We start from the raw sequence: 57,671 nt of genomic DNA, 5'->3' as shown, positions 1-57,671 counted from the left end.
CCTACCCCAATGGCAACATGGCAGCGCATACGGTCGGCTACTTCTCCAACCAGTACGGCGCCTCGGGCATCGAGGCCTCGCAAAACGAGACCCTCACCGGCTCGCAGGACTATTCCAGCTGGCAGAACGCCATCAATTCGCTCGCCGGCATCAGCCAGCCCGGCAACTCCGTCCAGCTCACCATCGACTCGCGCATCCAAGCGGCCGCCGAGCTGGCGCTGTCGGGCAAGCGCGGCGCCATCGTCGTGCTCGACCCGCGCACCGGCGCGGTCCTCGCCAAGGCGAGCGCGCCGAGCTACGACAACTCGGACGTCTCCGCCCTCATGGGCGGCACCGACGACGGCGACCAGTCGCTGTTCGACCGCGCGACCCAGGCGCTCTACACGCCCGGTTCCACGTTCAAGGTGATCACGCTCGCCGCTGCGCTCGATTCGGGCACCGCCACGCTCCAGACTACCTACGACAGCCCCTCCGAAATGGAGATCGGCGGCGCCGAGGTCGTGAACAACAAGGGCATGGACCTCGGCACCCTCACCCTGGAGATGGCGTTCGCCTACTCCTCCAACGTCGCGTTCGGCCAGGTTGCCACCCAGGTCGGCGCTGACAGCCTCGTGAACTACGCGCGCTCCTTCGGCTACGGCCAGTCGCTCGGACAGGACTTCTCCACCGAGGCGTCCATCATGCCCGACCCTTCGCAGATGACCGAATGGGAGCTCGCCTGGGCGGGCGCCGGCCAGCCGGTCGGCCAGGGCCACACGCCCGGCCCGCAGACCACCGTCATGGAGAACGCCGTCATGGTGGCGGCCATCGCCAACAACGGCCTCGTCATGAACCCCTACATCGTGGCGCAGACGCTCTCGCCCACCGGCACCGTCGTGCGCACCACGCAGCCGCGTTCGCTCGGCCAGGCCATCAGCGCCGCCGCCGCACTCGACGTCAAAGAGGCCATGCTCGAGGTCGTCGACGAGGGCAGCGGTTCGGCCGCGTCGATCGCCGGCGTGCAGGTCGCCGGCAAGACCGGCACCGCCGAGGCCACCAACGACCAGGTAAACACCGCCTTCGTGGGCTTCGCGCCCTACGATACGCCCACCGTGGCGATCTCGGTCATGATCGAGAACTACGAGGAGGGCGTCGACGAGCCCGCCGCCGCAATTGCCGGCAAGGTACTCGCAGCCGCCCTCGCCGCGCAGGGCGCATAAGGGCCCGGCGCGCATGCGAAACGACAACCCTGTACGTGAGCTTGTACTTGTGTGAGGAGTAAGAGATGGCAGAGCAGAAGACATTGCTGGGAGGACGATACCTCCTCAAGGATAAAGTGGGAGCCGGTGGCATGGCCTCGGTCTACCGTGCGACCGACCAGGTGCTCGACCGCACGGTGGCCGTCAAGATCATGCTGCCCCAGTACGCAAGCGATGCGACGTTCGCCGCGCGTTTCAAACAGGAGGCGCAGGCAGCCGCGGCCCTCTCCAGCCCCTACATCGTGGGCGTCTACGACTGGGGCAAGGACGGCGACACCTATTACATCGTGATGGAATACCTGCGCGGCACCGACCTCAAGAGCGGCATCCGCAGCCACGGCGCCCTCGACCCCAAGAAGGTCGCCCAGATCGGCAGCCAGATCTGCGGTGCGCTGTCCGTCGCCCATAAGCACGAGATCATCCACCGCGACATCAAGCCGCAAAACATCATGGTGCTGCCCGACGGCAATATCAAGGTGATGGACTTCGGCATCGCACGCGCGAAGAACAGCCACCTCACGCAGGACAACAACGTGCTGGGCACCGCCCACTACGTCAGCCCCGAGCAGACCCGCGGCCAGGAGCTCGGCCCTACCTCGGATATCTACTCGCTGGGCGTCGTGATGTACGAGTGCGCCACGGGCAAGGTCCCCTTCGACGGCGACGACGCCATCTCCGTCGCCCTGAAGCAGGTCAACGAGCTGCCCGTCCCGCCCTCGCAGATCAACCCCAACGTGGACGGCGACCTCGAGCGCATCATCCTGCGCTGCATGGAAAAGGACCCCGCGAACCGCTTCCAGACTGCCGACGAGCTCCGCCGCGTGCTCAACAACTACATGGCGGGCCATACGGTCGACGTGCCCGAGCCCACCCGCATCATCGGCGCGGCAGCCGCCGGCAACACGACCACCCGCGTCATGAGCGACCAGACGCAGGCCATGGCGCGCCCCGTGGGCGGCGCCGCCGCCGTCAACGCCGCCGGGCGCACGACGACCGGCCAGTTCGACACCGGCATGTACGAGACGAAGAAGAACGACGGCATGAGCAAGGGCAGGATCGCTGCCATCGCGCTGGTGGTCGTCGCGGTCGTCGCCGCGGCCATTTTCGCCGTAAGTGGCCTGCTTGCCCCCGCGGAGCTCACAACCGTGCCGAACCTCCTGTCGCTCACGCGCGAGGACGCCATCAACACGATTAGCGAGTACGGCTTTAAGGTCGGCTCGGTCGATGACGGCTACAGCGACCAATACCCCGCCGGCCAGGTCTGCGAGCAGCACCCCGGCAGCGAGGATCCCCAACCCGCCGGCTCCGAGATCGACATCGTCATCTCCAAGGGTCCCGAACCCGTCGACACCACCGAGGTCCCCGATCTGTCGCAGGCCAACGGCCGCGACGAGGCGGAGAAGATGATCCTCGCCGCCAAGCTCAAGGTCGGCGATGTGACCGAGAAGGCCGCCAGCGGTGACGAGGAAGAGGGCACGATCACCGATCAGAGCCCCACGGCCGGCCAGACCGTCGATGTCGACACTACCGTCAACTTCACCGTCATCGTCGCCCCCGACACCACCTCGGTGCCCGACCTCACCGGCATGAGCCGCTCCGAGGCCTCCGACGCCCTCGATAAGGCCGGATTCGGCATGACGGTCGACGAGGAGTACAGCGACAACGTGCCCGAGGGCACCGTCATCAGCTGGGATCCCTCCGGCAAGCAGGAGCCCGGCACAACGATCACCGTCGTGATCTCGCAGGGCCCCGACCCCTCGACCGAAAAGGTCGACGTCGATGCGCTCGGCCTCGTCGGCATGTACGCCGAGGACGCCCAGGACGCCATCTCCCATGCGGGCCTCTACTATAACCCCGTGAGCGAGTCGAGTGACTCCGTCCCGGTTGGCCAGGTTATTCGCTACAGCCCGAAGGGCGAGGTCGATCCGGGCACGACCGTCTGGATCTACATCTCCACCGGCCCGTCGAGCTCCGGTTCGGGTTCGGGATCGGGTTCGAACTCAGAATCCGGTTCCGGGTCTGATTCGGATTCGAGCGGCGGTGGAACCTCGGACGGTTCGGGCGGCTCGTCATCTGAGGCGGAGTAGGCCTGCAACACAAGCCAACAGCTATGAGCGAGGGGGCATCGGTTTGACCGGTGCCCCCTCGTTTTTCGTATCACGATCGCACGTCCTACCGCCGCCCGCGCGCTCTGAGCTCGCGGGCGCCTCTCGCGCAGATCCCGGCCGCGAACGGGCTCGATTAGCGATGGCCTAGAACTGCCCGACGCGCAGAACCTCCGGTTCGAGCTCGACGCCGAACTGCCGCTTCACCTCATCCTGCACGTGCTCGATGAGCGCGTTGACGTCGGCTGCCGTGGCGTTGCCGGTATTCACCACGAAGCCGCAGTGCTTCTCGGAGACCTGCGCGCCGCCGATGCGGTACCCGCGCAGACCCGCATCCATGATGAGCTTGCCGGCGAAGTGCCCCTGGGGGCGCTTGAACGTGGACCCGGCGCTCGGCATCTCGAGCGGCTGCTTCTCCTCGCGACGGTTCCGGTAGTCATCCATCGCGGCGCGGATCATCCGGCTGTTGCCGGGCGCGAGCGCGAAGGTTGCCGAAAGGACGATGAGGCCCTCGTCGTGCACGCGGCTCTTTCGGTACCCCATGTGCAGGTCCTCAACCGAAAACGTGCGCACGAAGCCGCGGCCACGGCTCCCATCAGGTGCCAGATCTCCCGGCACGTACGCCTCGACGGACTCGAGCACGTCCGCGCACGCCGCATCGTAGGCGCCGGCGTTCATGTGGCAGGCGCCGCCCACGGTAGCGGGGATGCCCCAGAGCGGCTCCATGCCGGTCAGCTCCGCGTCGGCGGCGGCAAGCGCGACATCGCGCAGCAACGCACCCGCCTCGGCGCGCACCCGCGTGCCCTCGACGCCTACCGCGCTCAGGTTCTCGCGCAAAAGCACGACCACGCCGCGGATACCGCGATCGCCCACGAGCAGGTCGGACCCGTTGCCCACCACGGTCACGGGAACCCCCGCCCGCGCGCAGGTGTCGAGCACCGCGGCCGCGTCAGTCGTGCTCGTCGGTGTCACGACGACGTCGGCGGGGCCACCGATCTTGAAGGTCGTGTGTGCGCTCATGGGCTCGAACAGGGCGACGTTGTCCTCCCCCGCGTCCGCACCGAGCGCGCAGAGCACCTCGTCGCTGATACCATCGTATTCATGCATGGCAGAACCGCCTTGTCTTGGATCCGGTCAACATACTGGGTTGACTATACCCCATGCGCCCCGCGCTCACGCGCAAGCGTGCGCGTTGACAACAAACCCGGTCACGCTATAGTGGCAACCGATTCTCTCGGCGTCCAAGCTGGCGCGGGCGCCCCCGTTCGGATCGCAAGGAACACGCTGCCGTGACACCACCCGCACCCCTCATCAGCCTCGATGGCGTAAGCTTCTCCTATGCTCAGGCGACAGAGACCGCACTGAGCGAGGTCTCGCTTGCCGTCTATCCCGGCGAGCACGTGTGCATCGTGGGCGGCAACGGTTCGGGTAAATCAACCTTGGTACAGCTCCTGAGCGTCTTGTTGAAGCCGACTGCGGGACGGGCGCTCATCGGCGGGATCGACCCGGTGCGTGAGCCCGCGCGCACGCTTGAGGCCCGGCGCATGGTCGCCGCCGTGTTCCAGGACCCCGACGACCAGCTGGTCACGAGCGTCGTGGCCGACGATGTAGCGTTCGGACCGGAGAACCTCGGGCTTCCCCGCGGCGAGATCACCGCACGCGTACGAAACGCGCTCGAGCAACTCGGCATCGCGCACCTTGCCGGAAGAGACCCGGCGACGCTTTCCGGCGGTCAGCGCCAATGCGTGGCCATCGCCGGCGCGCTCGCGATGCAACCGCAGGTCCTGATACTTGACGAGCCGTGCGCCATGCTCGATCGGGCCGGAAGCGACCTGGTGATGCGCGCCATAGAGCACCTGAACGCCCACGGCATCGCCGTCGTCCACGTCACCCATACGATCGTCCACGCCCTGCGCGCCGACCGCGTCATCGCCCTGCACGCCGGCCGCATCGCCTGGGAGGGCATGCCCGATGCGCTTGCGGGGGATGCGGACACGCTGCGCGAGCTCGGCATCGAGCTGCCGTTCGCGCTCGACCTTTCCTGTCGCCTGCGCGAGCGCGGCCTTGCCGTGCCCCCCTGCAGCAGCGACGATACCCTGGCTGACGCGCTCGCGCGCATGCTGAGCGACGGCACCTCACAGCAGGCGACGGCCGTTACCGAGCGCGAAGCCCACAGCGAGCACAGCGCCCCTTCCCTCGTCTTCGACCATGTCTCGTTTCGCTACCGCGTGGGTACCCGGCCCGCGAGCGGTACTGCGTCCTGCGCAGTGCACGACGTGTCCTTCGCGCTCGCGCCCGGAACCGTCACCGCCCTGATCGGGCACACTGGCGCGGGCAAGTCGACCGTCGCCGCGCTCGCCTGCGCCCTGAAGATTCCCGATACGGGCCACGTCATCGCAAACGGTGCCGACACCGCGGAACGCGCGGCACGGACCGCGGTACGCTCGGCGGTGGGCTACGTCGGGCAGTTTCCCGAACGGCAGCTCTTCGCCGCGACCGTCGCCGACGACATCGCCTTCGGACCGCGCAACCTCGGGTTCGCCGAGCACGATATCGAGGAGCTTGCGCTCCGGGCGCTCGCGCGCAGCGGCGCCCACGACCCCGCGCGGCTCCTCGACCGCTCGCCCCACCAGCTCTCGGGAGGCGAGCGCCGCACGGTCGCTCTCGCCGGCGTGCTCGCCATGGACCAGCAGGTCCTCGTTCTCGACGAGCCCGGCGCGGGCCTCGATGCCAGGGCACACGAGCGGTTTCGCGCGCTCGTCCGCGAGCTGCGCGCGGAGGGCAGGACCATCCTGCTCATCACGCACGATATGGACGACGCGGCAGAGCTCGCCGACGCCATCGCCGTCCTCGATGCAGGGCAGCTTGTCGCACTCGGTACACCCGACGAGGTGTTCGGCAATCCGCACATAACGGATGGCGCAGATGGCGGCCTTGCGCTCGGCATGCCCCGCACGCGCTCCTTCGCCAGCCGGCTCGCCGCTTACGGCGTCGGAGTTCCCGTCCGCGCCTATACGCGCGATGAGCTGGCTCGCGAACTGGCACAGCTCACGACCGCAAACGGGCGCCTTGATGCAACCGCTCGATGCGAACGCCCTATCCTGGCAAGGCAAACCGCGCCCGCGGACCCCGCGCGCCCCGATAAACCCGATACAGCTGCTCCCGCCCGCGGACCCTTGGCAAACCGCGGCCGTGTCATCGGCGCGCGCTCCCCCATCCATCTGCTCGACCCGCGTGTGAAGGTCGGCGGCGTACTCGTGTTCATGGCAAGCTGTCTTGCCGCCCAGGGCGTAGCGGCCCTCGTGCTTGCGGCCACGGCGGTCGTGGGCCTCTGCCTTATCGCCCGCATTCCGCCTGTCGCCCTCATCCGGCAACTTCGTCCGCTCCTGCTGGTGCTTGCCATCAGTGCACTTGTGAACCTGCTGACCATCGACGGCGGGGAGCTGCTCGCCTCTTGGGGACCCATCGCCATCCATGCCGACGGCGCCGACGCGGCCGTTCTCTATTCCGTCCGCTTCCTGCTCATGTTTGTCGCCGGCACGCTGCTCGTACTCACGACGACCCCCATCGCGATCGCCGACGGCCTGCGCTCACTTCTGTCGCCGCTCTCGCGTTTTGGCATCCAGACCGGCGAGGCAGCCATGGCGATCTCCATCGCGCTGCGCTTCGTACCGATCCTCGCGCGCGACGCACGAGACATCGCGGACGCCCAAACGGCGCGCGGCGCAGGGCTTTCGGGGCGCGGCCCCCTCGCCTTCGTCCGCGCCTGCATACCGATGGCGACGCCCTTGTTCACGAGCACCCTCCGCCATGCCGAGCACCTGGGCCGCGCCATGGACGCGCGCTGCTATACCGGCGACGAGCACCGCACGAGTTGGCACCGCCTGCGCCTCGAGGGCCGCGACCGAGCCGCTATCGCCATCAGCCTTGTTTATTTGGCCGCTTTAACCGTTTTATCTCTCATGTAGGTGCCTGGCGGCCGCCATCAACCGCCCTGTGCGCCCCAGTGAAATCGAAGGGTGCCTACTTTCAGTACTTTTTTCGCCACCCTCCAAAAAGCGACGCTGATCCGGCTGAAAACCAGCATTGTTTGCCCAGTTAAGTGCTTTATCTTGCTAAAGTGTACGATTGGGCTCCGCTAAAAAGTACTGAAAGTGGGCACCTCTCGTGGCTTGAAGGGCGAGCGGCGCTCTGTTGGATGCCCTCCGACATCTGCCCAACGTTAAGAGACCGTCGACTGGTTGTGAAAATCGAGCCGCAGCCCTGCAACTGCGGTATCCTTACACCTACATACACGTTGATCGACATATACATACAACACAAACGGAGCCTGTATGTCACAACATTTCTTTTCGAACCCGCAGCACAGCGCTATAGATTCCGCCCGCACCCCCCTGCTCACGCGACGCGCTGCCCTCGGCGCCGCACTCGCCGGGGCCGCCGCGCTCATCGCCCTGCCCGCGCAGGCGCGCGCCGCCGAGGCGACGAAAGAGACGACCGAGGCCCTCGAGAAAGCGCAGCAGCAGCTCGATGAGGCCCAGGCGCAGCTCGATGACATCTCCTACCAGTTCGAGGACCTCTCGGTCCAGCTCGATGACACCATGGGCAAGATCGAGAACGTCCAGGGTCAAATCGATGACACCCAGACGAACATCGATGACACCCAAGACAGCATCGACGAGACCCAAGACGACATCGAGGAGAAGCAGGAGGAACTCGGCGACAAGCAGGAGGAGCTCTCCCGCCGCGTCGTAACGAGCTACAAGTCGGGCGGTAACACTGCCATCTCGCTGCTTCTGTCCTCCGAGTCGTTTGATGAGCTCATCTCGAAGGCCCACTACATCGACAAGGTCAACCAAAGCGATAAGGAGGCCATCGACGAGGTTCACCGCATCCAGGACGAGCTTGCCGCCCAGAAGGCCGCGCTCGAGCAGCAGAAGACCGAGCTCGAGCAGCAGAAGACCGAGCTCGAGAGCCAGCGCTCCGAGCTCGAGGGGCTGAAGGCCACGCAGGTCCAGCAGCTCGATGACATGAAGGCCAAGAAGGACGAGGTACAGAAGATCCTCGACGGCCTCAGCCAGGACGTGAAGGACCTCATGGCCAAGCGCGATGCCGAGATCCTCGAGGCAGCCCGCCAGGAGGAAGAGGCCCGCAAGCTCGCGGAGCAGGCCGCGGCGAGCAGCGGTGGCACGACATCGATTCCCGGCAGCGGCCAGAGCGCCATCAACGCCGGCACCGCACAGCAGCGCATCGTCGACTACGCCTACAGCACGCCCTCACCCGGCGCCGGCCTGTGCGCCTGGTGGGTGTCCGACGTGTTCGAGCGCGCGGGCTTCGGCAACGTACCGGGCAACGCTGACGACATGTACGCGAACTTCTGCACGAGCTCGAACAAGGCGAACCTCAAGGTGGGCATGATCATCGCCGTGCCCACGCACCCGCACACCTCCGCCGGCCGCATCTACGGTCACGTGGGCATCTACGTGGGCGACAACATCGTGCGCGACAACATCGGCTACATCCGCACGATCGACGTCGACGAGTGGATCTCCTACTACGGCGCCACCTCCACCCCGCGCTGGGGCTGGGCAAACGGCGTCAGCCTCGAGGGCCGCTGACACCCGGTGCGCGATGCGCGGGGCAACCCCATACCCGACTCGCGCATCGCGGGCGGACCTCACATCGACCATCAGGGAAGCGGGCCGGACCCAAAAAGGGTTTCCGGCCCGCTTCATGCGAAAAGGCGGCGGCCCCGCGCCATGGGGGCCGCCGCCTGTCAGAGAGGTATGGCAAGCTGTCGGATTACTCCAAGATGTCCAGCACGGACGGGCGAAGCTCCTCTTCGGCAGCCTCGGGATCGGTGGCGCGCAGACGGTTGATGTAGCGCTGGTACCACAGCAGGGCGGCACCGATGAACACGACCACGCCGCCGACGTTGTAGACCAGGGTGAGCCACAGCTCCTGGCCGACCGGCAACGTGCCGGCGATGAACACGAAGGCGAACACGGCGACGAGGAAGATGGAGATGACCAGGCCGAACGTGCGGTTGCCCATGCGGAAGGAGCGCGGGGCATTGTCGTAGCGCAGGCGCAGCATCAGGTAGGCGATGAGGATGAGGCCCGGCGGGAGCAGCGCCGTGGCGGCGGTCATGTTGATGACGATGTTCAGCAGGTCGTTCAGGCCGCTGGCGCCCATGGCCGGGATGATGACGATGGGAAGCACGATCAGGAACTGCACCCAGGCGGCGCGCCAGGGGATACCCTGGTCGTTCATCTCCACGATCTTGCCGCCGAAGATGCCCTTGGGGATCTCGGTGAAGAAGACCTTGATGGGCGCGGAGGTCCACATCATGAGGCCGCCGACCTGAGCCGCCAGCAGAATGAGGCCGAGGACGCGGGTCGAGATCTCCTGCGGGATGCCGAAGTGGGCGAACAGCGCGCCGTACACGTCGAAGATGCCGGTGGACAGGCTGACCTCACCCATGGGGATGAACAGGTTGACCAGCAGGGAGGAGCCGGCGTACAGAAGGCCGATGACCAGGCCGGCAGCGACGACGGTGCGCACGAACGCCTTGACGCCGCCCTTGAGGTCGTTCAGGAACACGCCGACCGACTCGGCGCCGCCGACGCCCTGGATGATCCAGGCGAGGGTGCCGCAGAAGCCCCAGATAGTCGCGAAGCTCGTGGTGTCGGGCGACATGGTCTCGGGCGTGGGGGCGGTGGCGAACTCGACGCCGCCCATAAGGGCGCCGACGGACAGCAGCACGAAGATGGCGGCCATGCCCATGGCGGCCGCGGAGCCGATCGACGAGATGTTGCCGATCCACTTCGCGCCCTTCGTGGAGGCCCACGTGCCGATCGCGAAGATGACGACCTCGATCGCCGTCGTCAGCAACGGAGACATCTCCACGTTCGTCCCGAAGAACACGTAGCTCGCGTAGATGATGATGTTCGGCAGGATCGAGGCGAAATAGAACAGGTTGACGAACCAGTAGCAAAACGCGGTCATGAAGGCCCAGCGGCCGCCCATGGACGTCTTCACCCATGCGTACACGCCGGACTCGGAGTTCTTGTTCAAGGCGACGAACTCCGCCGTGACCAAGGTATAGGGCACGAAGTACAGAATGGTGGCGATAAAGAACGCCGGAGCCGCGGCAAGGCCGATCTCCGCGTTGTTGTTGATGATGTTCTTCAGGCCGAACACCGCGGAAATCGTCATGCCCAGCAGCGCGAGCGAGCCGATTTTGGCTCTCTTCTCATCACTCATGGCTTCTTCTCCTCACAATTTACGTGCTGGACGTTCGATCCAGCATCCTTCAGACGCCTGCGCCCCAGCCGGGCTCAATCGTGCGAGGGCGCAGGCGCACGGTACCTTATTTGTTGGGGAAGCTGTATCCCTCGACGGTGACGCGCACCACCACGACGGCGACGTCGGGATCGGGAAGCGCGCGGAACGCCTCGTCCTCGTCCATCACGAGCACGCCGCCGGCGGGCACCGTGACGACCGGGGTGTCGACGGCTTCGAAGCGCTCGCGATCGTCCAGGTCGCTGTAGGCGACGGTCTGCGAAAGCTCCGCCTTGGGAGCCACGACGACCTGGGCGCTACCGTCGATCGGGGCGAGCACGCTCAGGTAGCGCCGGCTGCCCACCATGTCGGGCGTCGCGACGGCGGGCGTGCGGTCCCACCAGTAGGTCAGCGAGTCGCCGATGGAGTACGCGACGTCGCGCAGGAGCGTCGGCGCGATATCGAGCGCCTGGCCCACGCGCATCCACTTCTTGACATGGCCCAGCTCGGCGTCGAGGCGGGCGCGCGTCTCATACACGTGCATGCTTAAACCTCCTTGATCGGGGCGAGCGCGGCCGCAAGGTCGGCAGACGCCAGCGGGCGCAGCGAGAACGCGAAGGCGAAGCGCTCGAAGCGGATACGATACGAATCGAGCACCTCGGAACCCCACGAGTTGGATCCAAGACCGAGCACCCGGTCGTTGATGTTCACCGTCACGGTGTCGCGCGGCACAAGGTCGCACGAATGGCGGGCATCGTCGATGTCCTCGCAGGTGTAGGGCCATGCGGAGAACGAGAAGGGGCTGGCGGAGGGATCGGTGCCCACCGGGCGCGTCACCATGAGGCCGTCACCGTGGCTCGAGCGCAGGGCGACCCAGCGGACGCCCTCGCGGTTCGCGCAGTCCTGCGGGAAGACGTAGGGCGTGAACATGTCGTCCACCTGGGCGCGGTAATGCCCGACGGGGTTGGCCCTGAGCGAATCGGGGTAGTTCTCGCCCGGGCCGTGGCCGTACCACTCGACGGTGCGGTCGGCACCGGGGACCTCGAAGGAGACGCCGATGCGCGGGATGATGTCGCAGTAGTCGCCATAGGGCTCACCGGCGACCGCGAGGTCGACGCGACCGCTCGGCCAGATGGTGTACACGAGCGTGCAGTGCATGCCGAAGGCGTGCACCGGAGGGGCGATGCGCTGGGCGACCTCGACCACCACGGCGGGACCCTCGCGATGCCACGTCACCGAACGCGTCGACGTCTGCATGACGTTGATGAAGTTCCCCTGCCAGATGGAGTCGAACTCCTGCTGGTGGTTGTCGACGAGCGGGTGCCAGAAGCCCACCGTGATGGGCGCGGCCAGCACCGCGCGGCCGCAGGAGCGCCACTCGCGGATCTCGCCGGATGCGAGGTCGAACACAAGGGAGCTGCCGGCCGTCGAGACGGTGAGCTCGAGCTCGCCCTCCTCGACCGCGGGAGCGGCCGCTGCGGGCACCTCGATGGCGGGGTGCGCGGCGGCGGCGACGGCGAACTGGTAGACGCCGATCTGGTACATGGGCTCGCACCAGGGCTTGGCCTCGGTCGTGTACACGCGTGCCGTAAGCAGGGTCTCGCCGCAGGCGGCAGCCGCCACCTCGACCGGCACGGTCGTGCTCTCGCCGGGGGCCACCGCACCCGGCACCACCTCGGCGGAGGCGACCGGGTCGCCGTCGACCAGCGTCTCGAGCACGATGCGGATATCGGAGAGGTCCGTGAACCAGCGCTTGTTCGTCACGGTGAGCATGCCGGCGTCCGCGTCGATAGAGACGCGGACCGGGCAGATGACCTGCTTGTACTCGGTCAGGCCCGGGCTCGGCTCCTGCCAGGGGAACACCATGCCGTCGATGCAGAAGTTGCCGTTGTTGGGATAGTCCCCGTTGTCGCCTCCGTACATGTGGTAGGGGCGCCCGTCGGCGGTCGTGGCCGCGATACCGTGGTCGCACCACTCCCAGATGAACTGGCCCTGCAGGTTATCCCACTTGTCGAAGATCTGCTGATACTCGAACAGGCCTCCGGGGCCGTTGCCCATGGAGTGGCCGTACTCGCAGTTGATGCGCGGCTTGGGGCCGGGGTGCTCGCCGAAGTCGTTCATCTGCGAGACGCGCGAGTACATCGTGGAGATGATGTCGACGGTATCGGCGTTGCGGTCCTCCTCGTAATGGACCGGACGGCTGTCGAGCTCCTTCGCCTTGGCGTACATCGCGCGGATGTTGCAGCCGTAACCGCTCTCGTTGCCGAGCGACCAGATCACGATGGCGGCCTCGTTGCGCTCCTGCATGACCAGGCGCTCGATGCGGTCGACGTAGGCGGCCTCCCATGCGGGATCGTCGGTCACCGTGGCGATGTTGCCGATGTTCTCGAACCCGTGGCTCTCCATATCGGTCTCGGCGAGCACCATGAGGCCGTACTCGCAGCACAGCTCGTAGAAACGCGGGTCGTTGGCGTAATGCGACGTGCGCACGGCGTTGATGTTGTGGCGCTTCATGAGCTCCACGTCGCGGCGCATGCGCTCATAGCCCACCGCGCGGCACTTATGGTCGTCGCCGTCATGGCGGTTGACGCCGTGCATCTTGAAGTAGGTGCCGTTGAGGAGAAGGCGCCCGTCGACGATGGTCACCTCGCACAGGCCCTGGCGATGCGGAACGATCTCGGACAGCCCGTCGGCGCCGTACACCTCGAGCACCATGTCGTAGAGGAACGGGTCCTCGGGATTCCAGAAGCGCGCACCGTCGATGGTGAGCTCGGCGTGACCGCTCGCCAAGTCGAGCTCGGTCTCGGCGACCGTCGCGCCGCCCGCGGACATGCGCCACACGACGCGCTCGGCTGCCGTTGCGGCGACGTCGAGCGAGACGATCGCGGCATCGCCATCGCGATGCGTGCGGACACAGAAGTCCTCGAGGCGCGCCGCGGGGCGCTCCATCAGGTAGACGTCGCGGAAGATGCCCGACGCCCACCACATATCCTGATCCTCGATGTAGGTGCCGTCGCTGTACTGGAGCACCTTGACCGCGAAGAGGTTGTCGCCCTCGCGGACGTACTCGGTCACGTCGAACTCCGCGGACAGGCGCGACCCCTTGGTCATGCCCACATACGAGCCGTTCACATACAGCTCGGCATAGCTCTCGACGCCGTCGAAGCGGATGATCTCGCGGCTGCCGTCGGCGAGCGCGGGCAGCTTCACGATGCGCTGGTACACGCCCGTCGGGTCGTTGCCGGGCACCAGGGGCTGCTCCACCGGGAAGGGGAAGCCCTCGTCGGTGTAGGCGAGCTTGCCGTACCCGTCGACCTGCCACATATGCGGCACCTCGACCTCATCCCACGTCTCGTCGCAGATGGCGAGCGCGGATGCGGGGACGCTCCGCGGGCTGTCGAACAGCCTGAAGCGCCAAGGACCGCTCAGCTGGACGAAGCCGCGGGAGAGCTCGCGGCTATAGGTCGCCGCCAGCTCGGGAGTCGCATAGCCCATGAAGTAGGCGTGCGCGGCGAGACGGTTCCGATTCGTCAGCGCCGGGTTCTCCCAATCGTTGATAACACCCATCTCCCGTCTCCTTTCTGATTCCTGCGGTCCGCCTACCGTCCGCGTCTTCGCGCGTGCGGCATCTGCGCCGCACGCGCCCTCTTCGCGGTGGTACGGGGACCGTGCCATTACATTGCGCAACCGGTTGTCCTCACCATACGGCAATGTAAAAAGTTGTGCAACCGGTTGTCCGCCAAGCGGTTTCCATCGACCGCTTATCCGAAAAAAGCAACCGCCCACCAAGGACAACGGTCATAATGGCCGCGGCGTGCCTGCGCTTGCCGCGGGCACGCGAGCCGTCACGGCGCGCGTGCCGGGGTTGCCTGTAGTACAGTGACGGTATCCGGAGCCCACGGGCGCATCGCATGAGGAGGGACATGTCCGTATCGAGAAGCACCAAGTCGACGCTCGCCGACGTCGCCGCTGCGGCGGGCGTATCCCGATCGACCGCGTCGCGCGCGCTCAACGACTCGCCCCGCATCAGCGAGGCGACCAAGGAGCGCATCCGCAAGATCGCCCGCGACATCAACTTCGTGCCCAACGCGCGCGGCCGCGCGCTCGCCGTCGGCCGCTCCGAGACCATCGCCATGCTCGTCACCGAGCCGCTCGACGAGCTGTTCTCCGACCCCACCTACGGGGCGTTTCTCGGCGGCATCACCGAGGAGCTCTCCGAATCCGAGTACCTGCCGGTGCTGCTGCAGGCCTCGAGCGAGCACGAGCGCGAGCGCGTCGTGCGCCATTTCGAGCGCTTCTCGTTCGACGCCGTCATCGACATCTCCCCCTACCGGGGCTCCGACCTGCTCGAGGTCCTGCGCGACCTCGCCATACCGACCGTGCTGTGCGGACAGCTCGAGGGGCACCCCTATCGCGACGTGTTCTCGACCGTCTACTCGGACGACGTCGAGGGCGCCGAGCTCGCCGCGCGTGCCCTCGTGGAGCGCGGCCGGGAGCACTGCGTCGCCATCCTGGGCCCGCAGGACAACCCCGCCGTCTCCGACCGCATCCGCGGCTACACGAACGTGCTGGGACGGGGCCTGAGCGCCGACCGCGTCGTCTGCACCGGCTGGAGCGCGAGCGACGGGTTCATCGCCATGCGCCGCATGCTCGAGCGGGACATCCCCATCGACGGCGTCCTCGCGGGATCCGACCGCATCGCCTCCGGCGTGCTCGAGGCCCTGCGCGACCACGGCCTTGCCGTTCCCGACGACGTCTCGGTCATCGGGTTCGACGACCATCCCATCGCCGAGAAGGTGACGCCGCGGCTCACGACCATACGGCAGCCGCTGCAGCTGGAGGGCGCCATGGCTGCAGACATCGCCCTCAACATGATCCGCGGCGACAAGCCAACCACGACGGTCCTCCATATGGAGCTCATCGAGCGCGACTCGGTATAGCAAGCCGCGTCCGCCCGTCCCGGGCGCCTCACAGCCCACATGAAGCGCCCTGTTCATATGTGCTCGTCTGCTGGCATACACATGCGCGACTATGCCCTAGGGCGTCCCTGACACCTAAGCTATACTGAGGTGCAACCCATGAGCGCCCTGCGCGCTGAAAGGAGACCGACTCATGTCCACGAAGCTTGCCCCTGCCGATACCTGCGTCCTTGTAACCGGAGGCGCGGGGTTCATCGGCTCCCATACCGTCGTCGAGCTGCTCCAGCGCGGCTATCAGGTCGTCGTGGTCGACGACCTGTCCAACTCGAGCCCGGTGGCCATCGACCGCGTGAAGGAGATCGTCGGCGACGACGCGGCCAAGAACCTCACGTTCTATGAGGCCAACATCCTCGACCGCGACGCCCTTGGCCACATCTTCGATGCGCACCATATCGACCGCGTCATCCACTTCGCCGGCTTCAAGGCCGTCGGCGAGTCGGTCCACAAGCCGCTTGAGTACTACCACAACAACATCGGCAGCACGATCGCCCTCTGCGAGGTCATGCGCGACCACGGCTGCACGTCCATCATCTTCTCGAGCTCCTCGACCGTCTACGGCGATCCGGACAACCCGCCCGTGACCGAGGCCGACCCCAAAAAGCCCGCCACGAACCCGTACGGCTGGACGAAGTGGATGATCGAGCAGATCCTCATGGACCTGCACACCGCCGACCCCGCCTGGAACGTCGTGCTGCTTCGCTACTTCAACCCCATCGGCGCGCATCCGAGCGGGCTGATCGGCGAGGACCCCAAGGGCATCCCCAACAACCTCGTGCCCTACGTGGCGCAGGTCGCCGTGGGCAAGCGCGAATGCATCAACGTCTTCGGTGACGACTACCCCACCCACGACGGCACGGGCGTGCGCGACTACATCCACGTCGTCGACCTCGCCCGCGGACACGTCTCCGCGCTCGAGTGGATGAACGGCCGCTCCGAGGTGGGCATCTTCAACCTGGGCACCGGCACGGGCTCGAGCGTCCTCGACGTCATCCATGCGTTCGAGAAGGCCTGCGGTCACGAGCTGCCCTACAAGATCTGCCCGCGCCGCGATGGCGACATCGCCGCCAACTGGTGCGACGCCGCGAAGGCGCGCGAGGAGATGGGCTGGACCGCCGAGTACGACATCGACGACATGTGCCGCGACTCCTGGAACTGGCAGTCCCACAACCCCGACGGGTTCGAGACCGCCTAAGGCGTGCGCCCGGTATCGCGCGCAACGGTTCTAAGCGTACAATAGACTGCGGTCCGCCCAGCGGGCCGCAGTCTTTTCACATCGAGAGAGTGGGGCCACCCGTGCAAAGCCCGTTTATCGAGTTTCTCAACCGCCATATGGACGAGATCAACCGCTACCTCATCTCCTTCTTCCACGGTAAGACCGATAACCCGGACATCGATGCGTACCTCTACGCGCCGCTCGGGCGGTTTGCCGAAAACCCCGGCAAGCGCCATCGCCCGCTTATCTGCATGCTCGCGGCCCAAGCCGTGGGCGGCGACTTCTCAAGCGCCATCAGTGCGGCTGCCGCCATCGAGCATTTCCAGTCCGCCGCCCTCATCCACGACGACATCGCCGACAACGGGCACGTGCGCCGCGGCCAACCCTGCATGTACCTGACCGAAGGCGAGGGCATCGCCATCAACTGCGGGGACCTGGCGCTGTCGCTCGTAACCGGCAGCGTGCTCGACGACGACACGCTCTCCGATAGCCTGAAGATCCGCCTTTTGCATGAGCTCGTCGACATGACGACCCGCACTATCGAGGGGCAGGCGCTCGATTTGGGCTGGGTGCGCGACGGGCGCTTCGACCTCACGGTCGACGACTACCTGTGCATGGCGACCCACAAGACCGCCTACTACAGCGGGGCGACCCCTCTGGCCTGCGGCGCCATCATCGGCGGCGGCACGCCCGAGCAAATCAAGGCGCTGCGCTCGTTCGGCATGGACACCGGCCTCGCCTTCCAGATTCAAGACGACCTGCTCAACCTGATCGGCGAAAAGGAGTCGAAGAACAAGGACTTCCGCAGCGACATCACCGAGGGCAAGCGCACGCTCGTTGCCGTGCACGCGCTCGGCTGCCCCGAGGTCCACGACGAGCTCGTGGAGATCCTCTCCTCGGGCACCGAGGACCCTGCGATACTGGCGCGCGCCGTGGACATCCTCCAGACCTGCGGCTCCATCGACTACGCGCACCGCTACGCACTCGACCTCATCGCCCGCGCGAAAGAGACGCTCGCCACCATCGAGCTCGACGAGGACTGCCGCGCCCTCTTCCTCGCCATGGCCGATTTCTTCGTGGAGCGCCTGAGCTAGCGCGCACCGCCTTGATACACGATCGCCCCGGGCGCGCACGGATTCAGCTGAGCGCGCCCGGGGCGTTATTGTTTTCGAGCTGTCCGCAATGACCGTGCACCATCACCTGTGGGGCGCACGACGCGCGGTGCATCCCGCGAGATGCACCCCACAGCCGCCATGCACGCAGTTGGGCCCCGCCGGGGTCATGAGGTCCCATGCAATAACCTCGATGACCCGGACGGGGCCCAATGGATGGGGAAGGGGCATGTCGGGAGGCGCCGTCGGAGCGCCTTCGCACCGCGCTAGGCGAACAGCAGGCTGTAGACGACCATCGCGATGGCGATCAGGGCGAACAGCACAAGGGAGGCGAGCGCACCGCGATCCTCTTTCAGAGGCGTCACCTGCGCTTCCGTACCGTCCTCTAGAACCATGACCTCGCCGAGGCTCTTGAGCATCATCCATCACTCCTTGTCTTGCGCCCACGACACCTATCGTAGGCGACGATTGAAAAGCTTCTGTAAGCGCAGCCGAAGGGTCCAGAAAAGCATTCTGTGCCGGCGCGGTCGCCAGGCGCGCCGCCTATGCGTCCTCCGGGGGCGCGACGTCGATGGTCACGGTCACGATGGCACCGCCCGACGGCGCGTTTTCGAGCACGACCGCACCTCCATGCAGGCGCGCCAGCGTGGCTACGATGCTCAGGCCGAGACCGAAGTGCTCGGCGCTCTTGGCCTCGCCGAAGAAAGCCTCGCAGCCGCGCCGCAGCGCCTCCGGGCTGAAGCCCGGGCCATCGTCTGCCACGCGCACGGCCAGCATGCCGAAAGCCGTATCGAGCGCGAGCCCCAGCGCGATGCGCGAATCCGCATGGGTGCATGCGTTGCCGAGCAGGTTGTCGAGCACTTCCTCGACCAGGGCGCGATCGACCGACAGCGTCGCGTCGGGCGCCATGCCGGACGTATCGACACCGAGCGCAACATCCGGCCGCTGGGCGCCGATTAGCCCCTGCGCGTGGGCGCGCAAGGCGCCGGCAAGCGCGCCCGCCTCGACGATCTCGCGCTCGACCTTACGGTCCTCCAGACGCGCGATCCCGCTCATGGCCTGCGCATAGCGCTCCAGCCGGATAACCTGGGTCTTGATGGTCTCAAGGGCGTCGGCGCCGATGGCCTCCCCGCGCGCGGCGCGCAGCTGGGCCATCTCGACGGTACCCGCGAGCACGGTCACCGGCGTGCGCAGATCGTGCGCGAACGCGGCGTTCAGGCGACGTCGCTCCTCCGCGGTACGCCACAGCTCGCGCTGGGACGCCTCGAGCGAGGCGCGCATCTTCTCGAAGGCCTCACCCAAGCGCGCGAACTCGCGGCCGGGCACCGCGGGCGTCGTGAAGTCGAGATCCTGCGCCGCCACGCGGTTCGCGCAGTCGCAGAACACCGAGAGGGGCCCACCGAGGCGCTTGCGGTAGAAGCGCCGGAAGAACAGGACAGAGAACACGCCGAGCACGATAAAGGGTGCTGCCGCCGACGCGATGCGCAGCCCCATCATCAGCGGGGTCTCAATCGCCAGGTTATCGCGGTAGATGAAGTACGCGATGTTCGAGACGATCAGATCATCGTTGCCGGCCACGAGATTGCCGATCTCGGCATCGACGGGCAGGCGCTCTGCGCGCTCGCGCGCGTCGTATGACGCGAGATCCGCGCTGTCGATGATTACCGGGGAGTACGGGTCTCCGATCTCGAAATCGCGCGTGGTGTAGTTGCCGCCCCAATCGTACACGCGCAGCGTCGCGTCGTCGCGCACCATATCCATCGTCGCGTAGCCGATCGGCGCCCCGGTCTCCGCATTGATAACGTTGACGCCCGCCCCCATCGTCAAGGCGCCGCTGCGCGACCCCAGAAACGTCACGCGGTTGCCGTCGTCGAACTCGATAGCGACGGCGGGCACGAGTTCATCGGCCTCCTCATCGTAGATATAGGGCACGTCGTTGACATCGATGCGCCCCTCCCACTCCTCGCTCTGCAGCGCGGCGTAGGCCAACATGAGGCTGAACACGATCGCGATCGACACGACAACCGAGACCGCGACGCAGCCCGCGGCATAGCAGAAAAACGTCCTCATGAGCGGCATGTCATCCCAGAGAGCGCACACGCGCCCCTTGAGACCCTTGAGGCTGCAGCGCTTCTCGGGCGTCCGCCCCCCCATCATGATGCGCTCCAGCGATAACCCACGCCCCACACGGTCTCGATGGGGTCAACCGGGCAAGCCGCCTCGGCGAACTTCTTGCGGATGCGGCGGATATGCTCGCGCACGATCGATGGGTCGCCCTCGGCGTTCCAGCCCCACACCTGCTCGTAGATGCTCGCGCGATCGTACACGCGCCCCGGCTTCTTGCTGAGCAGCGCCACGATGTCGAACTCCGTGCGTGTGAGGTCGAGCCGGCGAGGCGCCTCGCCCGCCGCCGTAACCTCGACGATGCGGCTGCCGTAGTCGATGGCGATGCCGCCTGAGAAGCGCACGCGGGCAGACGGCATCGCTGCACGCCGGGTCTCGCGAGCCAGATGCGCCCGCACGCGACCGCCGAGCACGGTCAGCGAGAACGGCTTGAGCACATAGTCGTCGCCACCGGCTGCGAAGCCGTCGAGCTGGTCGGCATCCTCGACGCGCGCCGTCAGAAAGATGATGGGGCACGAGACGGTCTCGCGGATTCGGCGGCAGGTCTCAAAGCCATCCATATCCGGCATGTTGACATCGAGCAATATCAGGTCGTAGGGACCGCCGCCCTCCGCAGCGGAGACGATCAGGTCGATAGCCTCCGGCCCGCTCGCTGCAGTGTCGACGCGGTATCCCTCCATGGAGAAGTACTCCTGGAGCATCGCCGAGATCGCCCGCTCGTCATCCACGACCAGCAGGTATCCTGATCCTGCATGCTGTTCGCGCTCCATCGTGCCCTCCTTCTCATCACGAATCGGACTGGTGCGGCTCCCGCACGCGCACCGCGCTTGCGTGCCGCCGACCCCATGATGGCAGATGCCTGTCACAAAACTTCCTACGCACCGGCAGCAGGCGGTGTTCGCATGATGCCCATCGATTCTTTGTTGAGGACGCACCGAGTGCAGATACTGGTCATGCAGTGGTATGGGTATCTTGATACACTGGAAGGGCATCTTGTTGAATATCGATGCCGCCCCGCCCTTCGGGCACTGGGCGGCCTTGCAGCATACTCACGTGAAAGGGGTTCGCATGGAGCCGATCGTCAAAGGCATGAAGGGACCCGCGGTCGAAGACGTCCAGTCGCGACTCGCTATTCTCGGCATAGAAATCGACCAGGCGGAACGTGACGAGAAGCTCTTCGGCGACAGCACCGCACATGCCGTCAGCTCCTTTAGGGAGGACAGCGGGCTCGCCCCCGGCGATGAGGTGGACATGACCTGCTGGTCGGCGCTGGTCGACGCGTCGTATCGCCTGGGTGACCGCACCCTCTACCTGCGCCTGCCCAACTTCCACGGCGCCGACGTGCGCGCGCTCCAGCAGGCGCTCAACGTCCTCGGCTTCGCCTGCGGCACCGACGACGGATACTTCGGCCCGCATACCGAGGCGGCGCTGCAGCAGTTCCAGGAGAACGTCGGCCTGTTCGCCGACGGCATGGCCTTTCAGGACACCTACGCCTATATCGAGCGCCTGCGCCACGTGTGGGAGGGCAAGCCCTCCATCGTGGAGGCCGAGGAGCGCATCGGGTTCGCCCGCGCCGCCGAGGTGCTCGAGAACTACCGAATCGCCGTGTACGGCGAGGACCCCATCGCACGCAGCGTCGCCTCGCGCATGTGGAACATCGCCTCGGCGACGACCGAGACAAGCGGCATGGTGCTCTGCGACAGCAAGGAGGCCATTCCCGCCGACATGGACCTCGTGCTCGAGCTCGCCGGCACCGGCCTGCCCGATGACGCGGAGCCCCGTCCCACCATCGCGCTCGAGGAGTGCGTAAACCTGTCGCAGCGCATCGGTACGGCGTTTGCCGCAGCGAAGGAGCGCCCCGCGTTCATCCGTATGGAGCTCACGGGAATCAGCAGCTACAACGGCATGTTCACGTCGAGCGACGCCCAGACACTCGCCGTACGGCTGCTCGACGGCGTTTGCGCCGCACTGAACGTTTAGGTACACTGAGTGAACCCGACCGGATGCACGGTCGAGGACCGTATTGGGGCATCGTCCAGCGGCAGGACCCCGGTTTTTGGTGCCGGTTACGGGGGTTCGAATCCCTCTGCCCCAGCCCGATAAAACAGCAGGTCAGACACGGTGGGATGTCTGACCTGCTTCTTTGTTGGCGTCCAAGTCTTGAAACGCGCCATGAAACAGTCATGAAATCCGTCCCGCAGGGCATCGCGCGCCGCAAGCCTCGTGCTCCCAATGCACCCTGTGGGCCAAATGGTGGGCCAATTATGGGCCAAACGCACCACCAATTCACGCGCAGCATCTGATGGACGAGAGTACGGCAGCCCCGCCCGTCCAAACATCCTACCGGTCGATCAAGCGATCCGACGAGCCGTGGCTCGCGCGCCGGTAATCGTCGCTTGTCAGCACCTCCTGGGGGATGCGGATGTTGTCGCGTAGCGCACGCTTGAACGCCAGGCGAAGCGGCACGGGGAGATCCTTCACAAGGCGCGCAAAATCGCGCGGGGCCTCCTGGTTCACCGCCGCATTCTCGCGTCCGCCATCCTGCTGGACGTGCGCGCGGTTCGCCGCAAACATGGCCCGGTACATACCCGTATGCAGGCGAATATCGATCACGTTCACCTCGCGCGCCCGCTCAACGAGCCGCGCGCCCTCGCGGTCCACATCGCCCGCATAGTAGACGTAGTCGAAGCGATAGCCGATATCGTGCAGAAAGTCGTCGATCGCATGCGCGATGCACACGTTATGCCCGGCACCGAAGATCACGCCGCCCACGCGCTTGCCGAACAGGCGCACGTTGCGCTGCCCCTTGAGCAGCGTGACGATCTCTTCGTAGACGTCGATGTTCTCGACCACGATGAAGGGACGGTCGGACCCGATTCCGTAGAAGCCGTGCAGCACGGGTGTCTGGTTGGAGGAGATGCGCAGCATCATGGGATTCATGCCCGACGCGTTCATGCGCTTCATAAGGCGCTCGCCGCGCTTGCCCTCGAGCGCCTTCTCGTCGTCGAAAATCTGATAGGCCCGCTGCCGACGCGTCGCATAGGGGACCTGTTCGCCCTCGTGCACATGCACCCAGGCGCTCACGCGCGCCATATCGTCCTGCGCGCTCTGCTTGGCATTCGTCTTTTGCGCGCGAGGCTCGGTCTTCTCCAGCTTGCCCGAATGGCCGCCCTTGGGGGACTTCGACCCCTTCGGAGCCGCCTTCGCTACAAAGTGCTCCCTCTCGGAAGCACCTCCCATCCGGGAGAGTTGTGCCGGCAGGTGCGCGACAATCGAGGCCGTCGCATCGGCTGAGACGCTTTTCACGTGGGACAGCCCCGCCGATATCGTCTGGATCGGATGAAGCTGGAGCAGCTTCGCCGGCATGGCGACAAGCTTGCGGGAGCGCGACGGATCGGTTGCAAGCGTCTCGTCATGCGCAGGCTTTGCGGGAGCCGGCTTCGCCTTCTGCCGCTTTCGACCCTCGCCCCGGCCCTCGTCCCGCTGCTGCCGCTGCACAGGCACCTCCGAGCTCCGACCCTCCTTGTTGCGACGACGACGCGTACGGGAGCGCTTCGTTCGCGGAGCGTCGGCATCACGCGGCGCGCGTTCGGTGGGAGCACCTCCTTCAGCGGCAGACTCCACCGGAGAAGACTGCTCGCCCGCGGGCTGCACCACCTCTGCAGGTGCCTTCTGCCCATCGGCCGCCTCGTCGTCCCGTTCGCACGGCGCATCGTCTGCCGAAGCGTCATCATCTGCCGACGCAGCAGCATCGCATGCATCCGCAGCGTCGGCCTCGGCCTCCATCTCCGCCGCAGCGCGCTCCGCCGCGGCGGCCGCCATGCGTTCGCGCACCTCTTCCATATCGATGCCGGCGACCGCAAGGTCGATCTGATAGACCGTGGCGCCGTGGTTGCCCGCCGTCGGCACGAGCAGCCCCTTGTCGGCCAGGCTGTCCCGCAGATCGTCGTAGCCCTCGCCCACGTTGATGGAACGCAGCACCTGGTTGATGGCGCCGAGCTTGATCTTGGGCTCCTTGCGGCACAGCAGCGCATGGGCCAGCGTGAACGACTTGCGGCGACCCAGCTCCGTGGCGCCTTGAATCCACGCGGACAGCGCGCCCACGACCTCTTCGTTATCGGAAAGCAGCACAGGCTCCATAAGACACAGTTCCTTCTTTGGCAGTACAACCTATTTACCGTAACACAGCCGCGTATACCCCATGGACCCGGTTGCGCCCACAGCCATATCTCCCCATGACCTTCGTCCATAAACTTGCTTGGGCTGCATCCGCAAGGGTGGCACGCGTCCCATCCGCGAGGTGCTCGAGCAGGCCGAGCGCCCCACCGAGCACGGCGCGCTCGTGATGGACACCGCCGGCTACGACATCTCGTCGGTCACCTCCATGGTGGCAGGCGGCTGCCAGCTGGTCATCTTCACCACCGGACGCGGCGCCCCCACCGGCAACGCCATCGCGCCGGTCATGAAGGTCACGGCCAACGAGCGCACCTATCAGCACATGGAGGACAACATGGACTACGATCTCTCCCCCATCGTGCGCGGTGAGCAGACCGCAGCCGAGATGGGCGCGGCGATGCTCGACGAGATCGTGGCCATCTGCAACGGCAAGCTGACCAAGGCCGAGGCCTACGGCTTCTCGGACATCGCCGTGGACCACGTCTGCCGCTTCGTGTAGCCCTACCAGAGCATCCTGCAAGGTGCTAAAGGGGGTTCTTTAATCGAGGACCCCCTACTTTCAGTACTTTTTTCAGGCCGTTGGCTGAAGCGCAATATATGCCCATAATGGACATAGCCTTTGACCTGCTGTTTTCTTGCTGTCGATTGAGCGATATGGCGCCCCTTCAGCGCGGGCACCCCAAAAAGTACTGAAAGTAGGCCCTCGAGGTTCCAACATCGCCGAAATCTACGATGCACCGTCGTCTCACACGGCAAAAGCCGCACCCGGGAGAGCTGAACCCCGGACGCGGCTTCGTTTTTTCGCACCCTTGCGGGCGCGCATATTGGCGACGGCGACAGCGCGCTACGCGACGTTCTCGCTGCCGGCGTCCTGAGCGGATGCGGCGGCCTGCTCGCGCACGTGCTCGCGACCCATCTCCGTCCACTCGGGCTCCTCGTCGGGCATCGAGCCGGCCTCCTTGGTGAAGAACTCCTTCAGGCAGTTATAGGCCACGATCACACCGAGGACCATCAGCAAGATGGCGAACACGAGCTGCAGACCGGACGTGGCGATGACAGCCGCACCGGACGCGGCGAGCGCGTTCACGCAGCCGATCGTGCTCTGCACGAGCGAAGTGAACGTGCAGCACAGCAGGAATACCACGGGCACGTACAACATCCAGCCGCGGCGACCGGTGCACTTGCAGAAGACCGCGAGCGTGATCATCGTCATGCCGCCGAGCAGCTGGTTGGAAGCGCCGAACAGAGGCCAGATGTTGTTGTAGCCGCCGAAGGCGAGTGCGAAGCCGAGCGCAAGCGTGAGCACGGTGGCAACCCAGGTGTTCGTGACGACCTTCTCCACGCCGGTGAGGGACGCCTGCTCATCCTCGAGCGCGTCGTTGCTGCGCGCGAAGAACTCCTGGAACGACAGACGGCCGATGCGCGCGACGGCGTCGACGGAGGTGAGCGCGAGCGCGGAGACGCACATGGTCATGAACACGGTCGCGAGGGTGCCGTCGATACCGAAAGCCATCATGCCGCGGGCGATGCCCTGCGAGAAGATGGAGAACGGGGTGGCGGCGACACCGTTGTTGAGAGCGCCGGTGCCGGCGGTGTTCAGGTCGGAGAACATGATGGCGGCCACGACGATGGCGAGCACGCCCACGAAGGACTCGACGACCATGGCGCCGTAGCCGACGGGCAGCATGTCGGACTCCTTCTCAATCTGCTTCGAGGAGGTGTTCGTGGACACGAGGCTGTGGAAACCGGAGAGGGCGCCGCAGGCGACGGACACGAACAGCAGCGGGAACAGGTAGCTGCCCTTGGCGGCGAGCGCGGAGATGTCGGCGACCATGGGCGCGGTCATCGTGGCCTGGCCGTTCGCACCGAGCACGAAGATGCCGAGCACGGCGCACACGATCATGACGATCATCATGATACTCGTGAGATAATCGCGCGGCTGCTTGAGCGTCTGGATGGGCATGGCGGCCGCGAACAGCAGGTAGACGGCGATAACGGCAAACCAGCCGAACTTGGACAGGTACACCGGGAACTGCATCCCGACGGCGAACATGGCGACGAACAGCACGACGGCGAGCGCGAGCTCACGGACGCCGGAAAGCTGGAAGCGGCGGTTCAGCCAGCCGAAGGCGATGGCCACGAACGTGAACAGGATGGAGATGGTGCCCGCCGTGCCGCCGGCATAGGAAGCGGCGGTATCGACCGCGCCCGAGGCGTCGAACGTCGCCTGGAACGTGCCGGCAACCATGTCGACGAAGGCAGCGATGACGATGATGGTGAACAGCCAGCTGAAGAGCAGGAACAGACGACGACCGGTGCGGCCGATGTACTTCTCGATCAGCTGCGCGAGCGACTTGCCGTTGTTCTTCACGCTGGCGTACAAGGCGCCGAAGTCATGCACGGCGCCGAAGAAGATGCCGCCCACGAGCACCCACAGAAGCACCGGCAGCCAGCCGAACATCATGGCGGCGATCGTGCCCGTCACCGGGCCAGCACCGCAGATGGAGCTGAACTGGTGCGAGAAGGCGGTGAAGCATGAGGCGGGCGAGAAGTTCTTGCCGTCCTCCATGCGACGTGCGGGCGTGATGGCCTCGCGGTCGACGCCCCACTTGGCCGCAAGCCAGCGGCCATAGCCCAGGTAGCCGGCAGCCAGCACGACTGCCGCCACCACCACTACGACGATACCGTTCATACCAAATCCTTTCCCCCGGAAGGCCACCCGATGCAATAAAAAACGGGGGCCGTCGACATGTTCTCGACGGCCCCCGTAGCCTTCAGCCGCCCGCTATCGCACGGGCTGGCATGTGTCACCAACCCGTATCAGATAATCTCGCTGATAATGGATAGCAGGTTGATGTTCCTCATCGTGATGAACCTTCTTCGTTACGTGGCGCGGACGGATATCCGCGTTCCCTTACAAGGCGAAACATAGTCTACGCTTTAGCGAGCGAAAGTCAAAACAGGGAGCAAACTGTTACGAACGCGTTACCATCGGACCTTCAGCACCCGTGCGGACGCAGCTATTACTGAGCCTGCTGCGCAGAGGTCGCCTCGCCGGCTAGGTCGCCGACCAGGGCGCGCCCCACGGCTTTGCCCGCGTCCTCGTCGAGCGACCAGGCTCCCTCGCCGGTGCGCGAGCACGGCAGGGAGATCTCCTGCTCCTCAACAGGCGCCTCATCCAGCGCTTTGACCAGCATATCGCCCACCTCGGCGTTGATCTCGTCTTGTGTCATGGTCAGGATGCCGCCGGAGCCGAGCACCTCGACGATGCCCTGCTTGAGGCCGCCGACCACACCGGCAAGCGTCTTGGACGTCAGCGTGACCTCGGCGGTCGCCGTGCCCTGCTCGGCATCCACCTCGATATCGCCGATCTTATAGCCGAATCCGTCAAACAGGGCATCTGACAGCTCTTGGGGATCGACCCCAAGGTCGGTCAGGCTCCCGTCAGCGCTCATCGTGTCCACCATCTGGCGGCGCGCCTCGGACTCCTGGTTGGCGATCTCGTCGAAGGCCTGCGTGATGCCCTCGCGGATCTGCTGCTCATCGGACGGACCGCCGCAGCCGCCCGCCAGCGCAACCACCGCCGCGCAGGCAAGTGCCACGATGGCGGATGCAAATCGTTTTCCCACCGCTTCCTCCCTTGGATACGCGAACGCGCCCGACTGAGCTGCGGGCGCGCCCGGATGCGTCATGGTATAGAGGGGTGGCGCCGAGACGCGCCACCGCGCCCGGAAGCATCGCGCCGGGCGCGGCGCACATCACGTCGGCGCGCCCCGTTTGCGCGAACGCGCGCAGGCGCTGCTACTCCTTGGCGCCGTACTGCTCGTAGTAGGCGTCGATCGCCTGCTTGATCGCGTCGTCGATCACCACGCGGCCGTTCACCTCACGGTTGTAGAGGTGCTCGACGACCTCGGCCATCGACACGATGGAGGCGACCGGGAACCCATATTTTGCCTCGATCTCCTTCTGCGCGGTCGTGACACCGCCCTTGCCGACCTCCATGCGGTTCAGCGATACGATCAGGCCCTTGACCTCGACGTTCGCCGCGGCCATCAGCTTGGGATACGTCTCGTTGATGGACTTGCCCGAGGTGGTCACATCCTCGACCATCACCACGCGGTCGCCGTCGGCCAGCTCGTACCCGAGCATGTTGCCCTTATCTGAGCCGTGGTCCTTGACCTCCTTGCGGTCGGAGCAGTACTTGACCTCCTTGCCGTAGAGCTCGTGCAGGGCGATGGCGGTCACGACCGACAGCGGGATGCCCTTGTAGGCCGGGCCGAACACGACGTCGAAGTCCAACCCGAAGTTGTCGTGGATGGCGCGCGCGTAGTACTCGCCCAGACGCTTGAGCTGCTCGCCGGTCACGTAGGCGCCCGCGTTCATGTAGAACGGCGAGGTGCGGCCGCTCTTGAGCACGAACTCGCCGAACTTGAGCACGTCCGACTCGACCATGAACTCGATGAACTCCTGCTTATAGGCCTCCATAGGCATCCTTTCGACAGACGCCGCGACGGCGGCGTCGGCATGCAGACTGCAACCATCTTAGCAAGACGGCACCCATGCGCGCGCCGGCGGGCGCGAATGGGCGCACCGCAGTGGTCCGCACAAGAAAGGCGCCCCGCGGCTCACGCAGCCGACGGGACGCCTCCACATCACGTTGATGCGCTAGCGCTGTGTGCCCCTACTCGCCGCAGCCGCTCTCGACGAGCTGCACGAGCGCCTTCACCGCTTCTTGCTCATCGTCGCCGTCGGCGGTGATGATGATCTTGGAGCCGCACGAAAGGCCCTGCGTCATAAGGGCGAGCATGCTCTTGGCGCTCACGCCGTCACCGTCGGCACCGGCCTTCTTGACAGTGACGTTCGACGAGAACCCCGACGCCGTCTTGCAGAACAGCGAGGCGGGGCGGGCATGCAGGCCCGTGGCGTTGACGATGGTGGTCTCCTCGGAATACATAGGCACTCCTATCTGGTCGTGTTCGTGCGCGCGTCCGGCAGCCGGGTACACTGCGCTCTATGATATACCCGACACGGCGATGCCGTACGCAACGGACGCGGCGGGTCCGGCTTCTATCCGCTGTAGCGCGCGAGAAATGCCCGCGTGCGCTCCTGCTTCGGGTTGGCGAGCACCTCGGCGGGGTCGCCCTCCTCCACAATCATGCCGCCGTCCATGAAGACGACACGATCGGCCACATCGCGCGCGAACGCCATCTCGTGGGTCACGATGATCATCGTGATGTCCTCGGCGGCGAGCTGGCGGATGACCTTCAGCACCTCGCCGGTGAGCTCAGGGTCAAGGGCGCTCGTGGGTTCGTCGAAAAACAGGATGTCGGGATTGAGCGCAAGAGCGCGTGCGATGCTTGCGCGCTGCTGCTGGCCGCCCGAAAGCTGACAGGGCACCTTGTCCTCGGTGCCCGTGAGCCCCATCTTGGCGATGAGCGCGCGGGCCTCGCGCTCCACCTCGGCCCGATCGCGCTTCTGCACCACGATGGGCGCATCCATGATGTTTTTCAGCACGCTCATATGCGGAAACAGGTTATAGCTCTGGAACACGAGGCCGAAACGGCTCTTCGCCCGACGCAGCGCATCGCCCTTGAGGTAGGCCACGTTGCCGCTCGCGTCGGTCGTGGCCACCTGCAGGTCGCCGTAGCTCAGGGTTCCGCTGTCGATCTGCTCAAGCGTGGTCGCGCAGCGCAGCAGCGTGGACTTGCCGCCGCCTGACGGGCCGATAATCGCCACGACCTCGCCCGGCTCGACCGACAGCGAGATATCGCGCAGCACGACGTTGCCTCCGAACGCCTTGCTCACATGCTCCATCGCAAAGACCGGCTCTGCCATGTCCCTCCTCCTTCATGCTGTCCTCATCGGGGACGGGGTAGCCTGGCGCCACCCTGCCCCCATGAGGGGGCAGGGTGGCGCCAGGCTACCCCGTCCCCGATGAGGACAGACCGTCCTTAATCGTGGTAGTAGTCCAGCTTTTTCTCCACACGGCCGATGATGATCTCGACCAGGAAGTTGAACACCCAGTAGAACACCGCCGAGATGGCAAACGGCACCATGCTCACCTGCGAGGCCACGAGCGCCTTGGCGGTGGAGAACATCTCCGCCACGCCGATGGCGAACGCGAGCGACGTATCCTTCACGAGCGTGATGACCTCGTTGCCCATGGAGGGCAGGATGCGCTTGATCACCTGGGGCAGCACGATGCGCGCGAACGTCTGCGCACGCGAGTAGCCGAGCACCTCGGCGGCCTCGTACTGGCCGCGCGGGATGGACTGGATGCCGCTGCGGTAGATCTCGGCGAAATAGGCGGCGTAGTTCACAATGAACGCGATGATGCACGCCTGCCATTTCGAGTCGGGCGTGAGCTCGATGCCGAACACGTAGTACGGTGCGAAGTAGATCGCGAACATCTGCAACATGAGCGGCGTGCCGCGCAAGATGGAGATGTAGACGCGGGCGAGCGTGCGCAGGGGGAGAAACCGGCTCATGCGCGCCAGCGCGATGGGCACGGCAAGGGGAATCGACCCCACGAGCGTCAGCGCGAAGATCGTGATCGTCGTGCCGAAGCCCTCCAGCAGCATCCCGGTCATGGTCGTGATGTCCATGCGTCCCCTTTCATGCAGCAAAATGGGAAACCGAGCTCACCCCGGTTTCCCATCCGATTCTCAATCGCCTCAAGCCCTGCTGGCCCGGGCGCAACCTACTCCAGAACCCAGTTTTCGTAGGAGATGCCGTACTCGGCGTACTTGTCGCACAGCTCCTTGACGGTACCGTCCTCGTCCATCTCGCGCAGCGTGTCGGTCACGGTATCGGCAAGCTCCTGGCTGCCCTTCTTGAAGCCGACGGCGTAGTGCTCCTCGGAGAGCATATCGGGCAGCTGAACGTAGGCGTCGGGCTTCGCGGCCATCTGGTACTCGGCAATGGAGAGGTCGCAGGCAACGGCGTCGACCGCACCGGACTCGAGCTGCATGAACGCCGTGTTGTAGTCGCCGATCTGCTCGAGCGAGGCGAACGTAGCGGCAAGCTCGGCCTGGTCGCCCTCGAGCACGTCGAGCGCCGCGGAGTCGACCTGGGTAATGACCGTCTTGCCGGCAAGGTCCTCGAGGTTCTCGATACCGCTATCGGCCTTCACGACGACAACCTGGCCGTTCAGCATGTACGGGCTCGAGAACGTGTAGTCTTCCTCGCGGCCCTCCATGGTGAAGCCGTTCCAGATGCACGTGATGGCACCGGAGTCGAGCAGGGTATCCTTGGCGTCCCAATCGATAGGCTCGAGCTCGATCTCCCAGCCGTTGCGGTCGGCGACCTCTGCCGCAAGGTCGAGGTCGAAGCCGGTGAATTCGCCATCATCGCCCACATAGCCGTAAGGCGGATAAGACTGGTCGAAACCGACGGTGAACGTGGCGATATCCGCCGAAGTGTCCTCGGCGGTCGCGGTGTCGGCGGGCTCGTCCGCCGCCGGAGAGCCGCCGCAAGCGGCAAGCGCGAGGGCGCCCGCGAACGCAACGGTCGCGGCGATGGGCGCGAACAGACGATTCTTCTTCATGCTCTACCTTCCCTATCAGGTCTCACGCCCACCACCGCACGCGGCGCCGGGCGCTGGATTGCAACGGACTTCACTTTACTATGGTGTAGTACACACGGCAAGTATCTTTTTGCCGGAGCTCTGATGGGAAATCGCTCCGACACGAAACCCTGTCGCGGCGCCCGGCCCAGATGCGAATGGGGCGCCGTGGGCAACGGCCAGGGCTTCAGCGCCTGTCGTGGGTCCGGATATCGCCCTGCGGGAAGGCCGCTCGCGATCCACTCGACCGGCTTTCCCGCAGGGCGATATTAGATGTCGCTGCCGGCAACCTCTCGGCATTGCCTGAAATCCTATGAATACATATTAAATATTGCTAGGGGTACGATTTTTCGGTGCCCCGACGCCACCGCCGGAAGCCCCTCACCATTCCCGCAGGATTTAACTGGGGAAATGTCAGAGGGTATGGCGCCCATGGGCACATGACACCCGAAAATCGTACCCCGGACAATCTTTTATTTAATCTGCTCGTTAACAAGCACATTGAGACGGACGATTTTATGCAGTTCTATCCGCTGCTTATACATCTAGCGTCTTCCCCAGCGGAGCGGAGCGCAGTCCAATTCCATGGGGCATCGCGCGCGGCAACGCCCGTGGGGTGCGGGAAGTGCCGGCGCGGCCGCACGCTGTCCGCGCAAGGACCTTCTGCAGCGATGCCCCCGAGGCCTGACCCAAGACACCGTTAGGCGCACAAAAAGCCGCCCGCTCGACACTCCGAACGGGTGGCTCCCCCATCGATCAGCCCCTCTTAGAAGATGCTCTGATCGATGCAGTTCTTCATAATGACGGCCATCTCGGCGCGCGATGCGTTCCTGGCGGGAGAGATGGTGTAGCCGTTGGCCGTCGGCACGCCATTGATGACCCCGTTGGCAAGCGCCCAGATGACGCCGCCCTGCGCCCATGGGCTGGTCTCACGCCAGTCGAGCATAGCGGTGAACTTCGACGCGTCGACCGCGCTGCCCGGCACGCGTGCGATATTGGCGATCACGCAGGCAAGCTGCTCGCGCGTCACGTAGTCGCCCACGCCGAATTCCGTGTAGACGCCCGCGGCGTTCTGATAACCCTGCATGTAGCCGCGCGCAACCACCCAGTTGACGGCCTTCGCGTAGTACGCGCCCTGGTTCACGTCGGCAAGCCCGCACGCCTGCAAGCTCTGCCCGCCACCCAAGATGTTGTAGATGACGACGGCGGCATCCTCGCGCTTGATGGCGCTGTTCGGGTAGAAGTACTTCACGGGACCATCCACGCCGCTCATGTAACCGTGCTCATACATGTAGGCCACCGCGTCGGTATACCACGCGTCGCCCACGTCGGCGAAGGGCAGGGTGCTCGACAAGCTCGCCTCGTCCTCGGCGATGTATGCCAGACACGTCGCGCGCTCGCGCTCATAGCGCGCCGCGTAGCTGTCGGCATAAGCGTAGTCGTAGGTGTAGACGCCGCGCACGACCGCGTCGCACAGGGCGTTGACGAACTGGCGGTCGGTCATGGAGCTCGTCAGGTTCGCGTCGCGGAAAAACTTCTGGCACCCGCCCGACCCGAACAGGTTGCACAGGCTCCATGCCAGGCCCTTGACGCAGTCGGCGCGCCCGGAGATGTCGACGCCGAACGTGTTGCGCAGGATGCGCTCGACCGGCTGGTAATACTCCTGGTAGGCATAAGCGTCCTGCAACGCGGCGAACTCCGTGGGGTCGGTCTGGTAGGCAGCATGCCAGGCGTCCTCGGCAAGGCGCCCGATCTCGGTCAGCTGTTTGGTCGCACTGTCGTAGATGGCGGCGGCCTTCAGCTCCTCGCCGCGTGCCACGACAGGGCCGAACATGGCGTACTTTGTCGGGTTGTACTCATAGACCGCCTGGATGAACGGCACGAGCGCATAGCGGCGGTCGAACTGGTAGAACCCCATGGCGTTGTAGCCGTCGCCGTAGCTGAAGCCCTGGTTGTAGTTGGAGCCGCTTTCGTTTTCGGCGAAGTACTTCATCTCGGAGGACAGCGCCTGGGGAGCCAGGCGCGCAGAGCCCCCTGAGAGCAAGTCGATATCTGAGGACAGCGAGGGGTCCTCCTCGTAGGCGTCCGCACGGTCGAAGTCGCCCGGAGCGGGAAGCTGGGCAGTCGCGTCGGATGCGGCAGACGAAAGGCCGCCCGTATCCGCCGAGGCGGCGGCCGGCGCGCCCGTGAGCGCGAACGCGCAGACAGCGGTCAGGCCCGCGAAAACAGCACGATGCCGAAGCGTCATGGGATCCTCCTTGGTTCAGCGTCCCCTGTGGGGAGAGTACATATCGGGTGCATATGCGCGAACGCGCATGCGAGGATAGACGCCATTATGACGTGCGGGATTTCGGCCGGCAATGGATTCAGCCGGATTTCCAAACTACCCCGTCCCCGATGAGGACAGAGCCCGCGAACGCGAAAAAGCGGGGAAGGGCATCGCCCTCCCCCGCTTGGCATAGCGAAACAATGTCTTGTCGCGTCGGAGCTAGCAGATCTCGACGACCCAGCCCTCGGGACCCTCGATCTCGCCGTCCTGGATGGCGGTCAGGGTCTCGCGGAGCTTCTTCATCACGGGGCCGACTTCCTCCATGCCGCTCGCGAAGACGATCTCCTCGTCGCCGCACACGACCTTGCCCACCGGGCTGATGACGGCGGCGGTGCCGCACATGCCGCACTCGGTGAACGCGCCGGAGGCGACCTCGGAGAACTTCACCGGGCGCTCGACGACGGTCATGCCCAGCATGTCCTGGGCCACCTGCACGAGCGAGCGGCGGGTGATGGAGGGCAGGATGGAGTTCGTCGCGGACTGCGGCACCACAAGCGAGCCGTCGGCATCGACGAACAGGAAGTTCGCGCCGCCGGACTCCTCCACGTAGGTGTGGGTCTGCGGGTCGAGGAACATGTTGTCGGCGAAGCCCTCGGCGTGGGCCTGGACGCTCGGATACAGGCTCATGGCGTAGTTGAGGCCCGCCTTGATGGCGCCGGTGCCGTGGGGCGCGGCGCGATCGTACTCGGGGACCTTCACCGCGACGGGCTTGACGCCGCCCGAGTAGTACGGGCCCACGGGCGTCACGAGGATGCGGAACTGGTACTCGTCAGCGGGGGCCACGCCGATGACCTCACCGGTGGCGACCATGAGCGGGCGGATGTAGAGCGTCGCGCCCGAACCGAACGGCGGCACCCATGCCTCGTTGGCCTTGACGACCATCTTCACGGCCTCGAGGAACTTGTCCTCGGGGAACGGCGGCATCACGATGCGGCGCGCCGAATCGGCCATGCGGCTCGCGTTCAGGTCGGGACGGAAGCAGACGATGCGGCCATCCGCCGTCGTGTAGGCCTTCAGGCCCTCGAAAACCTCCTGGCAATAGTGGAAGATGCCCGCGCACTCGGAGAGCGTCAGGGTGTGGTCGGTCGTGAGACCGCCCTCCTCCCACGCGCCGTCCTTATAATTGCAAACATAGCTGTAGTCGGTGGGACGGTAGGCGAAGCCCAGGTTGCCCCAGTCGATATCCTTCTTCTCAACTGCCATGGTGAACTCCTTTTTCATTACGTGCACAGCCGCGCGCCAACACGGCGCGGCAGCGTTGCGAACGATTCTACTCCCGCGCGATGGAGCGCTCCCGAGAGTTTTCCGTTTCGATACATGAAGGACAGCCGACCAGGCCCGGCGGGGCGACCGGGACCGCCGCTTACCGGCAGCACCCAGTGTTGCCGGTCTGTTAATCCTAGCGAATCGCTATAGATTCGCTATACTTAATCGCATTCGCACGCGAGAGGGAGGGGCGCCCGTGGGATTCATCACGACCATCAAAGAGGACATCGCCACGGTCAAGCGCAACGACCCCGCGGCGCAAAACGGCCTCGTGATCTTCCTGTCCTATCCCGGCCTTCATGCCAAGTGGGCCCACACGCCCGAGCACTGGCTGTGGAACCACGGCGCCCGCAGCATCGCACGCATCTTCTCGCAAATCACCCGCTTCATGACGGGCGTGGAGATCCACCCGGCCGCCCAGATCGGCAGGCGCTTCTTCATCGACCACGCGATGGGCGTCGTCATCGGCGAGACCACCATCGTGGGCGACGACTGCACCCTCTACCAGGGCGTCACACTCGGCGGCACGGGCAACGAGGAGGGCAAGCGCCACCCCACGCTCGGCAACAACGTCACCGTGGGCAGCGGCGCCAAGGTGCTCGGCAACATCCACATCGGCGACAACGTGCGCATCGGTGGCAACTCCGTCGTGGTGAAGGACGTGCCGCCCAACTCGACCGTGGTAGGCGTGCCCGGCCGCGTGGTGCGCCGCAACGGCTGCCGCGTGATGGCCGAGAGCTTCGACGCCAAGCAGCATCGCGAAAGCATGCCCGACCCCGTCGAGGAGGCGTCGCTGCTGAACCGCGAGGGCATCGCCGACAACGCCCGCCGCATCCAGGAGCTGGAGCAGCAGGTGCGCGAGCTGACGGATCTCGTGCAGACGCTTGCGGGCGCCGAGAACAACCGCCACGCAAAGGGCCGATAGGGCCGCACGCCGCCCGCGCGCACAAAAAACGCCGGCCCGATGGGGGCCGGCGCACAGACGCCTTACAGCTTGTGGAGACAGTACCGTGTGGCTACTTGTCGGAAAAATGGCTGCCCGGATGCACGTCGTCGGCCGCCGATGAGCCCGCCTTGTCCGCCTTCAGCGCCGGGATGATACGCTTCACGACCCAGAACACCACGACGATGAGCACGATCGCGATGAGCACGATCTTGACGATGTCCGAAAAGCCCTCGACCTGAGCCGTCACCGTCTCCCAGGCGCCGCCTGCCGCATAGCCCAGGCTGCACAGCACCGTGTTCCACACCGCCGAGCCGACGAGCGTGTAGAGCGTGAAACGCACGACGCTCATCTTCGCCGTGCCCGCGGGGATGGAGATGAGGCTGCGCACGACGGGAATGCAGCGGCACAGAAGCACCGTGATCTGGCCGCGGCGGTCGAACCAACCGATGGCCTTCGCCACGTCGCCGGAGTGAAAACCGAGCAGGCGCATGGGCTTGGTGTCGAAAAAGCTCTCAAGGCGGTCCTGCGACAGCAGGCGACCGATACCGTAGAGCACGAAGGCGCCGACGACCGAACCGATGGTCGCTGCCACGATGACGAGCGGCAGCTTCATGGTCGTCTGGATGACGAGAAAACCCGACAGGGGCAAGATGAGCTCACTGGGGATGGGCGGGAACACGTTCTCGAAGAAGATGAGACCGAACACCGCAAGATAGCCGAACTGGCTGATAAAGGAAAAGAATGCGTCTTCCATGAACGCCTTTCTGATTCGCCGTCGTTGCCGTGAACGATGATAGCCGCTCGCGTTGCGACCACCGCGTTATGCACCGGAAACGCATATCGGGCGCACCGGAAGCACAAACCGGCGCGCCGAACGTGCCGCCGGCGGCGCGCGGTCGGCAGGCGGGGCGCCGATGGCGTAATACCTGCCGCGGCGGGTGTTGGCTTATACTGTCATAGTCCAAAACGCAATCGATCGCGCCGCCTCAAGACCCGTGAGACCGGCGATCTAGGGAGGATATATGGCAAGCATCAGCGTCGATTACTACTCCTCTTCGCTCATGCGCACGACCACGCTGGACGTCATCCTGCCGTTCGACAACCCCGATGACGCCTGGGCGGTCGACGCCAATCTGCGCCGCGACCCCCACAACTGGGAAGCCGCGCCCTATCCGCCGAAGAAGCCCCCGTTCCGCACGCTCATCCTGCTGCACGGCATCAACGGCAACCACACCGACATCATCTCCGAGACGCGCATCGCCCGGTGGGCGTCCGAGCACCAGCTCGCCGTCGTGATGCCGTCGGGCTACAACGCGTTCTACATCGACAACCCCGAGACCCACAACTACTTCGGTCGCTTCGTGGGCCTCGAGCTGCCCAACGTCGTACGCCGCATGTTCCCGCTCTCCGAGCGCCGTGAGGACATGTTCATCGGCGGCATCTCCATGGGTGCCTACGGCGCGCTGCGCAACGGCTTCAAGTACGCCGAGAACTTCGGCGCCATCATCGCGCTGTCGAGCGCGATGATCATCGACAACTTCGACGCGCTCATCCGCGACGAGCCGTTCTTCCTGTCGCGCCCCTTCCTCGAGTCCACGTTCGGCGACCTGAACCGCGTCGTCGACTCCGACAAGGATCCCGGCCGCCTCGCCGCCGACGTCGTGTACTGCGATCGTCCGCGCCCGCGCGTGTTCATGGCCTGGGGCAACCAGGACCCGCTGGCCCAGCCCAACCGTGTGCTCGCCGCGCGCCTGCGCGGTACCGGCATCGAGGTCGAGCAGCGCGAGTTCGCCGGCGGCCATGACTGGGACTTCTGGAACCAGGCGCTGCCCCAGGCACTCGACTGGCTCCCGCGCGGGTAATTCGCCGAAACGTCGTTCGCTGTCTCACGGGTGTCGGGTATAAATAATTACAATGTATGTTCGTCACCTCGAGCTGCTCTTTAAGAAGGAGAGGTCAACCATGGCACTGCTCAAGGTCGATTTTTACTCCAACTATCTTCAGCGCAACGTTCTTCTGACCGCCGTCATCCCCGTCGACAAGATGGACGGCAACAAGCGCGCCAAGCGCCGCCAGGGACCGTATCGCACCATGTACCTGCTGCACGGCCTGTTCGGACGCGACTACGACTGGATCGACAAGACCCACGTCGTTGAGACCGCGGAGGCGCGCGACGTCGCCCTCATCATGCCGTCGGGTGAGGACGGCCTGTATCTCGACAAACCCGAGATCAACGAATGGCACGGCAAGTTCATCAGCGAGGAGCTCGTCGACGTGACGCGCCATCTGTTCCCGCTGTCGCGCAAACGCGAGGACACCTGTCTGGCCGGCATCTCCATCGGCGCCTACACCGCGCTCATCAACGGCCTTCTGCGCCCCGACCGCTTCGGCAGCATCGTCGCGCTGTCGGGCGCCTTCATGCGCGACCGCATCATCGAGGCCGTCGAGTCGCACAGCCCACGCAAGCGCAAGTACTACGAGCGCTGGTTCGGCGACCTGGATACCGTCATCGGCACCGACAAGGACTACGTGACGCTCATCGACAAGTTCAAAGAGGACCCCGATCTGCCGAAGCCCAAGTTCTACGGCGCCTGCGGCGAGCACGACAACCTGTGCGAAAACAACCGCGAGGTCGTAGGGCTGCTCGAGGATGCCGGCTTCGACGTCACGTACTGGGAGCCCGAGATCGGCAGCCACGAATGGCCGTTCTGGAACGCGTGGATCGACTGCGCGCTCGACTGGTATGCACCGGGCGAGATGAAGCCGAGCTCGGCGGACGTGGACTACACGGGACTCACCACCCTGCGTCCGCCCGACGAGGGCACCTTCGTCCTGAAAGACGACAACTAGCATGGCGGCGGCCTTTTGGGGCCGCCGTTTTTCATGCTGCGGCGCTCTTGGATGTGCTGCGGGCGGCTTCCAAGCGTGCCGCGCGGGGGCTCCCAAACGAGGCGGGCCCACTTTCAGCACTTTTTTCAGGTCCCCCTCAAGTACGCTTTAGTGTAATGGAGTGCTCAACTGGGAAAACGCCGATGAAATCAGCTTGAAAATCCGGGGCTACTCGGGACCCCCGCAAAAAAGTACTGAAAGTAGGCTGTCGACGATGCGCAGCGCGCTGCGTGGGACAATGGAAGCATATGAAACCGCCTAAGAGGGCAGGAGGAGCCCGTGTCCGCACCGAAAACCCTTGTCATCGTCGCTCATCCGGACCTTGCGGGGACAAGCCGCGTGAACCGCCGCTGGGCCGAAGAGCTTGCGAAGCATCCCGATGAGTTCGAGGTGCGCGATCTATACGCCCTCTACCCCGAAGGCTCCCTCGACGAGGACGGTATATCCGTCGAGCGCGCCGCGCTCGCTGCCCATGACCTCATCATCTTCCAGTTCCCGGTCTACTGGTACAGCGCCCCGGCGCTTCTGCGCACCTGGACCGACGAGGTCTACGGCTTCGGCTGGGCCTACGGCGGCGAAAAGGCCGCACCCGGCGAGCCGGGCCGCGCGCTTGCGAACAAGCGCTTCGCCGTGGCCATGTGCGCCGGCGATATCGAGGCGAACTACTGCGCCACCGGCACCGTCGGCTTCACGCCGAGCGAGGTCATCATCCCCTTCCGTGCGACGGCAAACTACGTGGGCGCCACCTGCGAGGCTGAGCCGTTCTGCCTGTTCGGCACCGAAGGCGATCTCTCAGACGACCAGCTCGAGGCGAGCGCTGTCGCCTACGTGGAGTGGCTGCGCAAGCTCGTGCGCGCGTAGGCGCACGGGACATCCCACCGAGAGCAAGAAGGGCCCCGCGGGGCCCTTCTTGCTCTCGATCGAATATGTCTGCATGCGCTACATGAACTGCGAGTTGTAGAGGCTCGCGTACGCGCCGTTCTCGGCAAGGAGCTCGGCGTGCGTGCCCTGCTCGATGATCGTGCCGTGGCTCATGACGAGGATGAGGCCCGCATCCACGATCGTGGACAGACGGTGCGCGATCACGAAGCTCGTGCGGCCGGCCATGAGGTTCTCCATGGCGTGCACGATCGCATGCTCGGTGCGCGTGTCCACGCTCGAGGTCGCCTCATCCAGGATGAGGATCTTCGGGTCGGTGAGGATCGTACGCGCGATGGTGAGCAGTTGCCGCTGGCCCTGGGAGATGTTCTCCGCGTCGTTCGCGACCCGCGTGTCGTAGCCGTGTGGCATCGTGCGCACGAAGAAATCCACGTGCGCCATCTTGGCCGCCTCGATGATCTCCTCGCGCGTGGCGTCGGGGCGCCCGTAGGCGATGTTCTCGGCGACCGTGCCATCGAACAGCCAGGCGTCCTGCAGCACCATGCCGAAGTTCTGGCGCAGCTCGGCGCGCGTCATGGCGTGCGTGTCCACCCCGTCGAGCGTGATGCGCCCACCATCGACCTCGTAGAAGCGCATGAGCAGGTTGATGAGCGTCGTCTTGCCGGCGCCCGTCGCGCCCACGATAGCGATCTTCTGGCCGGGCTGCGCACGGAAGGACACGTCGTACATGAGCGTCTTTTCCGGTGTGTAGCCGAAGCGCACGTGCTCGAAGGCAACGCGACCCTCCACGGGCTGCGGCACATGGAGCGCGACCTCGGGCGCCGGGTCGGGCTCGATCTCCGGCTCGTCCAGGATGTCGAACACGCGCTCCACGCTCGCAAGCGCGCTCTGCAGCGTGTTCACCGTCATGGACATCTGCGTCATGGGCTCGGAGGCCTGCATGATGTACTGGAAGAACGCCTGGAACGTGCCCACGGTCAGCCGTCCGCCGATGAGCATGGCGCACCCGATCATGGCGATGACCACCTGCGCCACGCGCCCGACGAAACGGATGCCCGGGCCGGTCGCGTTCGTGAAGAAGTCCGCGCGACGGCTCGCGTCGGCGAGCTTGTCGGACAGACGGTGGATATCGGCCGAGCTCGCCTGCTCGCGGTTGAACGCGCGGATGATGACGCGGCCGCTGTAGGCCTCCTCCACCGCACCGGTAAGGTGCCCCACCCACATCTGCCGCTCGGCGGCAAGCTTCAGGTTCTTGCCGGCCGCAAAACGGGTGAGACCGATAGCCACGGCCGAGAACACCAGGAAGATGCAGGCGAGCAGGGGGCTGTAGACGAACATCATCACCACGGCGCCCACGATGCTACCCACCGCGGTGAACAGGCGCAGAAGGCCCGTCTGGAGCACTTCGGACATCTTGTCGAGGTCGTTGGTCGCACGGCTCACGATCTCGCCGGGCTTGTGCGCATCGAAGTAGGACAGCGGCATGCGGTTGAGCTTCTTGGCGATGCGGTTGCGCAGCGCGAGGTTCAGGCGCTCGGCGAATCCCGCCATCGTGAACACCTGCGTCGCGTAGAACACGAAGGCGAGCGTCCACACGCCGAGGTACACGGCGATCTCGCGCCCGCCGTGCGCCCAGTCGACCGTGAAGTCGCGGCCTTCGGCGAAGGCGGCCTGGATCTCGGTCCACAGCGCATCGATGACGTGCGCCGAGAACGCGGGCGCGGCGACGCTGAACACAGTGTAGAGCACGACGCACACGAGCACGATGCCGAAGCGCCAGCGCTGGCCAGCGGCCTCGGTCCACAGGCGGCGCACGGTCGCCACGGTATCGCGCGGAACCTCGGGCGCCTCCTCCTCGTCGAGCCCGAGCGCCTCGAGCGCGCGGGCGTCGCGCTCGAGGCGGTCGTTCTCGTCGAATTCGGACAGGTCTGCCCCTGCCGCGGCGATATCGGCCGTCTTGCTGACGCGCTCCTTATCGGACATCGCCCTCACCTCCCTTCATCTGCGACTCGGCGATCGAGCGGTACACCTCGCAGGTCTCCATGAGCTCCTCGTGAGTGCCCACGCCCTCGACCACGCCGTCTTTCAGCACGACGATCTGGTCGGCATGCAGGATCGTCGAGATGCGCTGCGCGATGATGAGCACCGCGGCATTGCGCGTCTCGGGCACGAGCGCACGGCGCAGGGCCGCGTCGGTCTTGAAGTCGAGTGCCGAGAAGCTGTCGTCGAAGATGTAGAGGTCGGCGCGCTTCATGAGCGCGCGGGCGATGGACAAGCGCTGGCGCTGGCCGCCCGAGAAATTCGTGCCGCCTTGGGCCACCTTGGCCTCGAGGCGCTCGGGCTGCTCGTAGACGAACTCCGCCTGCGCCACCTGGATCGCGTGGCGCATCTCGGCATCCGTCGCGTTCTCGTTGCCGAAGCGCAGGTTGCTCGCGATGGTGCCGGAGAACAGCCACGCCTTCTGCGGCACGTAGGCGATGCGGCCGCGCAGCTCCTGCTGGCCCATCTCGCGCACGTCGCGGCCGAGGAAGCGAACCGAGCCCGCCGTCACGTCGTGGAAGCGCAGCAGCATCTTCGCCACCGTGGACTTGCCCGAACCCGTCGAGCCGATGATGGCCGTCGTCTGGCCGCGCCGGCAGCAGAAGTTCAGGTCGTGCAGGGTGTCCTCGTCGGCGTCGGAGAAGCGAAACGACGCATGGTCGAACGCCGCCACGACCTCACCCGGCGCAGACGCGGCGCCCCCGCTCGGCTGCTTCGCGTCCGCCGCGGCATCTGCGGGGTCGCAGATCTCGGGCTTGAGGTCGATGACCTCGGCCGCGCGATCGAGGCAGGCCTTCGCGCGCGGCAGGGTCAGCGCAACCATCTGCGCCGCCATGATGTAGAACAGGATGAGCATGGCGTACTCGAGCACCGCCGAGATGCTCGCGATCTCCATGGCGTGCGCGCCCACGCGGTCGCCGCCGAGCCACAGCACCGCGACCTCGGTGATGTTCATGAGGAAGAAGCTCGCCGCATCGACGCCCGCGAACATCATGTTCACCTTGATGGCGGAGCTCGCGTAATCGGAGAACACCTCGTCGAGGCGGCGCTCCTCGTGGCGCTCCTTCGTGAACGCACGGATGACGCGCACACCGATGATGCTCTCGCGCAGCACGACGTTCATGCGGTCGATGAGTCCCTGCAGGCGCGTGAAGATGGGGGCGGCCTTCGCGATGGTGATGCCCGCGATGGCGAGCACCACCACGGTCACCGCGGCGAGGAGCAGGCCCATCTGCCAGTCGATCATGCAGGCCATGATGATGCCGACGACGCACAGAAATGGCAGCGGCAGCACCATCTGGATCGTGGCGATGATGGACTGCTGCACGACATTGATGTCGTTCAGCGAGCGCGTGATCATGGAACCCGTGCCGAAGCGCTCGAAATCGCTGTTCGAGAACGCAAGCGAGCTGTCGTAGATGGCGTTGCGGATGTCGCGGCCGACGTTGGACGCCAGGCGCGCCGCCAGGTAGGCGCCCGTGAGCGCGCCGCCGCTCGCGAGCACGGAGGCACCGAGCATCAGCAGGCCGCCGCTCACGATATGATCCATGCTGCCGCTGGTGATACCCTCGTTCACCATGTTCGCGAGCATCGTCGGCACGAGCAGCGTGCCCGTGTTGTCGAGCAAAAGCACCACGAGCGTCACCGCTACCAGTGCCCTATGCGGTCTCAGGAACCTGAGCAGCAATTTCATGCAGTCTCCCCTTCCCCTCTCTTCGTCATCGTCGGTGTGCACGGCACCCCTTCCTCATCGGTCTCGAGTGCGGCCATCTCCGCCGCGAGTGCCGCCGTGTAGGCGCGTGCGAGCGACATGAACTGCGCCCGCTCGTCGGGAGCGAGCGTGCAGAACGCCCGGCGCTCCGCCGCCTGCCCGGGCTTCACGTAGCGTTGGGCGAACGCGCGGCCCGCCCCCGTCAGATGCGCAACCTTGTTCTTGCGGCTGCCCTCCTCGAAAGCGAGCTCGATGAGCCCGCGCGCCTCGAGCGACTTGATGGCCGAACTGATCGTCTGCTTGCTATAGGCCCATGAATCGGCGAGCGAGCGCAGCGCAAGAGCACCTCCCGCGCGGTCGATGTCGTACATCATCCAGTACGCGCAGCTCGAGAGCCCAGCGCGGCGCGCGAACACGTAGTAGATGCGGTCCGCCTCTTTATAGAGATAGTCGAGTTCGCGCGGATCATCCGGCGCTGTCGGGACGTCCGATTCCCCCATGCCACCTTCCCTTGATACGACGTGCATTCCGAATATCAGCAGGGCATGTTAGTCCGATTTCGGATAATCGTCAATGCAGGAGGATAGAGCGGCAAAACAGCCGCCGGCGTGACATCGCTGCACAAAGAACGCCCGTCGGAGCGATAGGACCGACGGGCGTGGGGGAAAGGCGATGCTACGGACGGCGTGCGCCGTCGTGCGCCTACAGTGTCCATCCCTCCTGGATGGACTCGTGGAACGTGGCATTGTCGCACAGATCGTGCAGGCTCTGGCCATCGCGCCACGGAAGCTCAGCGAGCTCGGACAGGGTGGTGACCAGCTCGGAGCAATCGGTGAAGCGACCCTTCTCGTTCAGCTTCGAGCAGTCCTGCACGCGCCAATATCCGTCGGTATGGGTGATGTAGTACTGATCATCATCGATATCCATAAACACACGGGTCTTGGAGCGCAGGTAACCAAGGAGCTCCTCGAAGCTCAGGGGTATCGTCTCGTCAGCCTTCAGTCCCATGATGGCCTCCTAGCTGTCGGGCGCCGATGTCGGCGCGGTTTACTGACCGATACAACAAGTAAACCCGTCTGGGGACATATATATGCGATGAAATTGGTGGGCGGCAGAGAACATCGGTGCAACGGCCAAACAACCCCGTCCCCGATGAGGACACGCGATGCCCTACACGCTACCCGTAAAGCTCGTTGTAGCGGTCGATGGCGCGGTCCGCGGCCGAGGATGGATCATGGCTCAGAAGATGACGATTCTTGATGAACACGATCGTATCGCTCACCTGATCGACATTGTCCAGGATGTGGGAGCTCATCACGATTCCCTTCCCCCGCTTCGCCATGCCGCGCATAATCTTGGTGTGGAGCTGCACGTTCGTCGGGTCGAGCGCGTTCATGGGCTCGTCGAGCAGCAGGTAGCGTGCATCAGTAAGGTAGGCAATCGCCAACGTAACCTGCTGCTTCATACCCTGTGAGCACGCACGCACCCGCTTGTTCGCAAACGGCTCGATCCCGCATTTTTCCGCCACGTCCTCGGCACTCAGGCGTGAACGCCACAGGCGCTGAGCCATACGCAGATGCTCGCGCACCGTCAGGTTCGGATAAAGCAGGCTCGCGTCTCCCGGCGCGTAGAACACCGCGCGCTTGAGCGCCGTCCCATCGCGCGGGTCGATGCCGTCCACATCAAGATTGCCGCGCACCCGTGCGCCCGGCAGGCCCGCGATGGCACGAAGCAGCGTGGTCTTGCCGTAGCCGTTCGGAGCAACCAGCCCTGCGATGGCACCGGGCTCGATCACGAGCCGCTGGTCCTCAAGCAGGATATGCGAACCGTACCCCATAGTGATGCGATCGAATGTCAACATGCTTTCCCCCTTATCGATAGGCGATGAAACGAGCAGCCGGCACACGGCGTGGGCGCCGATCGCGGCACAGAACAGCAGCCGCTGCGGCAACGCAACAGGAAACGAGCGCATTCGCGAACATGGTGGTCACGAGATGGCGGCCTATTGCGGCGCTCGCCGTCAGGATCTCCCCCGCCATGCTCGCGACATGCGGGTAGGAAAGCACGCCCCATCCGTTTGCGGTCCCGGCGATCAGCAACGCCCCCGTCAGCGCAAGCGCGTCGACGATGACGCCGAAGGCAATCGACAGCGAGATGTGGGCGAACAGCCGCATGCGGAGGCGCACCGGTGCGCCTCGCAGCAGTCCCGCACGCATGCGCACCGCGATGCGCACAGCCATCACGCACGACGGCGCCGCCCACACCGCAAGCGGGATCACGCGCGAGAGAAACGCCAGGTAGGGTATACCCGGCATGTCAGCCGCCGTTGAGAACAGCCGCACATCCCCGCAGGCGCGCAGCATCCGGAAAAACGACGCCCGCATCGCCGGAGAGCCTTCCCCCTGGACGCTGCCCTGAGCAGAGGACCCGGCAGGCGCGCCCTCGGCACACCATGTCTCATAGGCGATCGCCGCATCCACGAAGGCCCCCGCATCGCGTGAATAGACGACCTCGCGACAAAACGCGACCTGCTGCTCTGCCGCCTGGCGCTCCTCGATGGACATGGCGGACGCCCGCTCGGCATAGTCCGCCTGCAGGACACGCAGCCGCTCCTCGTACCACGGTCGCTCGAAGACCGCCATGCCCGAGGCGAACCCGAAAACGACGGGGGCTATCGACATGAGCACAAGGGCAGCCGTCACGCATGAAAGCGGAACGCCGCGTGACGCTGCCACCAGCGACGAGGTGTATTCGGACAGCGTTGCCGACCGGCCGCCATATTCGGAGACAGGGTCTGACGTCGCCCGCATCCTGGCATGCTTCCCGGCAGGCGCATCCGCGGGGTCCGACGACCCGGACGCAAACACGCCGCCGCGCGGAGTCCCCGTGCCCCTGAAATCCCCCCAACCACTGTGCGCCCGCAGGCGTCGAATCGTCCGCACGCCGTACACGAGCGCCAGCGCGAACACGCAGGCTCCAGCGGTTATGCCAAGCACCGTCGCACCCCGCACGACACTCATACCGGCCAGGGGGATGGCAACGTTCTCGGCATTGATGAAATAGCCGAGCGAACCCGTGGCGAGCGGGACGGCGAAATAAGAAGAGGGCAACCAGGGAGCGATGTCCGCCAGAGGCGACCACGTCTCGAAGTACTCGGGCGCAAGGGGCACCGCAGCGATTGCCGCGACCGCAACGACAGCGGGTGCCACATGGTGGGTCAGCTGGACCGTAAGCTCTGCCGCGCATGCGAGCACCAGCGCAACCAGCATATACAGCACCACCGCCTGCGCCACGATTGCGCCCGCATCGGTGAGCACGGGTGTACGCGCCCAGAAGAACGCGACAGGATACGACGGGTCGCCCACACCATTGACAACCGCAAGCCAGATCACAGCCGGTGCCATGGTGACACCGAGCGCCGCGAGCGAGAGCAGCGTCGCCGCGACGATCGTGACGGCCGATGCCGCGCCGCCGGAGATGGGCGCAACCGCCAACAAACGCTCGCGCGAACGCCACGAAACCGTGCGCACGGCGACGATGGCCATCGGCAGCAGCGCCATACAATACGCTTCCGGCGCCAACGGCCCCAATGCCTCGACCTGATATGCGGGCGCAGTGGATAGAAGGGTCCCCAGCTGCCGTGCCCCGGGCACGGCCAGGTTCTCTTGCCACCTAGCGGCAAGCATCACGAGCGCAGGCATCTGCGCTGTGGATGTGTATACAGCCGGATCGCCAAGCTCGACCAGGCGCTCCATGAAGCGCGCCCGCAACTCGGAGCCGGCAGCATCGGTTCCCGCCATACGCCCCGCTCCCGCCGCGTGATCTGCCTCGAAACGCTCATAGCATGCCTCCGCCTCGTAGAACGCCCGATCATCCGGCGCGGTGAGCATCTCGTCGAAGAGCACGTTGCTTTCGCGCAGATATGCTTTCGAGCGCTCCTCGGCCTCCGTGGAAGACGGCGCATCGAGCCACGCTTCGTTCTGCGCGCGCACTGCCTCGTTGAGCTCAGCCTGGAACTCGACCGCCTCACGGCTCAGAGAGCCGAACATCGGCACCCCAACCACCGCGAGCTCGAAGCATAAAAAACCGGCCATCAGAAGAAGCAAGGCGATCAGCAGCCTGCTTCTGATGGTCGTTCGAATCACGATTCCGGCAAGACGCCATGCGTCCGCCCATCGCCGTGTGAGGGTCATCGTCCTCATCTCCTTGTCCATCTGCGCCCATGCCGGAACCGCGCACGCGTCCTGCGCGCGCCATGAACGCTGTGTACCAGCACCTCTGCGCATAGGGCAGAACACCCGAGAGCGCACGGACACCCTGCGTGCACGCGAAAGCTGTGTGCGTAGGCGCCGACCGCATCAAGTCAACCAGGAGGGGAAACACCACAAGAAGCCCGAGGCGACACATCTGATGGAGCGCAGCTGCTCGTCCGCCCGTGCGCGCCTCGCTATCTGCAAACGCGACGCAGGCGCACACGACGACAGCCGTCGCGCACGCCCGTGCGAAGCTGTGCGTGATCGCCGCAGCAGCGATCACGGTCAAGCTTGCGATGAAATTGATGAGGAAAAGCGCCAACCCGCACGCCACCAGCAGGGAAGGCCCATGGGAGACGACGGCTGCGCCCTGAAGCTGGAGGGCAACCAGCTGAGCCGGCATCGCGGCGACGCACAGGAACACTGTGCCCCATGCAGCGGAGCGGAGCGACATCCACACCACAAGTGCGATCCGTGGCAGATAAGAGAGGACGGGATGCGTTGTTGACGGACAGCCCGGACGCGGCGCGGGAGTCAGCCTGCTCGCACCGGGCGGGGCACCCCGGCAGATCCGCCACGCGAACCCCAATGCGCAGGCTATCGAAGGGGCGATGAGGACCACGAGCGGCGTGAACCGCAGCAACGCAAGCGTGTAGCCGACAACGCCGAGCTGCGCCATCGAGGCGACGGACGCCTCGGAATCGACCCGCGGTGCAAGAAGCGGCCAGACAGCAGACACCTGTGTGAGCACGAGGACGGCCCACATGACGGGACTTCGCATCATGTGCCACGGTGACCAGACGGCAGCCGGTGTCGCCGGGCTATCCGACGCCGCAGGCGATGCGAGGCGCACGCCCAGCGCCGCCGCGCCAAGCAGCGCCCCCGCAAACGCCGAGAGCACGATGATGCCGCCAAGCGCGCCCGCCCCGACGGGCGAGGAGGTGGACGACGAGGACACGATCACATCGCGGCAGACGCCCGTCAGGCGCGCAACATCGAAATACGTCGTCGGCAACGATTGCGCGAAGTCGGAAACGGGGCCCAGCGGCGCAAAGTACCAGGGCTGCGCCACAGCGAAAAGCATCAGCGCCATGGCCGCACGCGCGACCTTAGAGTTCCGGGTAAACGCTAGAGACACAGTGCTCAGGGCGGCTACGAATCCCGCAAGCGCCACGTAAAGCGCTGCGCGAACCACCAACACGGCGCCGACCGACAAGATCTCGTACGCCGCGCCGCGCATCGTCACGGCAGGATAGGATAGGTCGCCCAGCCCGTTGCGCATGTACGCGATGATTGCCGCCGGCAGGACCGCCGCCGCGCAGGCGACGATGCCGATCGCGGTCGCGAATGCCGCGACGCCGGCGATGTCGCGCGCGCTCGGCTTTTCGCCGCCACGGCAAACTGTCACCCAGGCCGCATCGGCCCCACGCAGGACCGCCCACGCAAGCGGAATGAGCAACACGAGGAAATCGAGCGATCCGTCGTACGAGGGCGCCTTATCGCCCATGAGCTGGGCGATATTGAGCGCAAGAGGCGCTGCCGAGAACTGATCGGAAACAAGGTAGAGCGCTGCGGGCATATCTTGCGGCAGCCGATAGAGCTCCGGTTCGCCGAGCTCCGCCACCGCATGAAGCTGGATTGCCCGCGCATCGTAATACGCCCGATTAGATCCCGTGAGGCCAGAGACCGTCTCGTAATACGCGGCCATGGCGGTAAGGTAGGTCTCCTCATCCCGCGCCGCAAAGGCATGGGTGAGCGCCGTGTACTGATCGCGCGCGCCCTCAAGCGCCCGCTGTGCCGCCGCGCTTGCGGGCAGCGCCGCCACCTCGTGCTCCAGCTGCGCAATCCTTGCTGGAAGGCCGTCGTATACAGCGCGCAGCGCATCATGCTCGGCGATGGTCTGCACCTCGCCCGACCGCAATGAGGCTGATGTGGATGGCTGGAGTGTCGGCAGGGCGATAAGCGCGGCAGCAAGCGTCAGGACGGCGACGAACGCACGTCCGGTCAGCGCTCTATATGCAGCTCTCAGCCACTTCCGGTCCATATCGAATCCCCTCGACGGAGCCGATATCCCCCTTATACCACTCTATAACGACGAGAGCGTGTCTATACGCAGAAATTGGTAGGCGGTGGATAACTTTGGAGCAGCGGCCGATTTGCTCACTTTAGCGGTGTGCAGTGACCGTTGGCGTTGTCCGCAGCGACACAAATTGACCCGCCCCCATCTTGTCACCCTTGCTTGCCGAAAGCCTTCATAAGTATGGTCACAATGCCGCAGATCATGCCACCGATGGGCCAGGCGGCCCAAAACCATGCAGACGAGGTGCCGAGTGGCTCGAAGGCGTCGGGGTCGGGGGAAGACAGCACCGGTGCGAACAGCAGCACAAAGGCGATGATAGTGGCCACGATCATGATGGCGCCGCATACAGCGCCGATCTTTTGGTCGGCGCGTTTGCTCGCCAGCAAAGCCTCACGGCGCTCGTCGTCCAGCTGCGCGCTGACGATGTCCTCGACCTCGAGGTCCTCCGCAACGGAACGGTTGTATTCTGCGACATCAGTGCGGCCGAGCAGCATGCCATAGTGGATGATGTTCCACACGCCCAGCGCGATGAAAAACAGCAGGAAGAACAGGGCAACGTTTTCGGTGGCCATCTCCTCGAGCATGACCAGGCAGCCGATACCCACAAAAATGAGGGCGATGCCCATGATGAGGCCGACCGTAAACGATTTGCGTGCGCCCAGGCGATCATCCTCGGTGTAGAAGTCCTCGACGAAAGGGTGCGCTTTGATGAACGCGGAATGATCCATGCCGGCGGGGACAAGGAACGCAAGGCCGACGAGGATACCTGCAAGGACAATGATGACGAAGAGGCCGTCGCGCGCTCCCACCGAAGCCAAGTCGACCGCACCTTCAAAGAACAGCCCGATGGCGATGCCGACCAGGATGGCCGCAACGCCGGTGGGAATCTTCCAGGCCATCATACGCTGATGCTCGTCGTAGCCGCAGATGTCGGTCGGCGGACCGGCGGGCACGGACGCCGCCTTGGGCTCGGGCGCACGGCCGGTCAGATCGCCCTGCACGAGATCGTCGAGCGTACATTCGAAAATCTGGCAGAGCTTGAGGAGCTTGTCCATCTCGGGATAGCTCTTTTCTGCCTCCCAGTTGGAGACGGTTCGTTGGTTGAACTTGTTAGATTGCCTCTGAAACTCGCAGGTCAGGGGCGGTGGTGATTACTTGGAACTTGGGGCGGTCGGGCTGCTGGTACGAATCTGGTACGAATCGTTCCTCGGTTTGTACCGGGGCTTGCTCTGGTGCTCTCGTGCGGCGTGACGGGCGGACGTGGCGGACCTTGTAGGGGCGGCCCTTCGGGGCGTCCTCGGCGTGCTTCACCATGAACTCCTCCTCGGCGCCGATGCTCTGGAAAGCGTCCTCCATGACGTCGGCGGCCTTACGCTTCTGGTCCATGTTCACATGGGTGTAGATGTCCATGGTGATCGTGGCGCTGGCGTGGCCGGCGAGCTCCTGCATCACCTTGGGGTGCACGCCCTGCTGGGCGAGCATCGAGAGGTAGGAGTGGCGCAGCTCGTGGAGGCACCAGCCGTCCAGGCCGAGGAGCCTGCGGTCGCGCTCCCACCATTTGCCGAAGGTGTCGGGATGCACGCGCTGGGCGTAGAAGTCGAGCACGACGGGCGTGTCCTCGGTCTGCTCGCTCCAGCCCTTCTTGAGCCCCCGGTGGAGGTAGTTGCGCGTGAGGAAGTACTCCTGCTGGGCCTTCTTGCGGCGCAGCAGCGCATCGCAGACGAACTCGGGCATGGGGAGGTTCCTCATGCCGGCGTGGGTCTTCGCCTCCTTGAGGTTGCGGAACGCGTCGAAGTTGTGGTTGACGGTGAGCACCTTGTTGTCGAAGTCGATGTCTCGCCACGACAGCGCGCAGATCTCGCCCCGGCGGAGCCCCATCGTGATGGCGAGGAAGTAGCCGATGTCGCACGAGGTCTCGACCTCGAGCTGATCGACGAGCTGTCGCATGCGAGCCGGCGTGAGGGCCTGCTTCTCCTTGGTGTCGACTTTGGGCGTCGCCACCTTGTCGATGGGGTTGCGCACGATGACCTCGCGCTCAACGAGGTCGCGGAACATGAGGTCGAGGGTCTTGTTGATCTGGTTCAGGTAGGCCCCGCTCGACGGTTTTCCCGAAAGCGTGTCGCCCTGGCGCATCGCCGCGTACATGTCCTCGATCATCTCGGGCGTGATGAGGGCGACGTCGGCCTTGCCGATGTGGCGGGAGACGGCCTTGAAGCAGCGACGATAGCGCAGCTGCGTGTTCTGAGAGAACTCGCCGGACAGGTCGCGCCGCTCCATGAAGTCGGCGGCGCACTCCTCGAAGGTGGTGCCGGTGCGCTTCCAGACGCGGTCGTCCTCGATCTCCTCGATGAAGTCGCGCAGAGCCTTCTTGGCCTGGGTGTAGGTCATGTCGTTGACGCGGCGCGTGCGGGTCTTGTACTTGCCCGTGCGGGGGTCGAGCCCCACGGGGACGCGCAGCTGCCACTTGCGGCACTTGCTCTTGGGCTTGTCCTTCTCGAGCTGGACGATGGTGCCCTCTCCGGTTACCTTGGCCATGTTTAGCACCTCCTCTCGAGGAGGCGGACAGCGGTTTGATGGCTGATGGGCATTGCCGCGCGGTATGCGCAGATGGCGGCGCCTGTGGCCGCATGGTCGGTCGATGGCATATAATGTCACCGGTCCTTTCCTTGTTAGCGCTTGGTTGGGACTGTCTTTGGGCTCGTGGGAGGTACCAGCTCCTGCGGGCCCGTATTGTTTGTGCGATGCCTCCTTCCTGTTAGCCGCGGTTGTTGTCGAACGAGCCGCCGAGGCCGTGGGCAAAGGCGTTGCGGCGCCGGCGCATGCCGTCGTAGGCGGACGTGATGCCCTCCAGAACCTCGCGGTCTCGCTCCTCGTACTGTGCGGAGAGCATGTTGGAGAGCTTGTAGCAGGCGAGCTCGATCGACAGGGGCTCCTTGGGCTTCGTGTCGCGTATGAGGAAGCGCTCGCCCGCCACCTCGAACTCCCAGCCGTTGTCGCGGGCGTTGCGGCGCCCTACGCTCTCCGCCATGTCGAGGGCGTCGGCGATCTCGCGGTCGCGCTCGTCGGCGAGGCGCGTCTCCACGAACTCGAGGAACCGCGCGCGCAGGGCGTCGGCGTCGCCGAGCGACACCAGGTCGATGAAGTCGGCTTCGCCCGAGCCCATGGACTCGTAGAACTGGCGGCTGTACTGCTGGACGAGCTCCTCGTAGCGGCGCTGGTCCTGCGCGCGGTCGCGCGCCTGCTCCTTGCCGTCCTTGTACTGGATGTAGTCGAGGTAGTCGTCGAGCAGGCCCTTGTTCTTGTCGGACAGGGCGTCGTAGGCGCGCTGCACGGGGCCGCGCATCTCGCTGGGCTTGATGGGCGTGCGGCCGACGACGGCGTCGATGGTGCAGCCGAGGAAGTCGGCGATGATCCAGGCGCGCTCGATGGGGATCTTGGCGGGTTCCTGCTCGTAGCGGGTGTAGGTGGGTGCGGGTATGTCCACCGCCTCGGCGAAGTCCTTTGCCGTGCGGTATCCCGCCTCCTTCCTGAGATTTTGCAGGCTGTTAGGCACGGCTCGGCCCTCCTCGGATGCGTGCGTCCTATGGAGGCCCGGTACGTAGAGATGCCTCCTGTAGTATCCGTTGGAATCATATTACAACATTGAGAATCACCAAGCAACCAGTTTTACAATCATTAGGCGAGTTTGTATCGCAATGTGATTCTAAGCGTGGTAATGTAGCGCGTACGGACGGGGGACACAAGGGAGCCCTCGCGAGGGCGCGGCTTTGCCGCAGGAAGGGAGGGGTCATGGTCAGGAGCTTCCACGAGCTGCCGCTGCTGATGACGCCGAAGCAGCTTGCCGACGCGACCGGAGAGCACGTGAACTCTATACGGCGAAGCATCGCCGCCGGGCGGATTCCGGCGGACAAGGTTGACGGGCGGATCTACATCTGCAGGGATCTGGTGTTCCCAAACACGGCGAAGGGAATGGTGGGGCATGGCGACGACGCGCGCGCCCGCTGAGCGGTGGTGGCCGGGTGCCGGTGCGGGGGCGCTTGCAGGCGCGCCCGGATGCGGCGGACCGGTCGGATACGGCCCCGAAGGGGCGGCGAGCGCGGTTGCAGCCACGCCCGCCGCGATGAAGATTCCTGGCGGGATTCTTCGGGGAGACAGTGTAGCGCATACGGCGACGGGCGGTGCTTCTCCATGGCATCGCTAGAATACGTGCCCGCTGAGCTGCGGGCGGAGGCGCGCTGGGTGTGCTGGCGGCGCGAGGAGCGCGGCGGCAAGGCGACGAAGATCCCGGTGTGCGCGGCGAACGGGCGCATGGCCAAGTCGACCGACCCGGCGACGTGGGCGACCTTCGAGGAGGCCGTGGCCGCAGTCGGGCGGTGGCGCTGCGACGGCGTTGGCTTCGTGTTCGGGCCCGACCGGGCGTACACCGGGCTCGACCTCGACCACGTGATCGAGGGCGGGACGCTGGACGCTGAGTACCGCTGGGTCGTCGAGCAGGCCGGGACGTACACCGAGGTGTCCCCTTCCGGGGACGGGCTCCACCTCATCTTCCGCGGGAGCAAACCCGACTGGGCGCAGCGCTCGCGCCGCGGCCAGCCCGGCGGGCGCGTGGTGGAGATGTACGACCGCGACCGGTACTTCACTGTTACCGGGGCGCTCTTCGAGGGGCACGATGCCATCTCGGAGAATCCTGCCGTCGTCGAGCGGGCGTACCGGACGTGGATCGAGCCGGAGGCCGCGGCGCAGCCGGCGCTGTCGGCGGCGGGCACGGGCTCGTCCGACGGCATGGATGACGACGCGCTCCTGGAGCGCATGTACGCGTCGAGGAGCGGCGACGCCATCCGGGCGCTGATGGCCGGCGACTGCTCCGCGCAGGGAGGCGACCGGTCGGCCGCCGACATGGCGCTGTGCTCCCACCTAGCCTTTTGGTGCGGGCGCGATGCCGGCCGCATGGACCGGATCTTCCGCAGGAGCGGCCTCATGCGCGACAAGTGGGACAGCCGGCGCGGCGGGACGACGTACGGCGCGCAGACCATCGAGCGCGCGATTGCGGGATGCACGGACGAATACAGGCCGAGGGACCGGCGGGCGGAACGGCCTTCTCGCCCTCAAAATAAGAACGCGTGTTCGACTGCAACGCGGCGCGAGCAGCAAGGGGTACCCGACGATGACGCCGCGCCGAGGGAGGCCACAGATGGGGCGCCCTCGACCGAGGGCTGGCACGTGGACGACCGCGGGCGGCTCTGGGCGGCGGACGCGGCCGGCGAGCTGCGCTACACCGTGACGGCGACCGCGCCCTGGATCGCCTGCGACCTGGTGGACGTCGACACGGGAGACGTGCGCGCGCTCGTGCGCGTGGCTGTGGCGGGCGGCATGCGCGAGCGGGCGCTCGACCGCGACGTGCTGCTCAACCAGACGCGCATCATCGGGGCGCTGGCGCCGCTCGGGGCAAACATATCGAGCACGAATTCCAAGGACGTGGTGCGCTACCTCACCGACTGCGAGCGCCGGTGCGCGGGCGAGCGTCCCCGCGCGCGCAGCGTGACGCATCTGGGCTGGGCGGACGGCCCGCTCGGCGCGTTCATGCCCTACGACGCGGGCGGCGAGGTGCGCTTCGACCCCTCGCCCGACGAGGCGCTGAAGGCGCGCCCCTTCATGGAGCCGGCCGGCACGCTTGCCGAGTGGGTCGCGGGCGTCGCCCCGGCGCGCGCGGCGTCGCCCCTGTTCCGCTGCGTCCTGGCGGCGAGCTTCGCCTCGCCTCTCGTGGCGCTTCTCGGCGTGCAGACCTTCATCGTCTACCTGTGGGGCAGGAGCCGCAGCGGCAAGACGCCGACGCTCAAGGCGGCGGGCAGCGTGTGGGGCGACCCGACCGAGGGGTCGGACTCCTACTTCCGCACCTTCGCGGACACGCCCAAGAGCATCGTGAGGGCCGCGGCGCTGCTCCATGACATCCCCGTGATCATCGACGAGCTGCAGAGCAAGGGGGCGCCCGGCGGGCAGGCGACTAAGCGCCAGATCGTGGAGGACCTCCTCTACTCGCTCTCGCTCGGTCACGAGCGCGGGGCGCTCAACTCCGACCGCTCGATGATGCGGGCGGGCAGCTGGCGCTCGCTCACGATCGCCACGGGCGAGATCCCCATCGTCGGGGACTCGACGCAGCAGGGGGCCTCGAACCGCACGCTGGAGCTCTCGGGCGAGCCCTTCGCCGACGTGCGCGCGGCCCAGGCGATGCACCGGCTCGTCGCCCGGCAGCACGGGACGGCGGGGCGGGCGTACGTGGCGGCGCTGAAGAGGAACGAGCCGGCGTTCTACGCTGACCTGTTCTCCCTCGTGCGCGACGGCGTGGGCGACATCGCCTCCGGGCACCCCCAGGCGGACAACATCGCGCTGCTGGCGCTCGCCGACGCGCTCGCCGAGTACTACGTGCTCGCACCGGGCTCCGAATGGGCGTCGTGCCTGGACGGAGCGATGACGATGGCGGCGTGGGCGCTCGGCAACGCGACGGGGACGGAGAGCGACACCGACACGCGCGCCATCCAATTCGTCGCGGAATGGCTGGCGGGCAACCGCATCCACTTCGACGACTACTGCGAGAACGACCGGCTGGAGCGCTGGGGCGCCATCGAGGAGAAATCGTGCGCGGCGGGGTTTCGCTGGTACGTGTTCTCGAGCGTGCTGGAGCGGGCGCTCGCGGGCGCGAACTTCGACCGTGCCAAGACGCTGCGGCGCATGGACGAGGAGCGCATCCTCGTGCGCGACTCGGGACACCGCTACACCCGGCAGAAGCGGTTCCGCAACGCCGGGCGCGTCTACTGCGTCTGCATCGACAACGAGGCGCTGGAGGCGTTTCTCGACCGGTCTGCCGGGGCCACGGGCGCTGGCGCCGCCGGCATCGCGTCTCAAGGAGGCGCGCCATGTTGAGACGGGGTTTGAGACGGCCGTACCGGCTGGTGAGGGTGGTTGCCCACCCCTCTTGTCTTGCTGTCTTGACGGGAAGGAGAGTTGATGGGGCATCGCGCGCGGGCGTGCGCGCGCACATGCGCGCAAGGTGCCCGGGTGCTGTTCTGCTTGAGACGTTGAGACGGGCGGCATTTGCGCTGGCAGCGGGCTTGCATTGTGTCTCAAGCGGCAGTGTTCGGCGCGATGGCGCACGCGGGCGGCGTATGAGACGGGCCGGGAGGGGGCGAAGATGAGCTGGTGGACGGAGGAGCAGGACGACGTCCTGCGCGAGGTGAGCTTCAGGGGCGCGGCGTTCGCCGCCACCGAGATCGAGCGGCGCTGCGGCGTGCGCCACTCTGTGCGGGCGGTGGAGATGCGCGCGAGCCGTATCCACTGCTCACTGGCGGTGCAGACGGTGTGCCCCTCCTGCGGCGCGGTAGGCGTTAAGATCAATCGGCAGACCGGCATGTGCCGGCGGTGCACCGAGGAGTACCACCTGGCGCAGGAGCGCGCCTTCAACGAGCAGCTGGAGCGCGAGCGGGTTGCC

44 protein-coding genes and 1 tRNA gene (2 of these 45 cut by a window edge) are annotated in these 57,671 nt (G+C 65.6%); 17 read left to right on the top strand and 28 right to left on the bottom strand.

Going from position 1 to position 57,671, the window contains the following annotated elements:
- Both H6A21_RS01365 and pknB read left to right on the top strand, forming a co-directional pair.
- Positions 1-1,199, top strand: the final stretch of a protein-coding gene (locus tag H6A21_RS01365) for an FtsW/RodA/SpoVE family cell cycle protein (protein WP_204559798.1). 1,693 nt of this gene lie to the left of the window's left edge; the window shows 1,199 of its 2,892 coding nt (coding positions 1,694-2,892); its start codon lies beyond the left edge, outside the window; its stop codon occupies positions 1,197-1,199.
- 65 nt (positions 1,200-1,264) lie between these two features.
- On the top strand, positions 1,265-3,325 hold the full coding sequence (gene pknB / locus H6A21_RS01360; RefSeq protein ID WP_204559797.1) for a Stk1 family PASTA domain-containing Ser/Thr kinase: 2,061 nt from the start codon (positions 1,265-1,267) through the stop codon (positions 3,323-3,325).
- A 165-nt stretch (positions 3,326-3,490) separates the two neighbouring features.
- Here the strand turns inward: pknB and murB are convergent, their stop codons facing one another.
- Positions 3,491-4,450 (bottom strand): UDP-N-acetylmuramate dehydrogenase, encoded by a 960-nt coding sequence (gene murB / locus H6A21_RS01355; RefSeq protein ID WP_204559796.1) that lies wholly within the window; start codon positions 4,448-4,450, stop codon positions 3,491-3,493.
- Positions 4,451-4,632: 182 nt separating this feature from the next.
- On the opposite strand from murB, the gene H6A21_RS01350 reads away from it, so the two are divergent.
- Positions 4,633-7,311 carry an energy-coupling factor transporter ATPase gene (locus tag H6A21_RS01350; protein ID WP_204559795.1) on the top strand — a complete coding sequence of 893 codons (2,679 nt, stop codon included), beginning with the start codon at positions 4,633-4,635 and terminating at the stop codon, positions 7,309-7,311.
- Between the two features lie 366 nt (positions 7,312-7,677).
- The gene (locus H6A21_RS01345; RefSeq protein ID WP_204559794.1) at positions 7,678-8,961 is read left to right on the top strand and encodes a CHAP domain-containing protein; all 1,284 of its coding nucleotides are present in this window, start codon (positions 7,678-7,680) and stop codon (positions 8,959-8,961) included.
- Between the two features lie 184 nt (positions 8,962-9,145).
- Here H6A21_RS01345 and H6A21_RS01340 read toward each other — a convergent pair whose 3' ends face one another.
- From H6A21_RS01340 to H6A21_RS01330, 3 genes are all read right to left on the bottom strand, one after another.
- A complete protein-coding gene (locus H6A21_RS01340) occupies positions 9,146-10,609 on the bottom strand; it encodes an amino acid permease (RefSeq protein ID WP_204559793.1) in 1,464 nt (487 codons plus the stop codon).
- A gap of 106 nt (positions 10,610-10,715) precedes the next feature.
- Positions 10,716-11,171 (bottom strand): hypothetical protein, encoded by a 456-nt coding sequence (locus H6A21_RS01335; protein ID WP_204559792.1) that lies wholly within the window; start codon positions 11,169-11,171, stop codon positions 10,716-10,718.
- Positions 11,172-11,173: 2 nt separating this feature from the next.
- On the bottom strand, positions 11,174-14,194 hold the full coding sequence (locus tag H6A21_RS01330; RefSeq protein WP_204559791.1) for a glycoside hydrolase family 2 TIM barrel-domain containing protein: 3,021 nt from the start codon (positions 14,192-14,194) through the stop codon (positions 11,174-11,176).
- 356 nt (positions 14,195-14,550) lie between these two features.
- Between H6A21_RS01330 and H6A21_RS01325 the strand changes: the two genes are divergently transcribed.
- The 3 genes from H6A21_RS01325 to H6A21_RS01315 all read left to right on the top strand — a co-directional run bounded on the left by H6A21_RS01325 (position 14,551) and on the right by H6A21_RS01315 (position 17,913).
- Positions 14,551-15,567, top strand: coding sequence for a LacI family DNA-binding transcriptional regulator (locus tag H6A21_RS01325; protein WP_204559790.1), 1,017 nt, complete (start codon positions 14,551-14,553; stop codon positions 15,565-15,567).
- A 172-nt stretch (positions 15,568-15,739) separates the two neighbouring features.
- Positions 15,740-16,798: a UDP-glucose 4-epimerase GalE gene (galE, locus tag H6A21_RS01320; RefSeq protein ID WP_204559789.1), complete on the top strand. Its 1,059-nt coding sequence runs from the start codon at positions 15,740-15,742 to the stop codon at positions 16,796-16,798.
- Positions 16,799-16,899: 101 nt separating this feature from the next.
- Positions 16,900-17,913 (top strand): polyprenyl synthetase family protein, encoded by a 1,014-nt coding sequence (locus H6A21_RS01315; protein ID WP_342589606.1) that lies wholly within the window; start codon positions 16,900-16,902, stop codon positions 17,911-17,913.
- 284 nt (positions 17,914-18,197) lie between these two features.
- Here the strand turns inward: H6A21_RS01315 and H6A21_RS01310 are convergent, their stop codons facing one another.
- The 3 genes from H6A21_RS01310 to H6A21_RS01300 all read right to left on the bottom strand — a co-directional run bounded on the left by H6A21_RS01310 (position 18,198) and on the right by H6A21_RS01300 (position 20,825).
- Positions 18,198-18,353, bottom strand: coding sequence for a hypothetical protein (locus H6A21_RS01310; protein WP_204559788.1), 156 nt, complete (start codon positions 18,351-18,353; stop codon positions 18,198-18,200).
- Positions 18,354-18,474: 121 nt separating this feature from the next.
- Positions 18,475-20,088 carry a sensor histidine kinase gene (locus H6A21_RS01305; RefSeq protein WP_204559787.1) on the bottom strand — a complete coding sequence of 538 codons (1,614 nt, stop codon included), beginning with the start codon at positions 20,086-20,088 and terminating at the stop codon, positions 18,475-18,477.
- On the bottom strand, positions 20,085-20,825 hold the full coding sequence (locus tag H6A21_RS01300; protein ID WP_204559786.1) for a response regulator transcription factor: 741 nt from the start codon (positions 20,823-20,825) through the stop codon (positions 20,085-20,087). The genes H6A21_RS01305 and H6A21_RS01300 overlap by 4 nt, the downstream gene beginning before the upstream one ends.
- A gap of 298 nt (positions 20,826-21,123) precedes the next feature.
- Here H6A21_RS01300 and H6A21_RS01295 point away from each other — a divergent pair, with 298 nt between their 5' ends.
- Positions 21,124-22,035 carry a peptidoglycan-binding domain-containing protein gene (locus H6A21_RS01295; RefSeq protein ID WP_204559785.1) on the top strand — a complete coding sequence of 304 codons (912 nt, stop codon included), beginning with the start codon at positions 21,124-21,126 and terminating at the stop codon, positions 22,033-22,035.
- A gap of 44 nt (positions 22,036-22,079) precedes the next feature.
- A tRNA-Gln gene (locus H6A21_RS01290) sits at positions 22,080-22,150 on the top strand.
- Between the two features lie 245 nt (positions 22,151-22,395).
- Here the strand turns inward: H6A21_RS01290 and H6A21_RS01285 are convergent.
- On the bottom strand, positions 22,396-24,195 hold the full coding sequence (locus H6A21_RS01285) for a hypothetical protein (RefSeq protein WP_204559784.1): 1,800 nt from the start codon (positions 24,193-24,195) through the stop codon (positions 22,396-22,398).
- Between the two features lie 118 nt (positions 24,196-24,313).
- Between H6A21_RS01285 and H6A21_RS01280 the strand changes: the two genes are divergently transcribed.
- A complete protein-coding gene (locus tag H6A21_RS01280) occupies positions 24,314-24,730 on the top strand; it encodes a UxaA family hydrolase (protein WP_204559783.1) in 417 nt (138 codons plus the stop codon).
- Between the two features lie 345 nt (positions 24,731-25,075).
- Here H6A21_RS01280 and H6A21_RS01275 read toward each other — a convergent pair whose 3' ends face one another.
- The 9 genes from H6A21_RS01275 to H6A21_RS01235 all read right to left on the bottom strand — a co-directional run bounded on the left by H6A21_RS01275 (position 25,076) and on the right by H6A21_RS01235 (position 35,345).
- Complete coding sequence (locus tag H6A21_RS01275; RefSeq protein WP_204559782.1) at positions 25,076-26,923, bottom strand: carbon starvation CstA family protein; 1,848 nt, start codon at positions 26,921-26,923, stop codon at positions 25,076-25,078.
- Between the two features lie 331 nt (positions 26,924-27,254).
- On the bottom strand, positions 27,255-27,860 hold the full coding sequence (locus H6A21_RS01270) for a hypothetical protein (RefSeq protein WP_204559781.1): 606 nt from the start codon (positions 27,858-27,860) through the stop codon (positions 27,255-27,257).
- Between the two features lie 172 nt (positions 27,861-28,032).
- Positions 28,033-28,716 (bottom strand): orotate phosphoribosyltransferase, encoded by a 684-nt coding sequence (pyrE, locus tag H6A21_RS01265; RefSeq protein ID WP_204559780.1) that lies wholly within the window; start codon positions 28,714-28,716, stop codon positions 28,033-28,035.
- Positions 28,717-28,912: 196 nt separating this feature from the next.
- The gene (locus H6A21_RS01260; RefSeq protein WP_204559779.1) at positions 28,913-29,185 is read right to left on the bottom strand and encodes an HPr family phosphocarrier protein; all 273 of its coding nucleotides are present in this window, start codon (positions 29,183-29,185) and stop codon (positions 28,913-28,915) included.
- A 113-nt stretch (positions 29,186-29,298) separates the two neighbouring features.
- On the bottom strand, positions 29,299-30,066 hold the full coding sequence (locus H6A21_RS01255; RefSeq protein ID WP_204559778.1) for an amino acid ABC transporter ATP-binding protein: 768 nt from the start codon (positions 30,064-30,066) through the stop codon (positions 29,299-29,301).
- Between the two features lie 116 nt (positions 30,067-30,182).
- Positions 30,183-30,836, bottom strand: coding sequence for an amino acid ABC transporter permease (locus tag H6A21_RS01250; RefSeq protein ID WP_204559777.1), 654 nt, complete (start codon positions 30,834-30,836; stop codon positions 30,183-30,185).
- 95 nt (positions 30,837-30,931) lie between these two features.
- On the bottom strand, positions 30,932-31,777 hold the full coding sequence (locus H6A21_RS01245) for a transporter substrate-binding domain-containing protein (protein WP_204559776.1): 846 nt from the start codon (positions 31,775-31,777) through the stop codon (positions 30,932-30,934).
- A gap of 784 nt (positions 31,778-32,561) precedes the next feature.
- Positions 32,562-34,043, bottom strand: coding sequence for an S-layer homology domain-containing protein (locus H6A21_RS01240; RefSeq protein ID WP_204559775.1), 1,482 nt, complete (start codon positions 34,041-34,043; stop codon positions 32,562-32,564).
- A gap of 240 nt (positions 34,044-34,283) precedes the next feature.
- Positions 34,284-35,345, bottom strand: a complete 1,062-nt coding sequence (locus H6A21_RS01235; RefSeq protein ID WP_275052425.1) for a branched-chain amino acid aminotransferase — start codon at positions 35,343-35,345, stop codon at positions 34,284-34,286.
- A 241-nt stretch (positions 35,346-35,586) separates the two neighbouring features.
- Between H6A21_RS01235 and cysE the strand changes: the two genes are divergently transcribed.
- A complete protein-coding gene (gene cysE / locus H6A21_RS01230) occupies positions 35,587-36,315 on the top strand; it encodes a serine O-acetyltransferase (RefSeq protein ID WP_204559773.1) in 729 nt (242 codons plus the stop codon).
- A 91-nt stretch (positions 36,316-36,406) separates the two neighbouring features.
- Here cysE and H6A21_RS01225 read toward each other — a convergent pair whose 3' ends face one another.
- Positions 36,407-37,090, bottom strand: coding sequence for a DedA family protein (locus tag H6A21_RS01225; protein ID WP_204559772.1), 684 nt, complete (start codon positions 37,088-37,090; stop codon positions 36,407-36,409).
- 268 nt (positions 37,091-37,358) lie between these two features.
- Between H6A21_RS01225 and H6A21_RS01220 the strand changes: the two genes are divergently transcribed.
- The 3 genes from H6A21_RS01220 to H6A21_RS01210 all read left to right on the top strand — a co-directional run bounded on the left by H6A21_RS01220 (position 37,359) and on the right by H6A21_RS01210 (position 40,086).
- Positions 37,359-38,198, top strand: coding sequence for an alpha/beta hydrolase (locus H6A21_RS01220; protein WP_204559771.1), 840 nt, complete (start codon positions 37,359-37,361; stop codon positions 38,196-38,198).
- Between the two features lie 100 nt (positions 38,199-38,298).
- The gene (locus H6A21_RS01215; RefSeq protein ID WP_204559770.1) at positions 38,299-39,186 is read left to right on the top strand and encodes an alpha/beta hydrolase; all 888 of its coding nucleotides are present in this window, start codon (positions 38,299-38,301) and stop codon (positions 39,184-39,186) included.
- 318 nt (positions 39,187-39,504) lie between these two features.
- Entirely contained in the window at positions 39,505-40,086 is a 582-nt protein-coding gene (locus H6A21_RS01210; protein WP_204559769.1) for an NAD(P)H-dependent oxidoreductase, read from the top strand.
- Positions 40,087-40,164: 78 nt separating this feature from the next.
- Here H6A21_RS01210 and H6A21_RS01205 read toward each other — a convergent pair whose 3' ends face one another.
- The 10 genes from H6A21_RS01205 to H6A21_RS01160 form a co-directional block, all read right to left on the bottom strand.
- Complete coding sequence (locus tag H6A21_RS01205; RefSeq protein ID WP_204559768.1) at positions 40,165-42,087, bottom strand: ABC transporter ATP-binding protein; 1,923 nt, start codon at positions 42,085-42,087, stop codon at positions 40,165-40,167.
- Positions 42,077-43,837, bottom strand: coding sequence for an ABC transporter ATP-binding protein (locus tag H6A21_RS01200; protein WP_204559767.1), 1,761 nt, complete (start codon positions 43,835-43,837; stop codon positions 42,077-42,079). Before H6A21_RS01200 ends, H6A21_RS01205 begins: the two co-directional genes overlap by 11 nt.
- A complete protein-coding gene (locus H6A21_RS01195) occupies positions 43,834-44,355 on the bottom strand; it encodes a MarR family winged helix-turn-helix transcriptional regulator (protein ID WP_204559766.1) in 522 nt (173 codons plus the stop codon). The genes H6A21_RS01200 and H6A21_RS01195 overlap by 4 nt, the downstream gene beginning before the upstream one ends.
- A gap of 202 nt (positions 44,356-44,557) precedes the next feature.
- Positions 44,558-44,863: a CDP-alcohol phosphatidyltransferase gene (locus H6A21_RS01190; RefSeq protein WP_204559765.1), complete on the bottom strand. Its 306-nt coding sequence runs from the start codon at positions 44,861-44,863 to the stop codon at positions 44,558-44,560.
- A 169-nt stretch (positions 44,864-45,032) separates the two neighbouring features.
- A complete protein-coding gene (locus H6A21_RS01185; protein ID WP_204559764.1) occupies positions 45,033-45,716 on the bottom strand; it encodes an ATP-binding cassette domain-containing protein in 684 nt (227 codons plus the stop codon).
- A 10-nt stretch (positions 45,717-45,726) separates the two neighbouring features.
- Positions 45,727-47,904 (bottom strand): hypothetical protein, encoded by a 2,178-nt coding sequence (locus H6A21_RS01180; RefSeq protein ID WP_204559763.1) that lies wholly within the window; start codon positions 47,902-47,904, stop codon positions 45,727-45,729.
- Positions 47,882-50,152, bottom strand: coding sequence for a hypothetical protein (locus tag H6A21_RS01175; RefSeq protein WP_204559762.1), 2,271 nt, complete (start codon positions 50,150-50,152; stop codon positions 47,882-47,884). Before H6A21_RS01175 ends, H6A21_RS01180 begins: the two co-directional genes overlap by 23 nt.
- Positions 50,153-50,337: 185 nt before the next feature.
- A complete protein-coding gene (locus H6A21_RS01170) occupies positions 50,338-51,243 on the bottom strand; it encodes an XRE family transcriptional regulator (protein ID WP_239462549.1) in 906 nt (301 codons plus the stop codon).
- Positions 51,244-51,298: 55 nt separating this feature from the next.
- Positions 51,299-52,723, bottom strand: coding sequence for a tyrosine-type recombinase/integrase (locus H6A21_RS01165; protein WP_204559761.1), 1,425 nt, complete (start codon positions 52,721-52,723; stop codon positions 51,299-51,301).
- Between the two features lie 220 nt (positions 52,724-52,943).
- Entirely contained in the window at positions 52,944-53,741 is a 798-nt protein-coding gene (locus H6A21_RS01160; RefSeq protein ID WP_087196390.1) for a helix-turn-helix domain-containing protein, read from the bottom strand.
- A 236-nt stretch (positions 53,742-53,977) separates the two neighbouring features.
- On the opposite strand from H6A21_RS01160, the gene H6A21_RS01155 reads away from it, so the two are divergent.
- From H6A21_RS01155 to H6A21_RS01145, 3 genes are all read left to right on the top strand, one after another.
- Positions 53,978-54,193, top strand: a complete 216-nt coding sequence (locus H6A21_RS01155) for a helix-turn-helix domain-containing protein (RefSeq protein WP_066834602.1) — start codon at positions 53,978-53,980, stop codon at positions 54,191-54,193.
- 183 nt (positions 54,194-54,376) lie between these two features.
- Positions 54,377-57,106, top strand: a complete 2,730-nt coding sequence (locus H6A21_RS01150) for a DUF927 domain-containing protein (RefSeq protein ID WP_204559760.1) — start codon at positions 54,377-54,379, stop codon at positions 57,104-57,106.
- A gap of 268 nt (positions 57,107-57,374) precedes the next feature.
- Positions 57,375-57,671: the 5' portion of a hypothetical protein gene (locus H6A21_RS01145; RefSeq protein ID WP_087201945.1), read on the top strand. 117 nt of this gene lie beyond the right edge of the window; the window shows 297 of its 414 coding nt (coding positions 1-297); the start codon lies at positions 57,375-57,377; its stop codon lies beyond the right edge, outside the window.

The organism is Collinsella tanakaei, assembly GCF_016902615.1.
Taxonomy (GTDB): domain Bacteria; phylum Actinomycetota; class Coriobacteriia; order Coriobacteriales; family Coriobacteriaceae; genus Collinsella; species Collinsella tanakaei_A.
Note: the sequence above shows the minus strand (reverse complement) of the source record. Positions and strands in the feature narration are given on the sequence as shown.

Bases quoted from the DNA above. Each gene is read 5' to 3' on its own strand.
- H6A21_RS01240 (WP_204559775.1), bottom strand. From the start codon at position 34,043: ATGACGCTTCGGCATCGTGCTGTTTTCGCGGGCCTGACCGCTGTCTGC.
- H6A21_RS01215 (WP_204559770.1), top strand. From the start codon at position 38,299: ATGGCACTGCTCAAGGTCGATTTTTACTCCAACTATCTTCAGCGCAAC.
- murB (WP_204559796.1), bottom strand. From the start codon at position 4,450: ATGCATGAATACGATGGTATCAGCGACGAGGTGCTCTGCGCGCTCGGT.
- H6A21_RS01200 (WP_204559767.1), bottom strand. From the start codon at position 43,837: ATGAAATTGCTGCTCAGGTTCCTGAGACCGCATAGGGCACTGGTAGCG.
- H6A21_RS01235 (WP_275052425.1), bottom strand. From the start codon at position 35,345: ATGAAAAAGGAGTTCACCATGGCAGTTGAGAAGAAGGATATCGACTGG.
- H6A21_RS01245 (WP_204559776.1), bottom strand. From the start codon at position 31,777: ATGAAGAAGAATCGTCTGTTCGCGCCCATCGCCGCGACCGTTGCGTTC.
- H6A21_RS01285 (WP_204559784.1), bottom strand. From the start codon at position 24,195: ATGGAGCCTGTGCTGCTTTCCGATAACGAAGAGGTCGTGGGCGCGCTG.
- H6A21_RS01255 (WP_204559778.1), bottom strand. From the start codon at position 30,066: ATGGCAGAGCCGGTCTTTGCGATGGAGCATGTGAGCAAGGCGTTCGGA.
- H6A21_RS01205 (WP_204559768.1), bottom strand. From the start codon at position 42,087: ATGTCCGATAAGGAGCGCGTCAGCAAGACGGCCGATATCGCCGCGGCA.
- H6A21_RS01305 (WP_204559787.1), bottom strand. From the start codon at position 20,088: ATGATGGGGGGGCGGACGCCCGAGAAGCGCTGCAGCCTCAAGGGTCTC.
- H6A21_RS01345 (WP_204559794.1), top strand. From the start codon at position 7,678: ATGTCACAACATTTCTTTTCGAACCCGCAGCACAGCGCTATAGATTCC.
- H6A21_RS01330 (WP_204559791.1), bottom strand. From the start codon at position 14,194: ATGGGTGTTATCAACGATTGGGAGAACCCGGCGCTGACGAATCGGAAC.
- H6A21_RS01225 (WP_204559772.1), bottom strand. From the start codon at position 37,090: ATGGAAGACGCATTCTTTTCCTTTATCAGCCAGTTCGGCTATCTTGCG.
- H6A21_RS01260 (WP_204559779.1), bottom strand. From the start codon at position 29,185: ATGTATTCCGAGGAGACCACCATCGTCAACGCCACGGGCCTGCATGCC.
- pknB (WP_204559797.1), top strand. From the start codon at position 1,265: ATGGCAGAGCAGAAGACATTGCTGGGAGGACGATACCTCCTCAAGGAT.
- H6A21_RS01335 (WP_204559792.1), bottom strand. From the start codon at position 11,171: ATGCACGTGTATGAGACGCGCGCCCGCCTCGACGCCGAGCTGGGCCAT.
- H6A21_RS01175 (WP_204559762.1), bottom strand. From the start codon at position 50,152: ATGGACCGGAAGTGGCTGAGAGCTGCATATAGAGCGCTGACCGGACGT.
- pyrE (WP_204559780.1), bottom strand. From the start codon at position 28,716: ATGGAGGCCTATAAGCAGGAGTTCATCGAGTTCATGGTCGAGTCGGAC.
- H6A21_RS01185 (WP_204559764.1), bottom strand. From the start codon at position 45,716: ATGTTGACATTCGATCGCATCACTATGGGGTACGGTTCGCATATCCTG.
- H6A21_RS01155 (WP_066834602.1), top strand. From the start codon at position 53,978: ATGGTCAGGAGCTTCCACGAGCTGCCGCTGCTGATGACGCCGAAGCAG.
- galE (WP_204559789.1), top strand. From the start codon at position 15,740: ATGTCCACGAAGCTTGCCCCTGCCGATACCTGCGTCCTTGTAACCGGA.
- H6A21_RS01165 (WP_204559761.1), bottom strand. From the start codon at position 52,723: ATGGCCAAGGTAACCGGAGAGGGCACCATCGTCCAGCTCGAGAAGGAC.
- H6A21_RS01180 (WP_204559763.1), bottom strand. From the start codon at position 47,904: ATGTTCGGCTCTCTGAGCCGTGAGGCGGTCGAGTTCCAGGCTGAGCTC.
- H6A21_RS01310 (WP_204559788.1), bottom strand. From the start codon at position 18,353: ATGATGCTCAAGAGCCTCGGCGAGGTCATGGTTCTAGAGGACGGTACG.
- H6A21_RS01295 (WP_204559785.1), top strand. From the start codon at position 21,124: ATGGAGCCGATCGTCAAAGGCATGAAGGGACCCGCGGTCGAAGACGTC.
- H6A21_RS01325 (WP_204559790.1), top strand. From the start codon at position 14,551: ATGTCCGTATCGAGAAGCACCAAGTCGACGCTCGCCGACGTCGCCGCT.
- H6A21_RS01275 (WP_204559782.1), bottom strand. From the start codon at position 26,923: ATGAACGGTATCGTCGTAGTGGTGGTGGCGGCAGTCGTGCTGGCTGCC.
- H6A21_RS01300 (WP_204559786.1), bottom strand. From the start codon at position 20,825: ATGGAGCGCGAACAGCATGCAGGATCAGGATACCTGCTGGTCGTGGAT.
- H6A21_RS01220 (WP_204559771.1), top strand. From the start codon at position 37,359: ATGGCAAGCATCAGCGTCGATTACTACTCCTCTTCGCTCATGCGCACG.
- H6A21_RS01170 (WP_239462549.1), bottom strand. From the start codon at position 51,243: ATGGACAAGCTCCTCAAGCTCTGCCAGATTTTCGAATGTACGCTCGAC.
- H6A21_RS01250 (WP_204559777.1), bottom strand. From the start codon at position 30,836: ATGGACATCACGACCATGACCGGGATGCTGCTGGAGGGCTTCGGCACG.
- H6A21_RS01150 (WP_204559760.1), top strand. From the start codon at position 54,377: ATGGCATCGCTAGAATACGTGCCCGCTGAGCTGCGGGCGGAGGCGCGC.
- H6A21_RS01190 (WP_204559765.1), bottom strand. From the start codon at position 44,863: ATGGGACTGAAGGCTGACGAGACGATACCCCTGAGCTTCGAGGAGCTC.
- H6A21_RS01340 (WP_204559793.1), bottom strand. From the start codon at position 10,609: ATGAGTGATGAGAAGAGAGCCAAAATCGGCTCGCTCGCGCTGCTGGGC.
- H6A21_RS01195 (WP_204559766.1), bottom strand. From the start codon at position 44,355: ATGGGGGAATCGGACGTCCCGACAGCGCCGGATGATCCGCGCGAACTC.